This window comes from Mesorhizobium carmichaelinearum, from assembly GCF_900199455.1.
In the GTDB taxonomy this organism is placed as follows: Bacteria; Pseudomonadota; Alphaproteobacteria; order Rhizobiales; family Rhizobiaceae; genus Mesorhizobium; species Mesorhizobium carmichaelinearum.
This window is the reverse complement of sequence record NZ_FZQR01000006.1, coordinates 171,151-228,688: the sequence shown is the minus strand read 5'-3', so window position 1 is coordinate 228,688 and position 57,538 is coordinate 171,151. Positions and strand designations below refer to the sequence as shown.

Genomic DNA, 57,538 nt, shown 5'->3' with positions numbered 1-57,538 from the left:
CTTGGCGGCTCCGTCGATGGGTTCGCGCATCTGGTCGACCACGGCAGCCGATGAGCGGCGTGGCCGGAATCCTGCTGCGACAGGGACCGCCGGCAGCGGACGGGGCGAGCGACATCCAGCAGATGCTGGCCCGCATGCGCCATCGCGGCCCCGACGGAAATTCGTGGTGGCTGGACAACGGCATCGCGCTTGGCCACGCCTGGCTCAACACCACGGATGAAGCCGGCCCCGGCCCGCTGACCATGGCTGGCGGTAAGCTCGCCATCACCGCCGATTGCCGGCTGGACAATCGCGACGAGTTGATGGCGAGGCTCGGCATGCGCGACAGGACGGTTGCCGACGCGACATTGCTGATGCGCGCCTATCTGCGCTGGGGCGAATCCTGCCCCGTGCACCTGCAGGGCGATTTCGCCTTTGCCATCTGGGACGCCGAGCGGCAGTTGTTGTTCTGCGCGCGCGACCATTTCGGGGTCAAGCCGTTCTACTACCACGCCGCGGACCGGCGTTTTGCTTTTGCCTCCGAGATCGGGCCGATGCTTGGCCTCGACGGGGTCGGTGCACGCATCAGCGAGCGCAGCATTTCGGGATTCCTGGCCGGACTTCCCGACGACCCGCAATCCACGCCCTACAGCGATATCTTCAGCCTGCCGGCGCGTCACAGCTTGACTGTCACCACGCAACAGGTGGTGCTGCGCCGATATTGGCAGATCGAGCCGTCGGTGCGGCCGCTGCGGGCGGATGCGGCGGAGGAGTTCGCCCATCTCTTCGCGCAATCGGTGCGCAATCGTATGCGCGGAAGCCAGTCGATCGGCGCGATGCTGAGCGGCGGCCTTGATTCCTCGTCGATCGCCTGCGTCGCCGGCCTGCAGAATGCCGCCGAGCGGAAACCAAAGCTGCCGACCTTCTCGCTGATTTTCGAGAAGGGCTCGTCGATGGACGAGCGGCCCTTCATCGATGCCGTGCTCGATCAGCAGAAGACCGACCCAACACTGATCCCTGTCGGCAATTATGCACCCTTCGCCGAGTTCGAACGGGTGCTGGAGGAACAGGAAGGCACCTTCCTGGCGCCGGGCCTGACGCTGACCCGCGGCATCTACCGGACGGCAGGCGCCAAGGGCATCAAGGTGCTGCTCGACGGCCATGGCGGCGACGAGGTCGTTTCACAGGGCCATGGCCATCTGCACGAGCTTGCCAATGGCGGCAGGTGGCTGGATCTTTGGCGCGAGGTCCGCAGCGCCTCCAACACCTATGGCGACAGCACCTTTGGCCTCTATTTCCAGTTCCTCACCCTCTATGGGCCGGCCTGGCGGATCGCCAAGGCGAGACAGCTGGCGAACCGTGTGCTGAACAGAATACGCAAGCCCACGCAAATGCAGCGCGGCCGCAGCTGGCGCGACCTGATCAATCCGGACCTGGCCAGACGGACCGAGCTCATCGAGCGTTTCCACCGGGCCGGCTACATGCCGCCCGGCGTCCAGGCCAGCGACGCGCTCAGCCATCGCTGGATCCTGTCCAACGGTTATGTGCCGCACTCTTTCGAGGTGCTCGACAAGGCCGCCGCCAATTTCGGCGTCGAGCCGCGCTATCCCTTCTGGGACAAGCCGCTGGTCGAATTCTGCCTGGCGCTGCCGGGCGAGGAAAAACTCAGCCACGGCTTTGGCCGCTACGTGCTGCGCCGCGCCATGGAGGGCATCCTGCCGGCGGCGGTGCAATGGCGGCGCACCAAGATCGATTTCACCGCCAATCTGGTCAACGGCATGGTGCGCAACCACCGCGACCTGCTGGAACAGCTGCTCGTTTCGGATGCCGGCCGTATCGCGCCCTATGTCAACCTGCCACAAGTGAGCGCCGCCTATGCGCGGCTGCTCAGCCAACCCGATCAAGCGGCGCCGCTGGATGTCCAATATGTCTGGCGCTCGGCCTCGCTGTCGCTGTGGCTGCGGCAGGTCCAGCACGCCGGGAGCCCCGCATAATGCCCCGCAACCAACCGCTCGCCACATATCCTGGTGATCCTGCTCCCCATGGTGGCATTATACGGGTGCGGCGATACTACCGGGCCTATGACCTGACCATCGCGTCCGACGTGGCGCTGCCCGAGCTGGAGCCGGCGGAGCCTGCGGCGCCGGATATCGTGATCGCCATCGGCACGATCGACATGCCGATGCCTTCGCTCGAGACCGCGACGATCTTCCGCTTCGAGCCTGATCGGCAATATCTGGCATGGCATGCCGTCGGCGCCTTCCTGATCAGCGATTTCGGCCGCATCGACATCGAGCCGGCGCCCGGCGTCAACGACGCGCTGCTTGCCTTCCCGCTGCTCGGGCCGGTGATGGCGCTGTTGCTGCATCGGCGCGGCCTGCTCGTCCTGCATGCCAGCGCCATTGCGGTGGCCGGCAGGGGCGCCATCTTCATGGGTGACAAGGGCGCCGGCAAATCGACGACGGCAAGCGCGCTGATCCGGGCCGGTCATGAATTGCTTACCGACGATGTCGTAGCGCTGGATCTCGCCAAACCCGACACGCCGATGATCGTTGCGGGCTTTCCCCAGATCAAGCTCGCCGCCGACGCCGCGGCCGCGATTTCGCTTGGCCAGGCAGAGGTGCGGCCGCAGGTGCATCCGCAGATCGAGAAGATGCAGCATCGCCTGCACGGTGCCTTCTCCGGCGACACTGTGCCGGCGACCAGAATCTATGTCCTCGAGCGCGGCCAAAGGGCTGGGATCACGGCCTTGCCCGGCATTGCCGCCCTGCCGGCGATCATCAAATTCTCCTATGTGACGCGGTTTGGCCGCGCGGCGCTGTCTGGCGATTTCGCAGCGCTGCATTTTCGCCAATGTTCAGCAATCGCTAACCATGTCGGCGTGTTCCGGCTGGAAGTTCCAACCGGCCTCGACAGGATTGGCGAGGCGGTGAACTTAATCGAAGCCGATCTGACGGCCGGGGATCTGGCGGGCAAGAAACTGGCGGCCAACCGCCGGCCGCGGTGAGCGCCATCATGTCGAAGTCCTCAATCCTTCGCCTGTCGCTGTTTCGCGATGTCGCCGCGTTCGGCGCCGTCATCGCCCAGATCGGCGGGCGGCGGACCTGGACGGCGCTGCTGTTCCTGATCCTCGGCAGCCTGACGGAAGGCATCTCGATCCTGCTGCTTGTGCCGCTGCTGCACCTGGTCGGGCGCGCCGACCAGGATTTCGCGGTGCGGTTGCCGAACAATGATTTCGTGCGCTGGCTGGTGCCGGACGGAACGCTGCAGCTGACGACGGTGCTGTGCGCGCTGGTCGGGCTTGTTGCCGTGCAGGCCGCGTTCAACCGCTTCAAGTCGGTCTACATGGCCAGGCTGCTCTTCGATTTCATCAACCGCTTGCGCATGAACCTGTTCGAGAGCATCGGCAAGGCGCGCTGGGGCGTGTTCTCGCGCATGCGCAGCTCGGATCTCGACCATGCCCTGACCGGTGACATCGATCGCGTCCAGGGCGCCGCCTTCTCGCTGCTGATGCTGGTGCAGATATCAGTGCTTTTGGTGGGCTATCTCGTGATCTCGATGTTCATCTCACCGGTCATGACGGCGTTTGCGATCGTCATCGGCATCGTGATGTTCGTGGTGCTGCAGCCGTTTCGCGCCCGCGCCACCGCCTTTGGCCGGGTCCTGACCAGCAATCGCCAGGATCAGTACCGGACGGTCTCGGAATTCCTCGGCGGCATCAAGGTGGCCAAGAGCCTGAATGTCGAGGCCAGCTATTTCGCGCAGTTGCAGGCGACGCTGGAAAAGATGAAGGCCGACAACATCGACTATGTCAGCAACAGCTCCATCGGCACTGCGGTGTTCCAGGTGGCGAGCGTCGTGGGCCTCAGCCTGTTCATCTATGTGGCGCTGGTCCGCTTCAACCTGTCGCTGGCCGAGATTGTCGTGCTGCTCCTGGTCTTCATGCGCATCGCACCGCGCTTCATGGACATGCAGACGCAGGCCCAGCAGGTGCTGATCAACCTGCCCGCTTATACGGCCATGCGCGGCCTGCAGGCCCGTTTCGACGCTGAGCGCGAACCGGGCCATGCCGAATCGGCGGATAAGCAGAAGCTGCCGCTTGATACGGGGTTGAACATTCGCGGTGTCTCCTTCGGCTACGACGACGGCACCGGCAAGACGGTGGTGAGCGACATCACCTTCGGCCTGCCAGCCGGCAAGGTCACCGCCCTGATCGGCCCCTCGGGATCAGGCAAGAGCACGATCGCCGACATGCTGCTCGGTCTGCTCGAGCCGACCGCCGGCAAGATCCTGGTCGACGGCGTCGAGATCGATGCCGGCAATCGCCGGCGCTGGCGCGATCAGGTGGCCTATGTGCCGCAAGACGTATTCCTGCTGCATGACACGATCGCGGCAAACCTGCGTCTGGCCGCGCCACAGGCCAGCGACGACGATCTGTGGACCGCGCTGCGCGCCGCGCATGCCGGCGAATTCGTCGAACGGCTCGACCAGCGGCTCGATACCGTGGTCGGCGACCGTGGCGTGCGGCTCTCCGGCGGCGAACGTCAGCGCATCGCACTGGCGCGGGCGCTGCTACGCAAGCCGTCGCTGCTCATCCTCGACGAGGCGACCAGTGCGCTCGACTGGCAGAACCAGTCGCTGATCGCCCGGTCGATCGACGGATTGCGCGGCGCGATGACCATCCTGACTATCGCGCACCGGCCCTCGATGATCGCCTTCGCCGACTGGGTTGTGGCGATGGAGGACGGGCGTGTCGTGGAAGTCGGGCAGTATCAGCGGCTGAAGGCCAAGCCGGCGAGCCGGCTGTCCAGGATGCTGTCGGGAGAACAGTCCGAAACCGAACCTGCCAACGTGGCCTGAGGCTGGATCGGGGGTGTGTTGAGATTCAGGTCAGGCCGCGCCGAAAATGGTGGCTTCCGAGAACCGGAGTGGAGCGTACTTTTGGGCACGTGAGCTCAGTTCTACTGCGACGCAGTAGAACGGGGAAGCACAGGAAGCCGCCGTTTGCAGGCCGGCATCACCTGAATATCAGCATACCCTAGTGCAGGCTGCGCCGGGCACTGCCCAGCTTCTCGCCTTCGGCCACGTCAGGCGAGCTCAGCTTTCTCTCGGCTTCACGCAGCCTGTCAGCCGGCGTCGGCGCACTCCTGGCGATCATGGTATAGACGAGCACGAAATAGCCGGCCTGGATGATCACGGCGCAAATGATGACACGCAACAACGTCGTGCCCAGCGAAGCGCCGCCAAGCCAGGACCAGGCAACAACGATTGCGAGAGCGAAAAGCATCCCAACGATGAATTTTGGAAGCGACATACCCAACAGCCCATAAACCGGCCCGGGTTATATCAAACGATAGCCCCACCCGAGCGCCGTCCCTTGTTCTGCGGGCTTGTAAAGGTGCCCGCTATCGACCGGTTGCTTCCGGCCTTTCAACCTGTCGCCACTCTGACAGGTATAATTTGCAATTCTATTAAGGCGAGCAGGAGGCGGCAAGGGCAACCGCACATATTTTTGATTGAGCTTGCGCGGTCGACTCTGCCATGCTGCAACGCACACCACCGCAATTCACTCAACCTGAAGCCACCGGCCCTTTTCAGTACAACTCACAATATTATGTAGTATTTTATGTTAATACTCGCGAACTTCGCACCTTCCTAAAGCACTAATATGTACCGTTCCCGGCCATCGAGAACGGCTTGCCCAAAAATCGCCCCAAAAAGGTCTGCATTTTTTTCGGCTTGCCCATTTCTTGTCACAAATGTGCTAAGCATCCTGAAAAATGTGCATTGCTAGCTTATTATTTAGTCAATTCATGACGCGACTATTTCAGTGGGCCGGGAAATTGTGTGTTGCGCTGCAACATTTTTTTGGTATCGTGTGGTGAACCATTCGTTCAACGCATGGAGTTTCCGTATGAGGGATATTGCCAAGTCGGCCACGGCGGGCTTTTCGCAGGCTGACACCGATTTTCCGCCGCCGATCGGCGGCCTCATCAAGCGCAGCTTCGATATTGCCGGTTCACTCGTTGGTCTGATCGCTCTTAGCCCGCTGTTCATCATGATAGCGCTGCTGGTCAAGTTTTCCGACGGTGGATCGATTTTCTACGGTCACCGGCGAATCGGTCGCGGCGGACGGATTTTTCCGTGCCTGAAATTCCGCACCATGGTTCCGGACGGCGACAAGGTGCTGGCCGCCTATCTCGCCACCAATCCGGACGCCAACGCGGAATGGATAGCGACCCGCAAGCTGAAGAACGATCCGCGCGTCACCCGCGTCGGCGCGGTGCTGCGCAAGCTCAGCCTCGATGAACTGCCGCAGATCATCAACATCCTGCAGGGCGATATGAGCCTTGTCGGGCCTCGCCCGGTGGTGCGCGACGAGTTGGAAATCTACGGCAGCGCCGCCGTCTACTATCTGAAGTCGCGGCCCGGCCTGACCGGCCTATGGCAGGTCAGCGGCCGCAACGACGTCTCTTACGACAGCCGCGTCGCCTTCGACCGCCACTATGTCGAGAACTGGTCGCTGTTCGGCGACGTGCGAATCATCATCAAGACCGTGCCGGCCGTCTGGATGTCACGCGGCTCTTACTGACCGGCCGCCGCCACCAGGCATCCGGCGGCAAGCTCATCGGGCGATGGGGCTAAAACGGATCGGAACGTTCAGTTGAAAACAGATATGTTCGAAGCCTTTGGCAGCGGCCGCTTTTCCGGCCGCTCTCGGCTTATGGCCACCTGCCTTGCGATGTCGCTGGCTTTTCTTCCCCAGGTCGCCATATCAGGTGAATACCATCTCGGCTCGCAGGACAAGCTGACCATCCGCATCGCCGAATGGCAGACCGTCGAGGGCACGTTCCGCGACTGGTCGGCCGTGAACGGCGAATACACGGTCGGCCCGGGCGGAACGCTGTCGGTGCCGTTCGTCGGCGAGCTGCCGGCGGCCGGCAAGACCACGGCGGAAGTCGCGGCGGCGATCGGCGAGGCGCTGCAGCGCAAGCTTGCCCTGTCGGACAAGCCCGAAGCTTCGGTCGAGATGGCGCAGTTCCGGCCCTTCTACATCTCGGGCGAAGTGCAGAACCCCGGCCAGTTTCCCTATGTGCCCGATCTTACGGTGCTGAAAGCGATCAGCGTCGCCGGCGGCATGAGGCGCAGCGCCGACTACGGCCCCCAGCTCGGCAAGGACCTGGTTACCGCCAAGGGCAATTTCGATATCTCCGACGACCAGCGCGTCCGGCTGCTTGTCAGGCGTGCCCGCATCGATGCCGATCTGGCCGGCAAGGCGAGCTTCGAAGCGCCGAAGGAGGTCGAGGGCGATCCACGCCTGCCGACCATCGTCGCCGACGAGATGACGATCCTGACGGCAGACCAGAAGGCGCTGAAGCTGAAGCTCGAGGCGCTCGACGATCTCAAGGGTGTCCTGCAGTCCGAAATCGAATCGCTGCAGAAGAAAATCGTCAACCAGCAAAAGCAGGTCGACCTGGCGCAGCAGCAGCTCGCCAGCATCGGTCCGCTGGCGCAGAAGGGCCTGGTCGCCAATGCCAGGCTTCTGGATTCGCAGCAGTCCGTCACCGACCTGCAAGGCAAGATCCTCGACTACGAAACCGCGATCTTGACCGCCAAGCAGGCGATCAGCAAGGCGACGCAGGACGCCATCGATGCCCAAAACACATTGAGCTCGACCCTCGCCGCCGACCGGCAACAGACCGAGGCCGATCTGAACGAGGCAGCGCTGAAGGTGAATATGCAGAAAGGCCTGATCGCCCAGGCCAGCGATCCCGCGACGACGGCCGCCATCACCAGCGACCAGCAGCCAACCCTGCTCTATTCGCTGGTGCGCAATGTCGACGGCAAGACCAGCGAAATCGCCGCCAAGGAAGACACGCCGGTGCTGCCCGGCGACGTGATCAAGGTCAAGCTGGCACCGCTGGCTAGCCAGTAAGCCCCGGACTTCGGCGCGCTCCGGCGCCTTTCGATCCGTAGCACAAGAAAATTCCAACCTCCGCCAGGCCTGCCTGGCGGAGGTTTTGCTATATGCGATTTCAGGCCGCGAAACGATAAAACACGCCGCCCTCGAAGGAGCTTACGCGAATGTCGTTGGCCAAAGGCCTATGCGCTTTTGGGCGACTTGTCTGGGCTCATGACGGGTCGGCGGCCGCAGGGCGACCGATATGCCGGGGCCAGGCTGGCTCGCCCCTTGCTACATCCGCCGGGTCGAAGGCCGGCGACCAGCGCGTGCGGGCGACCGGCAGCCGCGCCAGCTTGAAGTAGCTGAAATACATCAGGAAGGAGCCCATAATGTAGGGGTTGAGGATCTCGACCTCGACGAAGGAGCGGATGAGCAGCAGCACCATCACGCCGAAGAGCACCACCGATTCGGCCTGCCATGCCTTGAAGATCACCGTCGAGACATGGCCGTAGAGCGTGCGCAGCATGATCAGCGAGATCATCACCGCTCCGGTGAAGCCGAGCTCGACAAGCGCCTCGACATAGGTGTTGTGGAAATGGAAGCCGGTGCGGGTGGTGATGTAGAATTCATTCCACAGCCGCTCGGCCTCGGCGAAACCCTGCACCCAATAGGCGGCATAGCCGACGCCAAGGATCGGCGAGCGTTGCGCAGCGTTCCAGCCCTGCTCCCACAGGTAAGTCCGCCCGGTCAGTGTCGAATCCTTGCCGAAGATGCCGAGCACGAAGTCCATGAGCCCGAGATTGAGCGCAACAACGGCCACCACGACGATCAGGCCGGCGCCGACCAGGAAGATCACCCGGCGGTAACGCCGCGACAAAAGCTTGCTCATGGCAAGAAGCGTAATCAACGCCAGGACCGCCGGTATCGAGGCCATCGAGGTGGCGGAATGCGAGACGGCCAGCACGTAGGCCGACAACAGCACGACGGGCACTGTCAGCATGAAGCTCAGCCGGCCACGCCGCAGAAAAACAAGGAACACCACGGAGAAATAGATGCCGAGCGAGCCGACAAAGCCGATCTGGTTCTTGGAGGCGAAGGCGCCGACGAAATTGTAGGTGCCATCAAGGACGTCCTCGGAATAGGCCCCAACCTTGAGCGAATAGAGAATGACGAAGAATATCCCGATCAGGGCGCCCAGCGTCAGGGTCCGCACGCTGACGGTGCGCGCCGCGACATAGGCGCAGGCGATGTGGGAAAGGTACTGGACCGCCGTTCTGGCGGTAACGCCGGGCGCCTGCGACCAGAAGATGGAAAAACAGATATAGGCCGCGAACAGCAGCGGCAGCCAGGCGCTGGACAGCTGCCGCAGGAAGCGCCGGTAGTCGACCAGGATGAGCGGCAGCCAGACGGCGTAGTAGGCCAGGATCAGCACCTGGCCGAAAATGACCGAATAGGAGAACGCCCAGATCGAGACGGCCACGGCGAAGGCGCCATAGACCGAGTTCTTCTCGGGATCGACCAGCAGGGACTTTGGAATTTTCATCTCAGAGTCCCGCCGACGCAACCCAAGCCCGGTAGGCTGCAAGCCGGCCGGCATATCCGCAAACAGGGGCGTGCAATAAACGGCATCTCCATTGTGCAGTGCAATATAACCTATCGCACCGCATGCTCAATGGCAAATCCGGTCACCTTGTCTTACAGGAACGCGAACGGGGAGAGATCAACCGGTGGCCCGCCCCGCCACGGCCGCCTGGATCAGGCGGTCGGCGAGGATCGCCAGAAAGGCGATCGACAGGCCGGCGATCAGACCCATGCCGGCATCCGCCTTCCCCAAGGCGACATAGACCGCCTGTCCGAGATCGCGTGTGCCGACCAAAGCGGCGATGGCCAGCATGGACAATGCCGCCATGATGGTCTGGTTGAGGCCGAGCATCACCACCGGCAGCGCCAGCGGCAGCTTGGCCTGCAACAGCGTCTGCACAGGGGTCGCGCCCATCTGTTCGACCGCCTCGACAATATCGGCACGCACATGCCGTAAGCCGTGCTCGACATAGCGGATCGGCGGCACGATGGCGTAGAGCATGATGGCGATCAATGCGGTGAACTCGCCGACCTTGAAGAACATCAGCGCCGGGATCAGGAAAACGAATTGCGGCATGGTCTGCAGCGCATCGCAAACCGACCTGAGTGCGCGCGAGGCGCGTTCACTGTAGGCGGCCCAGACGCCGAGCGCGCCGCCGATCACCAGGCAAAGCAGGACCGCCAGCGTGCAGAGATAGAGCGACTGGATCAGCGCGCCCCACAGACCGTTGACGAGGATCAGCAGGAAACCCGCCGCGGCAAAAAGTGCCAGCCGCAGGCCAGCGACCTGGAAGGCGAGCAAGGCAATGCCGAGGATGAACACCGGCCAGGGGAAACCGAGAAACCCGGTGTAGAGCAAGGTGCCGGCGACCAGAACGGCCAGCGCCGGCCGCCAACTGACGCGATGCAGCAGCAATGCGGTGGCAAGCAGAACGGCAACGAAGTAGGCCGCATTCGCGGTCGGCGAGAACGAAAAACCCCAGATGGCAGGGACGGCGGCGCCGGATATGCCGATCCTGAGTGGCAGCAAAAGGCAATAGAGCACGCCGTTGCGCAGGCCGTCGAAGAACCAGGCATAGTCGCGCACAAGACCGAGCAGCCATTGATTGATGCCGCCGACCTGCATGCGCAGCCCGCCTACTGGCAGCCATGACCCATCCGGCCAGATCAAGCGGATGGCTATCGCCAGCACCGCTGCGAGCAGCAAGGCCATGACGAGCCTGCGGCCAGTCATCCAGATCATGGCCGCTGTCGGCCCGCTCGGGCGCTGCTTGGCGAAGCCGATGGTCAGTCGGTCGATGAGGATGGCGAGCAGCGCGATCACCAGACCCGAAAGGATGCTCTGGCCGAACTCGGCCTTGCGCATGGACGACAGCACCTCCCAGCCGATGTCCTCGAAGCCGCCGATGATGGCGGCGACGATGACCATCGAGAGTGCGGCCATCGTCGTCTGGTTGAAGCCGACGAGGATTTGCGGCAGCGCGGTCGGCACCTCGACCTGCCAGAATTGCTGGCGTCGCGTGCAGCCGCTCATCAGCCCGGCCTCGCCGATGTCGGAGGGCACGCGGTCGAGGCCGAGCATGGTGTTGCGCACCATTGGCGGCGTCGCATAGATGGCGCTGGCAATCAGCCCGACCACCGGGCCGAAGCCGAACAGCAGCAATAGCGGGATCAGATAGGCGAAGGCCGGCACTGTCTGCATCAGGTCCAGCGCACCGAGCAGCGCCGGGCGCAGGCGCGCACTTCCATGGCCAAGCACGCCAAGCGCGAAGCCGAGCCCGGTGGAGATCGGCACCGCGAGCAGCACCAGCGACAGCGTGCTCATGCTCTGCGGCCAATAGCCGGCGAGCAGGATATAGGCGAGCGCAAGCAGCGCGAAGGCCGCCAGCCGGATGCCGCTCGATTTCAGCGCCAGCGCCGCCACCGCCAGCATTACTGCCGGCCATGGCAGCCAAACCAGCACGAGACGCGCGCCGCGCATCGGCGCGTCGAGGACGGCGGAGAGAGCGCGAAATGCCGGCTGGACGACGGTCACGACGGCGTCGGTGGCGGCGTTGATCGTAGGCGCGAGCGGCAGGGTCCACTCCTTCGGGAATGTTACCAGCCAGGGGAAATCGGCCTTCAGGACAAGGCACAAAGCGGACAGCACGACGAACGCGCACCAGGGCAGAAGCGCTGGCTCGACCGCAACCCTCGGCGAGGATCGAAATGATGCGGCCGGCGCGGTCACGAGCGCGTGCGCCTTTTCTGTTCCCGCTCCAGCACGGCAAGCACGGAAGCGGCGGTCAGCAGGGCAGGCGGCGCGTCGCCCTCGCCGGCGACGCTGAAGGCGCGAACGCCGGAAGCCAGGCGCGGGATGAGTTCTTCCAGACTGGTGTCGGCGGTGATCGTCTCATCGGGCGCGGCTGCCCCCTCCAGCGGCGCCGCGAGATCACCGGCCGTGATGACACGCAGCAGCGGCATGTCCTCGGTGAATTGCGCGACATAGTCGTCGGCCGGGTTGAGCACGATATCTGCCGGGCGGCCGATCTGGACGATCTTGCCGGCGCGCATGATGGCGAGCCGGTCGGCCAGTCGGAAGGCCTCGGCCATATCGTGGGTGATGAAGACGATGGTCTTCTTCAGCATCCTTTGCAGCCGCAGGAACTCGTCCTGCATCTGCCGGCGGATCAGCGGATCGAGCGCCGAGAACGGCTCGTCGAGGAACCACAGTTCTGGGCCGACCGCGAGCGAGCGGGCGATGCCGACGCGCTGCTGCTGACCACCGGAAAGCTGGTGCGGAAAGGAGGCCTCGCGGCCTTCCAGCCCGACCAGCGCGATCATCTCGCGAGCGCGGGCTTCACGCTCCTTCACCGGCTTGCCCTGGATCTTCAGCGGGAAGGCGACATTGCCGAGAATGGTGAGGTGCGGCAGCAGGCCGAAATTCTGGAACACCATGCCCATGGCGTGGCGGCGCAACTCGATGAGCTCCTTGCCGCTCGCCTTCAGCAGGTCCTGGCCGTCGAGCAGGATCTCGCCGGCGCTCGGCTCGACCAGCCGCGACAGGCAGCGGACCAGCGTCGACTTGCCGGAACCGGAGAGCCCCATGATGACGAAGATTTCGCCGGTCGCAACTTCGAAGGTGGCATCGACCACGGCCGGCAGATGCGCTTCCGCGCGCAGCCGTTCGGCCAGCGCGTCCGGCTCGATGATGTAGCCGCGGGAATCGAAATAATAGGCGGGGCGCCGCCCATAGACCTTCCACACATTGCGGCAGGCGAGCTTGATCGATGGTGTGACGATATTCATCGCTTCAGGCCCTCACACGAGCCGAGCCAGCTCCGCAAAAAAGCGAAGCCGGGGCGGCCAATCGGCCACCGTTTGAGCCGGGAGACACGGACACTTGTCACTTGTCACTTGTCACTTGTCACTTGTCACTTGTCACTTGTCACTTGTCACTTGTCACTTGTCACTTGTCACTTGTCACTTGTCACTTGTCACTTGCCACTTGTCACTTGTCACTTGTCACTTGTCACTTGTCACTTGCCAGTTTGTCACTTGGCCGCGTCGACCCAGGGCTTCCAGACGGTCTCGTTCTTGTCGACCCATTCCTTGACGACGGCGTCGAGATCCTTGCCCTGCTTGTCGACGGCCAGCATCAGCTTCTGCTGTTCGGTGGCGTCCATCTTGAACGTCTTGAGGAAGGCGTAGGCGGCCGGCCATTTGGCGCCGAAGCCGGACCAGACGATCTTGTCGACATCGGGCGGCGTGATGCAATGGTCGTTGCTCTGGACCTTGCAGGGCGGCATGGTGATCCAGCCGACCTCGTTTTCGGCGAGCGCGTAGTGCGGCCCCCAGAACATCATGACCAGGGGCGACTTGGCAGCCTCGGAGGCTTCCAGTTCGGCGACCAGCGCGCCTTCCGAGCCGGCCGGCACGGCGGTGTATTGCATGGCGTTGTCGGCCAGGATGGTCGCCGCGCGCGAGCCCCAATCGGCGGGGTAGTCGAGGAAGCGGCCATTGGGCGCGGTCTCCGGCGTCGACAGCGCCTGGATGCATTCCGGCTTGTTCAGCGCGGTCCAGTCGGGCAGGCCGGGGCAGATTTTTTCCATGAATTTCGGATAGATCCAGCCTTCCTGCGTCTTCAGGTCGAGCTTGCCGATGTCCTCGATCTGCTTGGCGGCAAGCGTCTTGGGATAGATGTCGCCGACATTGTTCATCCAGACTTCCACCGAGGCGCTCAGCGTGCCGTCGGCAAGGCCGGAGAATTGCGGGAAGTTGCCGGCGGTGACGTATTCGACCTTGTAGCCGAGCTTTTCCAGCAACTGCCCGGCGATATGGGTGGAGACATGCGCACCGGTCCATTCCAGCATGGCGAGCTTGATCGGCTCGTCCTTGGCGCCGAGATCGGCGCTCAGGCCCGGCGTCGTGGCGGCAAGCACCAGCGCTAGGCCAATTCCGGCATTCCTCAGTCTGTTCCTTGAATTCGGCATGATCATTCCCCTGTTTTTGGATTTTATGGTTCGAGCTGAATTTCATCCTTGCTGGTGAGGCTGCCGCTAGCCTCTTCCCGCGCGCCACTCCCCTGGCGGCGGGCATTCCCGTCCACTACCCGGTGAAGTCGATGACGAACCGGCCTCTCGACTGGCCGCTTTCAAGCGTGGCGAGCGCGTCCGAGACCTGGTCCAGGCTGATGGTCTCGACCGTGGTTTCGAGTGGCTGTTTGGCGTGCATGGCGACCAGTTCGCGCATCTCCTGCCTTGTGCCGACGCTGGTGCCGGTGATGACGACGCCGGTGGCCGTCAGCCATTCCTGGATGAGCGGCACCGGCTGGAACACCATGGCGGCGGCAATGATCCTGCCGCGTGGGCGGATGCCGGCGACCATGGCGTCCCAGGTCGCGGTGGTCGGCGCGAAGTTGATGCAGGCGTGGTATTTGTCGCTCCTCGCCGCGAGCCTCGACGGCAGGCCGCTGTCGGCGATCTCGACGTCCGCCGCGCCATAGCGGCGGGCGATTTCGAGCTTGGCCGGATCGCGATCGACCGCCAGCACCTTGACGCCGAGCCGGCTGGCGATCTGCACGGCATAGAGGCCTAGCCCGCCGCAGCCAAGGACGATGGCGCTCTCGCCCGACTTCAACCCGGCCCGCTTCACCGCGCCATAGGCGGTGATGCCTGCGCACATCACCGGGGCGGTGGTTGCCGGGTCGATGGTCTCGGGCAGTGCCACGGCGAAACCGGCGTCGCAGACGACATATTCGGCAAAGGCGCCAGGCACGTTCAGGCCATGCGCGCGATGGTGCTGGCAGAAGGATTCGTAGCCATCCAGGCATTCGTCGCAATGGCGGCAGGTGTCGTGGATCCAGGGCACGCCGGCCCGGTCACCCAGCGCCCAACCGCTCACGCCCTCGCCGATCGCCTCGACGCGGCCGATGCCCTCATGGCCCATAACGAAAGGAGACGGCGCATGCGGCGGCACGCTTTCGCCGCGCCAGATATGCACATCGGTGTGGCAGACGCCGCAGGCTTGCAGCCGCACCAGGATCTGGCCGGGACCGGCGACAGGGCGAGGCACGCTGGTGACATCGAGCGGCTCACCGTACCTGCCAAGAACCGCGGCCCGCATCGTTTGAGTGTGCGACGTCATCGATAGCCTGCCTGACCAATGCTTGCCTTTGCAGCCTAGGTCGGCGAAAATTATATGACAACAGAAAAATTTGTTAGAGCGTACAAAAATTTCGTCGGATATACGAAACCCATGGCGACAAAGGCAAAGAAACAAAGAACGCGTATCGAGGACATCAGGCGGGTCGAGCTGATCGAGGCGGCGCATCGCATCTTCCTGCGCGATGGGCTGAAAGGCCTGACGACCACCCGCATCTGCCACGAAGCCGGCATGTCGCAAGGCATCCTGACCTACTATTTCAAGGACAAGGACCAGGTGCTGTTCGAGATGGTGCGGTACGCCAACCGGGTTCTCATGGATGCCGTCGTGGTCAATCTGCGCCAGGCCGAAACAAGGTGGGACCGCCTGACGGCGATCGTCGACGGCAATTTCCCGGAGGAGAAGTTCGAGCGCAACACCGCCAACGCCTGGGTTTCCTTCTACGCCGAAGCCGCTCACACCCCCCGCTACGCCCGGCTGCAGGATCTTTTCTACAAGCGCTTGCGCTCGAACATCGGCTCGGCGCTGGCGCCGCTGTGGTCGAAGGGCGAGATCGACCACTTCGTGCGCGGCTTTGCCGCCATGCTTGACGGCTTCTGGCTGCGGCGCGGCCACGCCGACGGCGACATCTCGCATCTGGAGGCGAGAGCGCTGCTCATCGAATATTCGGAAAAGATGCTTGGCGCGAGCATGGTGGCGAAACTGAAAAAGCTTCAGTTGCAAGCGGCGTGACGTTGCCGCCTGTCCCCTCGCCGGCAGCGAGCGGTTGGGAGCGCTCCGTGCCGGCAGGTATCCTACCATAAGGCTCCTCCCGTTATCTGGATGTTCTCCATGGTGATCCCCTTGGCGAGATCCGAGCAGAGGAAGACCGCGAGGGCGGCGATCTCCTCAGGCTGCATCATGCGGCCCTGGGGATTGCCTTTCCTGAATTCGTCCATGACCGCCTCGGCGTTGCGGCCCTTGCCCTCGCGCTCGACGACCTGCGCCACATTGCGGCGCATCAGTTCGGTCTCGACCCAGGTCGGGCTGATCATGACGCAGGTGACGCCGTGCGCCGCGCCTTCGAGCGCGACGCAGCGGGTGAGACCGAGCAGTCCGGCCTTGGAGGCGCAATAGGCGGGGTTGTCCTTCCAGCCGACAGAGGCGGCGGTCGAGCCGATGGTGACGATGCGGCCCCAGCCGCGCTCGATCATGCCGGGCAGCACCGCGCGGGTGGCGCGGAAGGCGCCGGTGAGATTGGTGTCGACGATCTTGTCCCACAGCGCATCGGAATGGCCGCAGACGGGCTGCTCGGCGGTGGTGCCGGCGGCGTTGACCAGGATGTCGGCCGACCCGATGGCCGCTTCAGCTTCCGCCGCAAAGCGGTTGGTGACCTCGCTGTCGCGGACATCGAGATGGGCGACATGAACCCTGGTGCCATGGGCCGCCAGGGCCGAACGCACACGCTCGATCTCGTCGGCGCCGGGATAGTAGGCGGCATCGGATCTGTCGGCACCGGCGGGCGCGATGTAGGAGCCGACGGCGACATTGGCGCCGGCCTGCGCCAGGGCGGTGGCAATGGCGAAGCCCATGCCGGAAAACCCGCCGGTGACGATCGCGCTGCGGCCGGAAAGGTTTGTCATCAGCTATGCTCTCCAGACAGTTCGATGCGGGCAGCTCGGCCCGAGAGGATTTGAAAATCACACGGCAAGGTAGCCTCCATCGACGACCATTTCCGAGCCGGTGACGAATTTGGATTCATCCGAGGCGAGGTAGACGACCATGTAGGCGATGTCATTGGGCTCGCCGAGGAAGCCAATGGGATGGCGGGCCAGTGCCTTGGCCTTTTCCTGCTCCAGCGTGCCAAGGTCGCGCAGATAGTTCTCGGTCTGCGGCGTCCAGATGTAGCCGGGATGGATGGAGTTGCAGCGTATGCCGTAGCGCTTCTCGGCGCAGTGCACCGCGACCGCCTTGGTCAGCGTGCGCACACCGCCCTTTGAGGCACAATAGGCGGCAAGCTCGGCCTCGCCGATAATGCCGTCGATGGAGGAAAGGTTGATGATCGAGCCGCCGCCCGATTGCTTCATCAGGGCGATGCCGTGCTGGCAACCGAGGAAGACGCCGTCGAGATTGACGGCCATGGTGCGCCGCCACTCCTCAAGCGAAGTGTCCTCGATATTCCTGGCGATGGCGATGCCGGCATTGTTGACCAGCACATCGAGCCGGCCAAAATCTCGTTCGACCGCCGCCATGACCAGCGACCAGTCGTCGGGATTTGAAACGTCGTGACGATGGAAAAGACTTTCGCCGCTGTCCTTGCCGATCAGGTCGGCGGTCTCCCCGGCGGCGACCTCATCTATGTCGCTGACCACGAGCTTGGCGCCCTCGGCCGCAAGCAGAAACGCAGCCGCCCGGCCGAGGCCCATTCCGGCCCCGGTGACGAGCGCTACCTTACCTGCGACGCGGTTCACAACATCAATGTCCTCAAAGAGGCTTGCCCAGCCATTCGCGATAGAAGCCTTCGAGGTCGGGCTGGAAATCATGCACGATGGGATAGCCCGGCGCTGCCGCTTCGACCTCGTGCATGGTGCCACACTCGGGGCAGATGAATTCGCGGATCTCCATCCATTGCGGATCGGGGATATCGCTGTTGGGATAGATCTCGCGCAGCGATTCCTCGGTGTTGCGCACGATGATCGCGGCGTTGAGCTTCCAGTTCTTGCGATAATCGCCGAAGGAATGGCCGCATTCGCAGCGTGTCACCCGCTCGTCGCCGCTCTGGCAGATGAAGAGATGATCCGAGACCGGCAGCAGGATGGGATCCTTCCAGCCGACACGGTCCTGCAGCACGGCGACATATTTGAAGAAGCGGTCGTCGTCCTTGTAGGCGCTCATGACGCGGCGCGTCTGTGGCCAGGGCAGCGTGCCCGCGACCAGATCGGCGATGACTTCCTTGCTGTATGAGGTCATGGTTTAGCTCCCGGCATGAAGATGGATCTGGCGTCGACGTTCCAGAAATCACTGAATTCCCTGGTGAAGCGCGACGACAGCTTGATCGCGCTGGCATACATTTTCTTCACTTCGGGAGCGAAATCGGCCTTTTCGACACGGCCGCGTTCGCTGGCGATCCACTCCGAAACCGGCTTGGCCTTGGCCAGCCGCTTGGCACGCATCTCGGCGCGGTGGCGCTTGGTGGCCTCGAGGTTGGCGACGGGATAGCCGTCCTCGTCCTCGTCCAGCATGATGCCGAAAATACCCTCCGCCGCTTCCTTGGTCAGATAGCCGTTCTCGACATCCGCTGCCGTCTTGAGCGGATCGCGCTCCAGCACGTCGCCATAGCCGCCACCGCCATTGTAGGAATGGGTGAAGACATCGCCGGTCTTGTGCGGGGCGGTGATGTAAGGCCCCTCCATGGTCACATGCTCGCCCTGCAGCCGCAGTTCGAGTTCCGAGCGATGCGGGTTGGTGCCGGTGTGATGCGCCAGCGGCGCCCGCTTTTCGGCGAGTTCGAAGATGTTGGAGTTGCGCACCGCGCGATGCTTCTGGCAGGTCGGCGCCGGGTAGCCGCCGCACATGCCGCCATTGTCGAACACGCGGGAGGAATGTTCCGAGGTGACCAGTCTGAGATGGTCGGTCTTCGAGACCAGCCAGGTCGAGACGAAAGAACAGCCGCCGCGATATTTGCCGGCGCCGCCGGAATTGGGAACGATCGAGCGGCCGATATAGAGCATCGGCATGTTCTGTTCCCAGATCTCGATGTTGCCCATGTCGGATTCCGGATTCCAGCCGACATAGGCGGTGTCGAGCCCATCCTTGATCGCCAGCGCGCCGGAGCCGGCGGCCGCGCATTCGAAATGCGCCATGCCGAACAGCTTGCCGTACTGGCTGGTGCCGCCCATCTCGATCATCGGGCTGTTGACCTGGCCGACGAAGGCTTCCTCGACGAAGCCGCGCCCGATGAAGGAGCGCGACAACAGCCGCTGGAACACGCCATAGGCCGGCAGCAGCAAGGCCCATGAGGTGGCGGTCGCCACCATCTCATTGTCCGGGTTGGTCCAGGTGCCGTGCGGCAGTTTCAGTTCGGTCGCCATCCAGGCGCCGTCATTGACCAAGCCTTCGAAATTCATGTGCTGGGTGAGCGTCACGAACATGCCGCCATCCATGCCGGCCGGCGTGCAGTTCATCGAATGGTAACCCCAGGGCTGGGTGCCTTCGAAGTCCATGATGATCTTACCGTCGGTGGTGATCTCCATCTCGATCGGCATGTTGTAGAGCCAGTCGGGGTCGCCGAGCGGCTGATACCCTGGCTTGCCCTTGGTGACATGGCCGTAAAAAGTGTGGCCGCGATAGATGCCGGGCACGGTGAGCTGGCGGGTGCGGGCGAGCTGGGCACGACGTCCTTCCTCGATGAACTCCTTCGACACCTGCATCCAGTAGTCGAGGCCGATCTCGTCGATCAGCGCCTTGACGCTTTCGCGCATGTCGATGCAGGAGGCGACCTTGGCCTTCTCGTCGAGCACCCAGTAGATCGGCATTCTGAGATTGCGCTCGCAGCGGATGACATAGTCGCGGCGGATCTCGTCATTCTCGCCGACCTTTTCGGCGCAGACGAACAGGCCTTCGGTGAAGCGCTCCTGCGCCAGCGCCACGTCGCCGCCGGGGGTGATGCCGCCGGCTTCGAGTTCGTGGCAGACGGCGCCGGCCCAGCCGACCAGCTTGCCGGAATGGAAGATCGGCACCACGTCCATCACATCGGGCACCTGCACGGTGCCGATGAAGGCATCGTTGTTGGCGAAGATGTCGCCGTCGCGGATGCAGGGGTTTTCCTCGTAGCCGTTGCGGATCATCCATTTGATGAAGCGGCTCATCGTGTGCACATGCACCATAATGCCGTTGGAGAGCGCGATGGCGTCGCCTTCCGGCGTGTAGATGGCGACGACCATTTCGCCGACTTCGCGCACGCCGGGCGAGGCTGAGATGCGGCGGGCCATCTCGCGGGCCGAGACGCAATAGGCGCGCAGCTTGGTGTGCAGCGTCTCGAATTTCAGGGGATCCTGGTTGCGCAGCTGCAATTCGGTGATGCCGTCATAGCAGCCGGTCTCTTCCATGAGCCGTTCGGATTCGATCAACCGTTCGCGGATGCGCAGCGCGGAGGCGGGTTTGTCCAGCATGGCGTTCGCCCTTCTCAAGCGTGGGTGTAGTGCAGCAGCGTCCATTCATCGACATGGACACGGTCCTGCGGATGAACGACGAGCGTGGTGGCGGGATGTTCGATGATGGCCGGGCCAATGACCTCGTGGCCGGGCTGCAGCAGGTCCATCTCGTAGAGGTTGGCCTTGTGCCAGCGGCCGCCAATATAGGCCTCGCGCACGCCCTTATGGGCTGCCACCGGGTCCGACTTGCCGAGCGGGCGCTTGAGCAGCACCGGCTTGACCTTGTCGGCGGTGGCGATGAGGCCGAGCTCGGTGATCGAGAAGCCGGCTTCGCCATAGCGCGAGACGCGATGGTTGACCTTGGCGTAGACCGCCTCGAATTCGTCGATAACCCTGCGCATGTCGTCGGCGGAGTTAATCGCCGACAGCGGCGCCATCACCTCGACGTCCTCGAGCTGGCCGGTATAGCGCATCATCAGGAATGGCACGGTCTTGATCTTGTCGCGCGCGTGGCCGTCCTCGATCATTTCGTCGACCGCTGCCTTGGTCAGATCGTCCCAGACATTGGTGACCTTCTTGCCGAAGGCGAGCAACTCGTCATCGCTGGCGCGCGCGCCGATGTCGTGCTGCGTCGACACGGAATGGCGGCGCATGAAGTCGGCGGTTGTGCAGCCGAAGGCCGAGAAGGCAGCGGCGAACTGGAAGGTGATGATGTCCTTGAAGCCGATGCCCCTGGAGCAGCCGGCCAGATGCAGCGGACCCGAGCCGCCATAAGAGAGCAGGGTGAATTCCGAGGGGTGGATGCCCTGGCCGGAGATGACGCGGCGCAAGGCGTTGTTGGCGTCGGCCTCCAGCATGTCTATCATGCCTTCGGCGGCCTCCTCGACACCGACGCCGAGCAGGCGCGAGCATTTCTCCTCGAAGGCTGCCCTCGCCTTTTCGACCTGCAGCACGACCTTGCCGCCGAGGAAATAATGCGGGTTGAGGCGGCCGAGGATAGCGTCGCAATCGGCGATGGTCGGTTCGGTGCCGCCCTTGGCGAAGCAAATCGGACCGGGATCGGAGCCGGCACTTTCCGGTCCGAGCGAGACCTTCTTGGTCAGCGGGTCGACCTTGAGGATCATGCCAGCGCCGGCGCCGATCGTGTCGAGATGCAGCGTCGGCACGTTGAGCTTGAAGCGGTCCATCAGCGGTTCGTTCTCGATCCGGGTCTGGCCGCGGGTGATGACGCCCATGTCGAAGGAGGTGCCGCCCATATCCGAGCAGATCAGCGAGTCGTTGCCGATCAGCTTGCCGACATAGGCAGCGCCCAGAATGCCGCCGATCGGGCCGGAGATCATTGTTTCATGCAGGCGCGGATGGTTGATCGAGGTCAGACCGCCGAAGGACAGCAGCGTCTGCACACCATATTTGAAGCCGTATTTCCTGGAGACGTCTTCGATACCCTTGAGCTGCTTGCGGCCGCGCGAGGTGGCATAGGCCTCGATCAGCACCGAGTTCAGCCGCGACTGCTCGCGGATGACCGGACGCACCTCATGGCTGGTGTAGACGAGGATGTCGGCGCCGGCCTTCGCGATCTCCTCGCGGCAGATTTCGGCGATGCGCTTCTCGTGCACGGGATTGACGTGCGAGAAGATCGTCATGATGCAGATGCCCTCGACCTTGTCGGCGATCAGCTTCCTGGCGGCGATCGCGACCTCATGTTCGTAGAGTGGCAGGATGATGTCGCCGAACTGGTCGATGCGCTCGGTGACGCCATGGGTGCGGCGGCGCGGCACCAGCGGATCGGGATGCTGATGCGTCACCGCGTGCAGCCGGTCGGCATAGGAATAGTCGGCCCAGGCCTGCAGGCCGCGGCCCATCAGGATCATGTCCTCGAGGCCCTTGGTGGTGATCAGACCGAGCCGGCGGCCGGTGCGCGACAACAGCGTGTTGAGCATGCCGGTGCCGGAATAGAGCACGACGTTGACGCCGGAAAACAGCTGCTCCAGCGAGATACCCCAGGCATCGGCCGCGTCTTCGGCGGAAGCGAGGAAGCCTTCAGCCTCGTTCTTCGGCGTTGTCGCCGACTTGCCGATCTTGAAGTGGCCGTCCTGATCGACAAGGATCGTGTCGGTCATGGTGCCGCCGGCGTCGATGCCGATGACGATGGGGTTTGTAGTGATCTGGTCCACGGGTCGCTTTCCCTCTTCGAGAATGACCGCAGGCTAGATTCTCGGGGCCGGATCGCGCCATATGCCAAAAGACACAATGACGGGCAGGCGCGGTTCGCAGAGAAAAGGACATGCGCATGGGCAATATCTGGGCGCCGCTGGCCAAGGCGATCGCGGCCACTGGCACCGACCGGCATGTCGACTGCCTGATCGACCTGATCGGCGCCGACATTGCGCACGATTTGGTGACGGTCACCCGCTACTCGGCGACCAAGACGCCGGAATTCGTCAAGCACCGGCGTTTCTCGGACGAGATGGTGCGGCGCTATCTCGACAATTACTACGTCTTCGACCCGTTCTACGCCTCGTGGCGACGCGAGCGCCGTCTTGGCATCCTGCCACTCAAGGGACTGGCGGACGAAGAAGCCAAGCGCGGCCAGTACATAGCCGGCTTCCTAGCGCAGTCGGAAATCTGCGATGAGGTCGGCATCATGCTGGCCGATGGCGGCGACTGGTGCCTGGGTATCTTCCTCGACCGCTCGACCAGTTCGTTCAAGGACAGCGAGATCGCCCTTCTGGACGAACGGCTGCCGGTGTTCGAGGCGCTGCACGCGCTCGATATCAAGGCGCGCGGACGCGAGTTCTTCCGCACGTCGGCGCCGACCGGTCCAGGCGCCTCGCCGCGACAGGAGCCGACCATCCCGACGAGCCTGTGGCCGGAACTGTCGCTGCGCGAGCGGGAACTCGTCCAGTTGATCCTCGCTGGACATCCGACGGCCAACATCGCCGAGCGCCTCGGCATCACGGTCGGCACCGTCAAGAACCACCGACGACGCATCTACGAGAAGCTCGACATCACCACCGAGCGGGAACTGTTTTTACAGTTTTTTCAGCACCGGTAGCGGCCGCCCCCTGCTGGCCTACCAATATCCCGTTCGGCGACTGCGATGCCGCCTTGAACTTGGTTGCCGTTGACTTCACATTCGCCACCGATTGGGAGGAAGACCGCATGCAGAACTTCGCGGGGCGCTTCGCCGGCCGGTCGGCGGTCATCACCGGCGGGGCCTCGGGCATCGGCCTGGCGGTTGCGCAAAGGATCGTCGAGGAGGGCGGGCGCGTCAGCGTCTGGGATCGCGATCCGGCCCAGATCGAACAGGCGAAAGCCGTTCTTCCCGGCCTGCATGGTGTGACGGTGGACGTCGCCAACGCGGCAACGGTCGAAAGCGCTGCCCGGTCGACGATCGAAGCGCTTGGCGGCGTCGACATACTGGTCACCAGCGCTGCCATCACCGGGCCGAACATGACGACCTGGGCCTATTCGACCGAGGATTGGCAGAAGGTCATCGACATCAACATCAACGGCGTTTTCTACTGCAACAAAGCGCTGGTGCCGCACATGCTGGAGCGCAATTATGGCCGCATCGTCAACATCGCCTCGATCGCCGGCAAGGAAGGCAATCCCAACGCCTCCGCCTACAGCACGTCAAAAGCCGCGGTGATCGGCCTGACCAAGTCGCTCGGCAAGGAACTGGCCAAGACCAAGGTGACGGTGAATTGCGTGACGCCGGCGGCCGTGCGCACCGCGATCTTCAAGCAGATGAGCCAGGAGCACATCGACTTCATGCTGTCCAAGATACCGATGGCGCGCTTTGGCGAGGTCGAAGAGGTCGCGGCGCTGATCTGCTGGATCGTCTCGGAGGAATGTTCGTTCACGACGGCCGCCGTCTTCGACGTTTCCGGCGGCCGCGCCACGTATTGACCCGGGCCGGAACATCCCCACATTGGCCCGTGCAACTACAATTCCGCATGACGAGGCAGCGATCGGAACTGGACAGGCGTATAGTCGCTGACGTCTGAATGGGGCGGTGACACAACAGGGTTTGCGGGAAAGCCATGACACGACGTGACAGTTTGGCCGGGGTGATGACCCATGGCCGCCATGCCGGCGCCGCGCGACCGACGGAAGTCGCGACCATCAGGCTGGAGTTTGCATCGCTTGCCTGAAGCAGATTCCGCCGCACTGTCCGATGACGAGCTTCTGGACCGCTACCAGCGTGCAGCCTTCGGCTATTTCCTGGAGAATGTGAACCCCGACAACGGCCTGGTCGCCGACACGTCGCGGCCGAACTCGCCGGCCAGCATCGCCGTCGTCGGCTTCGCCTTGTCCTGTTATCCGATCGGCGTCGAGCGCGGCTGGATGACGCGCGCGGCGGCGGTGGAGCTGACGCTTGCAGCCCTGCGATTCTTCTCGGCCAGCCCGCAAGGCGGTGGCGACGAGGTCACCGGCCACAAGGGTTTCTACTACCACTTTCTCGACATGCGGACGGGCCTGCGCGTCTGGCGCTGCGAACTATCGATGGTGGACACCGCCTTGCTGATGGCCGGCATCCTGGTGGCCGCCGCCTATTTCTCCAGTGACAATCCCGAGGAAGCCGAAATCCGGCGATTGGCCGAGGCGCTCTACCGGCGCATCGACTGGCGCTGGGCGCAAGGCAGCAGCCCCACCTTGCGGCAAGGCTGGAAGCCGAAGAGCGGTTTCCTGCACTATGGCTGGGAGGGCTACAACGAGGCGACCATCCTCTACGTGCTGTCGATGGCCTCGCCCGACAGCCCGACTTCTAACGACAGCTACGAGGCCTGGACGGCAACCTACCAGTGGGAAAACATCTACGGCCATGACGTGCTCTATGGCGGGCCACTGTTCATGCATCAGTTCTCGCATGCCTGGATCGATTTCGCCGGCATCCGCGACGCCTTCATGCGCGAGAAGAATTCCGATTATTTCGAGAACAGCCGCCGCTCGACCTACCTGCAGCGCGACTATGCCCGCCATAACCCCTATGGCTTTGACGGCTATGGCGAGAACCTTTGGGGCCTTTCGGCGGGAGACGGGCCGGGCGGCTTCCGCGCCAGCGTGGAACGACGGAGGCACCGGTTCTCCGGCTATGCGGCGCGGGGCGCGCCGTTCGGACCGGATGACGGGACGATCGCGCCATGGTCCTATCCGGCATCGCTGCCTTTCGCGCCCGATATCTGCCTGGCTGCCATGCGCCATCTCGGCGACCGCTACCCCGAAGTGATCGACAATTTCCGGCTGCCGAGCGGCTTCAATCCGACCTTGGCCAACCGGCGAAAATTCGGCCGCAACGGCTGGGTGTCGGAAGGCCATTACGGGCTGGACCAGGGCATCGTGGTGATGATGATCGAGAACCACCGCTCGCGCCTGATCTGGGAGCTGATGCGGTCCAATCCCCACATCCGCCGCGGCCTGGGCAAAGCCGGCTTCACCGGCGGCTGGCTGGCGCAGCCTTCAGGCTCCACATCAGGGGCCTATGATGTCGCGTGAACGGACAAAGGCCGCCGCCTTCCCTGTCGACCGCAACGACGTCGACCTGATCCGGGCCGCGCATCCGCCGCACTGGAAGAACCCGACCCCCGACGGCCAGTACAATCTTGTCGTCATCGGCGCCGGACCGGCCGGGTTGACCGCGGCGCGTGACGCCGCAAGCCTTGGCGCGAAAGTTGCGCTGATCGAGCGCGGCCTGATCGGCGGCGCCTGCGTCAATGTCGGCGGCGTCCCGTCGAAGGCAATCATCCGCACGGCCAGGCTCTATGCCGACATGCGCGATGCCGAGAATTTCGGCGGCGACACGCCGGAGCGTCTTCATGTCGACTTCGAGCGGGCCATGATGCGGATGCGGCAGATCCGGCAGCGGCTCAGCCGTGTCGATTCGGCCGCTGTGATCGCTTCAGAAGGCATCGACCTCTATTTCGGCGAAGCGCGGTTTGGTGGACCGGACACGGTTGATGTCGCCGGCAAGACGCTTCGGTTCAAGAAGGCCCTGGTGACGACGGGTGCGCATCCGAGCGGGCCGGCGATCCCGGGACTTGCCGAGGCCGGCTATCTCGACAATGAGAGCATGTTCAACCTCAAGCAATGTCCTGAGCGGCTTCTGGTCATCGGCGGTGGGCCACTCGGCTGCGAGACGGCGCAGGCCTTTTGCCTGCTCGGCGCGAAGGTGATCCTAGCGCAGAGCGATCCGATGTTCCTGCCCGGCGAGGAACGTGACGCCGCGCAGATCCTGTCGGACGCGTTGGCGCGCGAGGGGGTCGAAGTGCGCCTGAACACCGAAGTGGTGGCGGTGCGCAGGGAAGGCGGCAAGAAGCTCGCCGACCTTTTGCGGGACGGCGACACGACGACGATCTCCGTCGACGAGATCATCACCGGCGTCGGCCGTTCGCCCAATGTCAGAGGTCTCGGCCTGGAAGAGGCTGGGGTGGCGTATGATGCCAACGGCATCAAGGTGGACGATCATCTGAGAACCACAAATCCGCACATCTACGCGGCGGGCGATGTGTGCCTGGAATACAAGTTCACTCACACCGCCGAGGCGACGGCACGCATTGTCGTGCGCAATGCCCTGTTTCGCGGCCGCGAAAGGCTCAGTGAACTCGTCGTTCCCTGGTGCACCTATACCGATCCGGAGATTGCCCATGTCGGTCTCTATCCGATCGAGGCACGCCGCAACGGCATTCCGGTCAAGACCTATACGGTGCTGATGCATGATGTCGCCCGCGCCGTGATGGACGGCGAGGAGGAGGGGTTCGTCAAGATCCATGTCCGGGAGGGTTCCGACCGCATCCTTGGGGCGACGGTCGTCGCCAGCCATGCCGGCGAGATGATCAATGCGGTGACGCTCGCCATCCGGTCGGGCATGGGATTGCATGCCCTGGCCGATGTCATCCATCCCTTCCCGACACAGGCGCAAGGCATCAAGATGGCGGGTGACGCCTACAGGCGAACCCGTTTCACCTCCTTGCGCAGGCGTCTGGCGGCGCGCTGGCTGGCCTGGTCCAGGCGATGAGCCTTGCGGCCCGCCTGGGGCTCGAGACGGAAGTATTCAAATAGGCACTGCTTGACGAAAGCCTTGTTCAGCTAAACAAGGTGGCTCCGATGTTTGTAGTCACGGAATTGTTATCAATGCCATCTGAATCAGTCCCCCTGCCCGACACAACGCCCCCGGCGTCCGCGTTGAACGGCGCAGGCGCGCAACCGGTTGCCCCCGTGCAGGCCCAGAAGCGTACGCTGATCGTGTCGCACGACCCGGCCTTTCCTGCAGCTTCGGGCTCGGATCTGAGAAACTACCGCAACGCCGAAGCGGCCGCCAGGTTCGGGCCGGTCTGCCTGGTTTCGGTGCGGCCGAAGATAGCCATGAACGCTCCCGGTCCGTTAATCCGCGTCGAGGGCCTGTCGATCGAGGGCGAGCCCCGCACGGCCTCGATCGGTTGGTGGCGTTCAAGGGCGGAGAGTCGCATATCGCGTTCCGCCCTGACGCGGCTCGAGACGCTCGCCCGTGAATTCCGCCCTGACACCATCATTGTCGAGGGCGTCGGCCTGTTCAAGCTGCTGCGGCCGCTGCGGCCGCTGGCGGCGCAGCTCATTCTCGACATGCACAATGTCGAGTCCGACCTGGCCGGACAGATCAGGCGTCTTAGTGCCAAGCGATCCGCGGCGGCATTCAGCGTCCGGTACCTTGAAAGAAAAGCGCTGTCCCTTGTCGACAAGGTATGGGTCTGCTCGAAACTGGATCGCCAAAAGCTGATGATGCTTTCCCGGCACAAGATCCCGATCGACATCGTTCCGAACGGAATTCCGCAGGCCGTCGAGGGTTCCGGGCAGCTGCCTGCCGAGCCGTCGACTAGCAACGGCTTTCCGGTGATCCTGTTCATCGGCCATCTCGCCTATCCGCCGAACGTCGATGCCGCGCAGCGATTGGCCAGTGTCATATTGCCCCGGATCAGAAACGCCCTGCCGGGTGCCAGGCTTGTCCTGGCCGGACGCACGCCGAGGCCGGAGGTGCAGGCACTGGCCAGATTGCCTGGTGTGGAGCTCATTGGAGATCCCGCCGATGTCGCGCCGCTCTTGTCCAGCGCGCATCTCACCATCGTCCCGCTGACGGCGGGCGGCGGCACACGCATCAAGATCCTGGAAGCAATGGCCACGGGCGTGCCGGTGATCGCCACGCCGATCGCGGCCGAAGGCCTGGACCTGGTCGAGAATGATGAGCTGCTGCTGTCTGACACTGACGAAACGCTTGCCGAGATGGCCATCGGACTCTGTCTCGACCCCGATCGCAGGGCGCGGCAACGCCTTCGCGCGTATCAGGCGGTATGGGCAAGGTTCGGCCCGCAAGCGATCCACGACGCCGTTCGTGACGGGCTTGGACCAAACGGTGCCGCCGTATGATTCCAGCAATCCTGCACCAGACATGGAAGTCCGACACCATTCCCGCGCGCTTCCAGGCCTATGCCGACAGCTGGAACCGGCACAATCCGCACTGGACCGTGATGCTCTGGAGCGACCGGATGCTGCTCGAATTCGTGGCCGGGCACTACCCTGATTTCCTGCCGATGTTCTGCAGCTATACGAATGGCGTGAAGCGGTCGGATGCTGCCCGCTATATGCTTTTGCATCATTTTGGCGGCGTCTATGCCGACATCGACTGCGAATGCGTCGCCCCCTTCGATCCGATCATGGACGAGACCCGTGTGGTGCTGTGCAAGGAGCCGGCTTCGCATGCAGCCCTCCAGGCGGATTTTCGTGGCCTGCCCTACCTCCTCTTCAATGGGACAATGGCGAGCCCGCCCAGGCATCCGTTCTGGTTGCATCTCCTGTCCATGATGCCTGGGCTCGCTGACGCCAAGGACGTGCTCGACGCGACCGGTCCTTGCCTGTTGACCTCCGCGCAGCGCGGCTACAGCGATCGGGCAGCCTTTGCCATTCACCCTTCCGGCCTGTTCACACCGGTGACGTCGGACGGCAGCACGGAGCGTGAGGCCGGCGACGATACGACAGTACTTTCGATCCATCACTGGGCCGGCACATGGTGGATCCCGGAGCCGCCGCCGACATGGACGACCAAGCTCCGCAACCGAGCCTACCGACTCCGCTATCTCCTGACGCGCGGCGCATATCTGGATGAGGCGGTTGCGAAAGCCGTCGTCGATAAGGCCGTCCTGTCGGCGCCGCCGCCTTCAGGCCGCAACATTGCCGTCCTGGTCCCGCTTCGCGATGCCGCCGACCTCATCCAGCCCTTCCTCGATGCGCTGGACGGGCTCGACTACCCCAAGGACAGGATCAAGCTGGTCTTCTGTGAAGGCGACAGCCTGGACGGGAGCTGGGAACGGCTGCAGGCCGCAACCGCGCGATTAGCCGGCAAATATCGTGACGTCGTCCTGCTGCAGAAACAGGTCGGCACCAGGTTCGACAGGGCGAAACGGGCAAAGCCGAGGATGCAACGAGCCCGGCGCGGCGCGATTGCCAAGGTGCGAAATCACCTGATCGATCACGGGCTGACGGAAGACGACGACTGGGCGTTGTGGATCGACATCGACGTCTGGCGCTTTCCCGGCGATGTCCTCAACCGGCTGATCGCCACGCGACATCGCATCGCGGTGCCCAACTGCGTGAAGATCGCCGGCGGCGGCAGTTTCGACCTCAACAGCTTCATCATACGGCGGCAGACCAAGGACTATCGCTACTACCGCGAGATACGCGGCGGTCTGCACCAGCCTCCCATCCTGACGCCATATCGCTATCATCTCAGTGATGTCAGGCATCTCGACATCATCGGCCTCGATGCGGTCGGTGGGACCATGCTTCTGGTGGATGCTGCCCTGCATCGCGGCGGCCTTCGGTTCCCCGAAATTCCCTACCGCGACCTGATCGAGACCGAAGCCTTCGGCGTGCTCGCCAACGATCTCGGCATCCGGCCGGTCGGCCTGCCGAAGCTGGAGATACTACACGTGCCCTGGTGAAGGGGCAGCCAGCCGAAGTTCTTGCCTAAAGCAATTCTAGGAAAAGTGTGAGCGGTTTTCCGTCTGGAATCGCGTCAAGAGAGTTAGAGTGGTTCGCCGTTTCCATGAAACGGTGAAACGCTCTAAGAGGCTCCAGATAGACCTGCGGCCGCAGACGTCGCCAGGCGTCAGTCGTGCAACTCCCGTGAAATCGGCGGGCCGACCGAAAATCCGGAGAATGTGACCTCGAAACCCTCGCGCTGCGGCGAACAGCACATCATGCCGACATCGACCGTCTTCGAGATCGGGAAATAGGCGAGCCGCACCGGCTTCCAATGGCCGTCCGAAGCATCGAGATACTGGACGCGGATCGCTTCGCCGTGGCGGGTCAGGCGGATCTTCACGCCGTTCGGACCGGTATGAATAGCGACCAGCGACCAATCCGAGGTGTCGTTGGTGACGACGACGGAGAAATAGGCAAGGCCGTCGGTGTATTCGATGCCGGCCTTGATCCAATGCGTTTCGCTCAGCCGGACCATCAGCCCAGCCTGGTCATAAAGCACCTTGTAGTCGCCCTTGACGGTGACTTCGACTGTGAAATCGCCTTCGACCGGCCGATGCAGGAAGTGGCCGTTGTCGCGCCAGAAACCATAGAAGGTCTCGCGCCAGAAATCGGTCTCCTTGCCGGTGCGCACGCGCACCGCATCGCCGTTTATGGCGTGATGCGGTGGCGGGTTGAGCCAGGTCAGATCCTGCAATGTCATTGCCTCGGGCCGGTTCCGTAACGGCTCGCCGGCCCGATCCGCCGGCGTCCGATCAGCCTGCGAATGTATAGGCGGTCTTCACCGTGGTGTAGAACTCCATGGCATAGCGCCCCTGTTCGCGCGGGCCATAGCTGGAGCCCTTGCGGCCGCCGAAGGGAACATGGAAATCGACACCCGCCGTCGGCAGGTTGACCATCACCATGCCGGCCTCCGAATTGCGCTTGAAGTGGGTGGCATGCTTGAGGCTCGTGGTGCAGATGCCCGAGGTCAGTCCGAACGGCGTGTCGTTGGCGACGGCAAGCGCCTCGTCGTAGTCCTTGACGCGGATGACGCTGGCGACAGGTCCGAAAATCTCCTCGCGCGAGCTGCGCATGGCGTTGGTGGCCTCGGTCAGCAGGGCCGGGCTGAGGTAGAAGCCGGGCGTCTTGCGGTCGAGCCGCTCGCCGCCGAAGGCGAGCGTGGCGCCTTCCCTGACGCCGATGGCGATATAGTCCTCGTCCTGCTTCAGCTGGGTCGCATCGACGACCGGGCCGATCTGGGTCTGCGCGTCGAGCGCGTCGCCGATCACCAGCTTGCCCATCCGCTCCTTGAGCGCATCGACAAAACGGTCGTGGATGCCGTCGGTCACGATCAGCCTGGATGAGGCGGTGCAGCGCTGGCCTGTGGAGAAGAAGGCGCCGTTGAGCGCGCAATCGACAGCGACCGCAAGGTCGGCGTCGTCGAGCACGACCAGCGGGTTCTTGCCGCCCATTTCGAGCTGGAACTTGCGCATGTGCTCGACACTTGCCGCGGCGACGCGTTTTCCCGTGCCGACCGAACCGGTGAAGGTGATGGCGTTGACATCGGGGCTGTCGAGCATCGCCTGGCCAACCACCGAGCCCTTGCCCATGACGAGGTTGAGCACGCCCTTGGGCAGGCCGGCGCGGTGCAGGATGTCGACGATCGACCAGGCGCTCTCGGGAACGAGCTCCGCCGGCTTGAAGACGATGGTGTTGCCATGGGCCAGCGCCGGCGCGATCTTCCAGGCCGGAATGGCAATGGGGAAATTCCATGGCGTGATGATGCCGACCACGCCGACCGCTTCACGGGTGATCTCGACGCCGACGCCCGGCCGCACGCTTGGCACGACCTCGCCTGACAGCCGCAATGTTTCGCCGGCGAAGAAATCGAATATCTGGGCGGCGCGAATGGTCTCGCCGATACCCTCGGCCAGTGTCTTGCCCTCCTCACGCGCCAGATTGCGGCCGATCTCGTCCTTGCGCGCCATGATCTCGTCGGACGCCTTCTTCAGCACCGCATGGCGCGCCAGCGGACCGGAGCGCGACCACGCGGGAAACGCCGCCTTTGCCGCCGCGATGGCCTGCTTGGCTTGTTCGACACCGGCCGAGGCATATTCACCGACGACATCGCCGGTGTCCGAGGGGTTGATGTTGCGAGAGCCGGCGTCGCCGACCCACTCGCCATCGATGAGGTTCTTTCGAAACTGCGCCATGTCCTAGTCTTTCCTGCTGGTTGGCCGCGCGGCGGCATCTGTCTGAATAGGTATTTGCCAGACAAATGCCTTGCGGGAAAGCACGCACTGGCCGAACAGCCGCGACAAAAATCCCCAGGCGAGCCGTTACACCAACAGGACGATGCCGGCAGAGCCCCATCGGCAGCCAACCCGGCTAATATCCGCAGAGCGCCTCGCAGGCTCGGGTGAATTGCCCTGTACAGCAGTGTCCATATCCTTGATTTGCCCGATGCGGCGTGTCATGCGTCGTGCCGATGGCAGCTCTCGAAACGACGACCCAGCGCGCCGGCGCCACCGGCAACATCAAGGCCACGCGTGAAGACTGGCTGAAGCTGGCGCTTGAAACACTGATCTCGGATGGCGTCGAACGCGTCCGCGTGCTGACGCTTGGCCAGCAGCTCGATGTCTCGCGCTCCAGCTTCTACTGGTATTTCAAGAGCCGGCAGGATCTGCTCGACCAGTTGCTGGATCACTGGCGGCAGACCAACACAAAATTCATCGTCGAGCGCGCCAGCCGGCCTTCCGCGACCGTCATCCGCGGCGTGATGAGTATTTTCGAATGCTGGGTCGACGAGAAGCTGTTCGATCCGCGGCTGGATTTCGCGATCAGGGCCTGGGCCCGCCGCTCGCCCGCCATCCGGCGCGCACTCGACGAGGCCGACGAAGAGCGCGTCAATGCCATACGCGACATGTTCAAGCGCCATGGCTATGAGGACGAAGATGCGTTCGTGCGCGCCCGCGTGCTCTATTTCATGCAGATCGGCTATTACTCGCTCGAGCTCAACGAACCGATGAGCACCCGCCTGGCCCAGGTCGCCTCCTATCTGCGCAGCTTCACCGGCCAGGAGCCTCCGGCGGAAGATGTCGAGGATTTTGCGCGCTACGTCGAGAAGACGCTTTCCGGTAAACGGTAGACGCGGCCATCGGCCGCCTCGGCCATACCGCTTTTCTTAAATCCCACAAGCCAGCCTGCTCCGCGTCAGCTTCGCATACTAGACACATGTGTACAATGCCGTTAGGGTGCGCCGCCATGGCCTGACGGAGTGCGGCGGAATGAAATCGCAATACAGGGCGATCGTTATCGGCGGCGGCGTGGTTGGAGCCTCGGTGCTCTATCACCTGGCGAAATTCGGCTGGAGCGATGTCGCGTTGATCGAACGCGAGGTGCTGACCGCGGGATCGAGCTGGCACGCGGCCGGCGGCTTCCATGCGCTGAACGCCGACCCCAACATCGCCGCCCTGCAGGCCTACACGATCGACCTTCTGTCGGAGGTCGAGACGGAATCGGGCCAGAACATCGGCATGCACATGACCGGCGGCATCTCGGTCGCTTCGGCGCCGGAGCGCTGGGAATGGCTGAAGGCCTCCTACCGCATTTTTCAGACCATGGGCATAGACGATGTCCATCTGGTCGGCGTCGACGAAATCAAGCAGCGCTGCCCGATCCTCAACACCGACGGCATGCTGGGCGGCCTCTATGCCGCGCGCGAAGGCCATATCGACCCCTCGGGCGTCGTCCATGCCTATGCCAAGGCGGCGAGGAAGCGCGGCGCCGAGATCATCGAGCACAACCGCGTGCTGGAGCTGAACCGCCGCGCCGACGGCAGCTGGGACGTGGTCACCGAAAAAGGCACCGTCATTGCCGAGCACGTCGTCAATGCCGGCGGCCTGTGGGCCAAGCAGGTCGGCCGGATGGCCGGCATCGACCTGCCCGTTTCGCCGATGGAGCATCATTACGTCGTCACCGAGGCGCTGCCCGAGATCCAGGCGCTCGACCGGGAATTGCCGCTGATCGTCGACCTCGAAGGTTTCACCTATATGCGCCAGGAGCAGAAGGGCCTGCTGCTCGGCATCTACGAGATCAACCACAAGCACTGGAACATGGACGGCGCGCCGTGGGACTACGGCATCGAACTGATCCAGGAAGACACCGATCGCATCGCCAACGAACTGGCGCTCGGCTTCAGCCGCTACCCCTGCCTGGAGACGGCCGGCATCAAGCGCTGGGTCAACGGCGCCTTCACCTTCTCGCCGGACGGCAATCCGCTGGTCGGCCCGGTGCGCGGCGTTCCCAATTACTGGGTGGCCTGCGGCGTCATGGCCGGCTTCCTGCAAGGCGGCGGCGTCGGCAAGTCGCTGGCTGAATGGATGATCCATGGCGAACCGGCAGCCGACGTCTATGGCATGGACATCGCCCGCTACGGCGATTTCGCCTCCAACCGCGAATACATCAAGCAGACGACCGGGCAGTTCTATTCGCGCCGCTTCGTCATGAGCTATCCCAACGAGCAATTGCCGGCGGGACGACCGTTGAAGACGGCCGGCGCGCATGACGCCATGGATGCGGCCGGCGCGCGCTGGGGCAATTCCTGGGGCATGGAAGTGCCGCTCTATTTTGCCGCGAAGGGCTTTGTCGAGACACCGACGCTGAAGCGCTCCAACGCCTTCGACATCGTCGGCCAGGAATGCCGCAAAGTGCGCGAAGGCGTCGGCCTGCTCGATATCACCGCCTTCTCGCGCTACGAGGTTTCTGGACCGCAAGCGGAAGCGTGGCTCGACCGGCTGCTCGCCTGCGCGCTACCGAAGCCCGGCCGCGCGAAGCTCGCACCGATGCTGGGCGAGAACGGCAAGCTCAAGGGCGACCTCACCGTCTTCAACTGGGGCGATGGTTCCTGGTGGATCATGGGGTCCTATTATCTTCGCCAATGGCACATGCGCTGGTTCGAGCAGCATCTCGGCGACGGCGTCACCGTTCGCGACATTTCGGACGCGGTCGTCGGCTTTTCGCTCGCCGGCCCCAATGCGCGCCGCCTGCTCGAGCGGCTGACGCACCAGGATGTGTCGCACGAAGCCTTCGGCTTCCTCGCCTGCAAGACGCTCGATGTCGGCCTTGTGCGAGCCAAAGTCGGTCGGCTCTCGGTGATCGGCGAGCTCGGCTACGAGATCCATTGCCAGGCCAATGAGCACGCCGGACTGCGCCGCGCGCTGCTGGCGGCTGGCAGCGACCTCGGCATCACCGAATACGGCTTCGGCGCCGTCAATTCGCTGCGGCTCGAAAAGAGTTTTGGCATCTGGTCGCGCGAGTTCACGCAGGATTACACGGCTGATGAAACCGGCATGGACCGCTGGATCGCTTTCGAGAAGGGCGACTTCATCGGCCGTGAGGCGGCGCTGAAAGAGCGGAAAGCCGGCGCCAAGCGGACTCTGGTGACGCTCGAAATCGACGCCTTGGATGCCGACGCCGGCGGTTACGAGCCGGTCTGGCGCAAAGGAAAGCTTGCCGGCTTCGTCACCTCCGGCGGCTATGGCCACACCGTCGGCAAGAGCCTCGCCATGGCGCTTGTCGATCGCGACGCGGCCGGTATCGATACCGAGTTGACAACCCATATCGTCGGCGTCGAAAGAGGTGCGCGCGTCATCGCTTCGTCGCCCTACGATCCGCTGGGCAAGGCGATGCGGGCATGACCGGAACAAGCGCAGCCATCCCGGCGGAAGACATGCCATGACCAGACGCTATTCCGCCCTGTCGCTGTTCAAGGAGGGTCTGGCCGGCCAGACCGGCTGGAAGCAGGCCTGGCGCTCGCCCGAGCCGAAGCCGGCCTATGACGCGATCGTCATCGGCGGCGGCGGCCACGGGCTGGCGACGGCCTACTATCTGGCCAAGAATCACGGCATAACCAGGGTCGCCGTGCTGGAAAAGGGCTGGATCGGCGGCGGCAACACCGGCCGCAACACCACCGTGGTGCGCTCCAACTATTATTACCCGGAAAGCGTCGCGCTTTATGGGCTGGCGCACCGGCTCTATGAAGGCCTGTCGAAGGATCTGAACTACAACGTCATGCTGTCGCAGCGCGGCATGGTCAATCTCTGCCACTCGACCGCCGAAATGGAGATCGGCGCGCGCACCGTCAACGCCATGCAGATCAACGGCATCGACGCGGAGCTGTTTTCACCAGAGGATGTGCGCCGCGTGGCGCCGATCTACAATTTCTCCCCGGATGCGCGCTTTCCGGTGTTCGGCGGCATATGGCAGGGCCGCGCCGGCACGGCCCGCCACGACGCGGTCGCCTGGGGCTACGCACGGGCGGCAAGCCGGCTCGGCGTCGACATCATCCAGAATTGCGAGATCACCGATTTCATCATCGAAGGCGGCCGCTGCCGTGGTGTCCAGACCAGCCGTGGCGCTATCCGCGCCGACCGCATCGGCATGGCGGTGGCCGGGCATTCCTCGGTGCTGGCGGCCAAGGCCGGCTTCCGGCTGCCAATCAATTCCTACGCGCTGCAGGCCTGCGTCTCCGAACCGGTCAAGCCGATCCTCGACACGGTGGTGCTGTCGCCAGGCTGCGGCGTCTATGTCAGCCAGTCGGACAAGGGGGAGATCGTCATCGGCGGCGGGCTCGATCGCATCCCCTCCTATGCGCAGCGCGGCAATCTGCCGACGTTGGAAACGGTGATCGCCGGCCTGCTGGAAATGTTCCCGATCTTCGGTCAGCTGAAGCTGATGCGGCAATGGGCCGGCATTGTCGACGTCGTGCCGGATTCCTCCCCGATCATCGGTCCCTCGCCGCTGCCCAACCTCTTCCTCAATTGCGGCTGGGGCACGGGCGGCTTCAAGGCCATTCCCGCCGGCGGCACACTGCTGGCAAACCTGCTGGCGACCGGCAAGCACAACGACATCAGCCGGCCTTTCGATTTGGATCGTTTCGCCAGTGGGCGGCTGATCGACGAAGCGGCCGGCTCCGGCATCGCGCATTAGAGGTTCCAATGCAGCTTTTCCCATGCCCGTTCTGCGGCCCGCGCGACGAGACCGAATTCCACTATGGCGGCGACGCCGGCAATGTCCGGCCCGACGGTGCCGACGTGCCGATCGATCGCTGGGCTGGATATCTCTACCTGCGCGGCAATCCGAAAGGCACGGCGCGCGAAATCTGGGTGCACATGAACTGCGGCGAGTTCTTCGTCATGGAGCGCGACACCATCACGCACAAGGTGCTGTCCTCGGCGGCCCTTGGCGGGGAGCACACGGCGTGACCGCCTCGCGTCTTGCCACTGGCGGCAGCGCTATCGACCGCTCGCGGCCGGTCCGCTTCAGCTTCGACGGCGCAACCGTGCTCGGCTTTGCCGGCGACACCATCGCTTCGGCGCTGCTGGCCAATGATGTCGCGGTCGTCGGCCGCAGCTTCAAATACCACCGGCCACGCGGTGTCTGGGGCGCGGGCGTCGAGGAGCCGAACGCGCTGGTCGATGTCGGCGGCCCACAGGCGACGCCGAACACGCGCGCCACGACCGAGCCGGCGCGCGACGGGCTGGTGGCGAAGAGCGTCAATGCGACGCCCAATGCACTGGCCGACCGCAATGCCTTCCTCGACCGCTTCTCGCGCTTCATTCCGGCGGCGTTCTACTACAAGACCTTCATGTGGCCGGACTGGCACATGTTCGAGCCACGCATCCGCGCCATGGCCGGGCTGGGCAAGGTCGATACCGACTGGACCTCGCCGGGCACAGCGGACCAGATCAACCATCATTGCGACGTGCTGGTGGTCGGTGCGGGACCGGCCGGACTGGCGGCAGCCAAGCTGGCGGCCGGCGCGGGCCTCTCCGTCACTTTGGTCGACGATCAGCAGAAGCCGGGCGGCTCGCTCGGCCACCGCGCCGGCGAGATCGACGGCAAGCCAGCGGCGATCTGGGTCGAGGAGACGGTTGCCGAACTATCCGCCGGCGGCCACCTGATCCTGCCTGCGACCACCGCCTTCGGCATCTACGACCACAATCTGGTCGGGCTGAACCAGCGTCATTTCGATGGCCGGCGCGACACGCTGTGGCGGGTCAGGCCGCGCCAGACCGTGCTGGCGACCGGCGCGATCGAGAGGCCGCTGCCCTTCGCCAACAATGACCTGCCGGGCATCCTGTCGGCGGATGCGGCGCTAGCTTATCTCAGACGCCATGCGGTGCTGGTCGGCCGGCGCATCGTCGTCGCGACGAACAATGACAGCGCTTACGAGGTTGCGGGCACGCTCGCAGAGGCAGGTGCCGATGTCACGCTTGTCGACATCAGGCGCGACGGCATGCCCGACGCGCCGGCCAAGGTGCCCCTGGTCAAAGGGCGGGCGCTTTCCGCCGCCAAGGGCAGACTGCGCGTCGAGGGTGTGACGCTGGATGACGGCACAAAGCTCGATGCCGATTGCGTGCTGGTCTCGGGCGGCTGGACGCCGACCATTCATCTGTTCGGCCAGGCCAAGGGCAAGCTCTCCTGGAGCGAGGCAAGCGCCGCCTTCGTGCCGGGCGATCCGGTCGACGGCATTGCCGTTGCCGGCGCTGCAGCCGGCGCGGTCTCCCTGTCGGAGGTGTTCGCCGGCTCGAAGAAAGCTGTCGCATCGCTTGGCGAGACGAAGGCAACTCTGCCGCGCAGCACCGGACCTGAGGCGACGAGCGGCATAGCGGCTGCGTGGCCGGTGCCCGGTTCGAAGGGGCGCATCTGGATCGACTATCAGAACGATGTGACGGTAAAGGACGTCGAGCTGGCGGCGCGCGAAAACTTCGTCTCGGTCGAGCACCTGAAGCGCTACACGACGCTCGGCATGGCGACCGACCAGGGCAAGACCTCCAACCTGCCCGGCCTGGCGCTGATGGCCGGGATTACCGGCCGCACGGTGCCGGAGGTCGGCACCACCACCTATCGCCCGCCGTTCACACCGGTGCCGCTGGCAAGCTTTGCCGGCGCGCGCGTTGGCGAGTTGATGGCGCCGGTGCGTAGGCTGCCGCTGGAGAATGTGCATCGCGACAGCGGCGCCGTCTTCCAGGAATATGGCGGCTGGCTGCGGCCGGCTCATTATGGTGGCCGCGACGCCGACGCGGATCGCGTCATTCAGGACGAGGCGTTGCGCGCACGCCGGTCGGTCGCGCTGTTCGACGGTTCGACGCTGGGCAAGATCGAGGTGATCGGGCCTAAGGCCGCCGAATTCGTCAATTTCCTCTATTACAACACCATGTCGACGCTGAAGCCGGGCCGCTGCCGCTACGGTTTCATGCTTTCGGAGAACGGCGTGGTCTTCGATGACGGCGTGCTGGTGCGGCTGGACGAGCATCGCTTCGTCGTGTCGTGCTCGTCCTCGCATGTCGCCGCCGTGCACGCCCGGCTGGAGGAATGGCGCCAGGACCGTTTTGGCCGCGAAGCCGTCTACATCCACAACGCCACATCGGACATGGCGACGTTGACTGTCTCCGGACCGAACGCCCGAAAATTGCTCGAAACACTCGATCTCGGCCTCTCGCTCGACGATGCCTATCTGCCGCATATGGCGATCGGTCACGGCCGCTATGGCGGCGACGCGGTGCGCATCGCCCGGGTCAGCTTCACCGGCGACAGGAGCTATGAAATCTCCATCCGCGCCGACCGCGCCGAACCGCTATGGGCCCATCTGCGCCAGGCCGGCCAGGCGTTCGATGCCGTTCTCATCGGCCTCGAAGCACTGATGATCCTGCGCGCCGAAAAGGGCTTTATCGTCATCGGCAAGGACACGGACGGCACCACGCTGCCGCATGATCTCGGCAGCGAAGGCCCCCGCTCCAAACGCCAGAGCGAATATGTCGGCCGCCGCTCGCTGTTCACCGAGGAGGCGTCGCGTGGCAACCGCCTGCAGCTTGTCGGCTTGACGGTGCCGCAAGGCGAAGCGCCGCTGCCAACGGGCGCGCATGGCATCAAGAGGGCTGATGGCAGACTGCACAGCCAAGGCTTCGTCACCTCGAGCTACCAGAGCCCGACGCTAGGCCGCCCTATCGCACTCGGCCTGATCGAGCGTGGCGCGACACGCCACGGCGAAACAATCGAAATCCAGCACCTCGGCAAGGTCCGCACAGCGAAAATTTCCGCGCCTTGCGCCTTCGACCTAGCAGGGGAGCGGTTGCATGCGTGATCTCGCGGAAAAATCGTCCGTCGCGCCAGACTGGCGAAACGCCACGATCGAGGTGCCGGGGCTCAAAATAGGCGCGGTTGCCGGGCTGCATCAACGTCTGGTCAGCGGCGACCTGGCCGCATGGGCCGAGGCATCCGGCCTCGATGGAACGGCGGTCGGAGCATTCGGCCTGGCCGAGGGCATACGTTATTCGGTCCGACTGGCGCGCGACCGATTGCTTGCCGTATCCATCACGCCCATCAGCATGGCGGCGCGATGGTTCCCGCAAGGTTTTGCGGTGACCGAGATCAGCGCCGGATTGCAGGTGTTCGACGTCGAAGGCCCGGCGCTCCAGGCTTTCATCGCACGCGGGACGACGCTCGACCCCAGGCAGCCAAGCGCCAGCGCGGCACTGTCCTTCGCTGGCATCAGCGCCATCGTCTATCGCCATGAAAGCAAGCTGCGCATCCATATCGATCGCGGTCTTGCTGCCTATCTCTGGACGTGGATGGAGCAGGCTGCCGGCCATATCGCGGCCGGCAAATAGCCGGCACGCTCAGAGCGTGAACGACCAGAACAGGCAGGCCAGCGTCGCGGCGGCGAAGATCACGAAGAACAGGCTGCGCAACAGCACATTGCGGCGCAGCTCGTTCATGACGAAGTGGCAGCTGACAACCGCCACGGCAAACAGGAACCGCCAGTTCAGCAACGCGAGCAATGCGCTGCCCTGACCGAAGGCCCACCGGGCGAGAAGGCCACCGACAATGGTGGCAAACAGCACGATCACCGTCCAGAAGATCGCATCGGCGGCATGGGTCAGCACGATGCTGGCCGCGCGGATCGGCAGGATCATCATCAACAGCGCGCTGAAGAAAAAGACGGCGGCCAGCGGAATGAAGGTTCCGGTGTCGGCGATGCCGTCGAGCCGCCTGACGCCGATCGCGCCATAGGGATAGCCGTGCCGGGCCACCGCAAGGCTCAGCGCCATGAGCAAGGCGGTCAAGACGGCGACGAGTGCGAAGGTCGTGAGGGCTTTGCTCATTGTGTTCCTGTCCCGGACGAATCAGACAGGAACTTTGTAGCGGGCGGTCGTAAATTGCACGTAAGCGAGGGTGCCGCCCGTGCGGATTTCGATCGGCTGCTATTCGGCGGCGACCCGGCCTGACGAGCGGTTGGCCAGCACGAAGCCGACCTCGTCCACAGCCTGCGCGGCGCGCTTCAGGATCGCCTCGGAGCGTAGCACGCCGTCGGTGAAATCCTTGTCGGTGGCGTAGACGGCGGTCGGCAGGGCAAAAGCCTCGAAGAAGCCGAACAGCGGCCGCAGCTGATGTTCGACGATCAAGGCGTGGCGCTCGCCGCCACCAGTGGCCGTCAGCACGATGGGCTTGCCCCGCAACGCGGCCGGATCGATCAGGTCGAAGAAGTGCTTGAACAGACCGGTGTAGCTGCCCTTGTAGGTCGGCGAACCAACCACCAGCACATCAGCGGCGAGGATCTGCGCCAGGATCGGCTGAGCCTGGCTGTCGAGGTCGCGCGCCCACCGTGCCGTGCCCAACGACGGGCCGACATCCTCGATGTCGTAGGTAACAGCCGACAGGCCGTGGCGGGCGGCGATGTCCCTGGTGACCAGTTCAACGAAGGCGCGCGTCTTTGACGGCCGGGTGATGTTGCCGGAAAAACCGACGACTGTGGGGTTTGACATGGCAGTGGGCCTCTTGGATGTCGAAGTTTGAAGTGGCGGGCCACCCGGCCCGCCGATGGGAAATCAGCTCCAGGCGTGCAGCGGCGGGTTTTCGCCGTTGAGGAAATACTTTCCGAGGATCGCGTACTTCCAGCGTACCGGATCGTGCAGGGTGTGGGTGCGGGCATTGCGCCAATGCCTGTCGAGATTGTGCTCGGCCAGCGTCGAGCGCGTGCCGGCCAGTTCGAACAGCTTGTTGGTCGCGGCGATCGCGATCTCGGTCGACAGGATCTTTGCCTCGGCGGTGACGATCTGCGCATGCGCCACCGTCTCCGCCGTTGGCTCGGCCACCGCCTTGTCGATTGCCAGACCGGCCTTTTCGAGCAATGCCTGCGCCGCGTGCAGGCGTAGCGTCAGGTCGCCGATCGCCTGGATGGTGTAGGGATCGTCCCAGGCATTGTCGACGCCGCTGTCGATCCAGGCGCGGCTCCTGGTCCGGACGAAGTGAACCGTCTCGTCGATGGCCGCCTGGGCAATGCCGGTATCGACCGCCACCTGGATGATCTGGAAGATGGCGCCGTCGGCGGTCGGTTTGTCATAGCCCTTGTAGCCGGGCACCAGATGCGTCTTCGGCACCTTGACGTTGTCGATGATGACAGTGCCCGACAAGGTCGTGCGCTGGCCGAAGCTCGACCAGTCGTCGATGACGGTCAGGCCCGGCGCGCCACGGTCGGCGATCGCATACCAGGCACGGCCCTCGTCATCGAGCGCCACGATCGGCACCAGATGGGCGAGCAGCGCGCCGGAGGAATAGAATTTGCGGCCATTGACGACAACATGGTCGCCGGCATCGGTGAAACGGGTCTCGAAATCGGCGGCGCGCTTGGAACCGAACTCGGAAAAGGCATTGCCGAACCGTGTGCCCTTCAGCGCTTCGGCGAACAGCAGTTTCTGCTGTTCCGCATCCGACACGGTGCGGATCGCGGCGATGACGCCGAGATGGTTCTGGGCGATCTGGCCGATGGAGGAATCCGCTGCCGAGATGATCTCGACCACCTTGGCCAGCGTCACGTAGGAGACTTCCGGCCCGCCGAATGCCTTGGGCACATTGATCGACCACAGGCCGCTTTGCGAAAAGGCATCGAGTTCGGCAACCGGCCAGATGCGCTCGCGGTCGCGCCTGGAGGAGTCCTTGACGAATTCGACGGCGAGCGCATGGGCGACCGCGATCGCCTCGGCGTCGTCCTTGATGATGTGGGCCGGCGCCGACGGCCTTGCGACCGGCGGCACGGCGGCGGAGGCGTGGTCTGTCTTGACGGTCGAGACGGTCATTTCATTGCTCCTTGATATCTGATTTCAGGCAACGGCATGGAGATGGGCTGGTTTGGCAGCCGGCGATGGCAGTTGGCCGGTGGTCGATTGACCGAGATAGAAGGCGCGCACATCCTCGCGCTGGCGAAGATCGGCGGCCGCGCCGGAGAGAACGGAGACGCCGTTTTCGAGCACCGTGGCATGGTCGGCATATCGCAGAGCGACAGCCGAATTCTGCTCAGCGACCAGGATCGACAGGCCGGTCTCGCGGTTCAGTTTCCTCAGCGTCTGAAAGATGTCCTGGACGATGAGCGGGGCGAGCCCCATCGACGGTTCGTCGAGAACCAGCAGGCGCGGCCGCGACATCAGCGCCCGGCCGATCGCCGTCATCTGCTGTTCGCCCCCGGAGGTCAGGCCGGACAATGTCCGACGCTTTTCCTTCAGCCGAGGGAAATAGGCGTAGATGCGTTCGAGATCGCCATTGATCTCAGCACGGCGACCGCTGCGGCCGATGCCACCGGCGACCAGGTTTTCCTCGACGGTGAGGCTCTTGAAGCAGTGACGGCCCTCGAGCACCGGAACCAGGCCGGCGCGCACGAGATCGCCGGGCTTGCGGCGCGAGACATCGTCGCCGTCATAGCGGATGGTGCCGGCATTGACCTGGCCGCGCTCGGCCGGCAGCAGGTTGGAGACGGCCTTCAGCGTGGTGGTCTTGCCGGCGCCATTGGCGCCGAGCAGCGCCAGGATCTCGCCGCGCCGGATCTCGAAGGAGACACCATGCAGCGCCGTGATGGCGTGGTTATAGGTGGCATGGACCGTATCCACCGCAAGGATGACGTCATTGTCCGGCATGGGCTCTTCTTCCGCGGTTCGAGGAACCGTAAAGGGCCGGGCGCCGCGGAAAGTTGTCCGTGGCGCCCGGCATTGGCTGATCAGTTGGTGGTCACGGCGTTGGCATCATCGGCGGTGCGCAGCTTGATGCCCTTCTCCGCGGCATAGGCTTCGGCCGACTTCTCGATGATCGGCCGCAGCAGCGCCCAGTCCGGCGCGATCCAGTCGGAGACGACGTTCCACTTCTTGCCGTCCCACTGCTGGAAGGTCACGTAGCCTTCGCCCTCGTGGTTGTCCCAGCTGACATTGATCGAGTGGAACAGGTCCTTGGCGCCGAGCGCCTCGACCTTGGCCGGATCGAGCTTGAGGTGCTCGAAGCCCCAGCGGACTTCGTCGCCGGTCAGCGTGCGGTGGCCGAACTTCTCCTGCGCGACACGGATCGCCTCGACATTGAGGATGCCGTTGACGATGCCGAGATTGTGGTAGACAGAGCCGATGCGCGACTTGTCTTCCAGGTTGCCCTTGCCGGCGCCGTAGACCGTCTTCACGATCTCCTGCACCACCGGGTAGGTGTTGCCGGAGGCCTGGGTGGTGATGGCGGTGTAGCCCTTGGCGGCGTCACCGGCCGGGATGACGTCTTCTTCCGAATTCGACCAGACATTGCCGACGATATGATCGACGGGATAGCCGACCTTGACCGCCGTCTTCAGCGCCACCGGGTTCATCACGCCCCAGCCGCGCAGGACGACGAAGTCCGGCTTGGCGCGGCGGATGGTCAGCCACTGCGACTGCTGCTCGTTGCCGGGATGCGGCACTTCGATCTGCTGCACGGTGAAGCCGTATTTCTGGGCCAGCAGTTCATAGATCGGGATGGTCTCCTTGCCGTAGGGCGAGCCGTGGTAGAGCACGACGATCTTCTTGCCCTTGAGCTTGTCGATGCCGCCTTCCTTGGCGGCGATGTAGTTCACGATGCCCGACGTTTCACTGTAGGGATTGAGCAGCAGCGGGAAGACGTATGGGAAGACGCGACCATCGGTGGAGTCGGTGCGGCCGTGGTTGACGGTGATCAGCGGCACCTTGTCGGCGGTGATGCGGTCGATCATGGCATAGGCGATGCCGACCGAGAGCGGGTTCCAGGCGGCGGCACCGGCATGGCTCTTCTGCCGCTCATAGCATTCGACGCCGCGCTCGACCTCGTACTGGGTCTCGCATTCATCCCAGGTCAGCTTGACGCCGTTGACGCCGCCGTCGCGGATGTTGATGAGGTTGAGATAGTCGATGAAGCCGCCGAAGAAGCCGGTGCCGCCGGCCGCGTAAGGGCCGACGCGATAGCTCTGCAGCGGGAAATATTGTTCGTCGGCATGTGCGGCCGGCAAGGCCACCGACACGATCATCGCCGCGGACAGCGCCGCCGCCTTGATTGTGCTGAGGAAAGTCATTGTCAGGGTACTCCCGGTATGGGCCGTCTTGGCTCGGCCTCTGGTTCATTTTCAAATGCGAATGCAAGGCTCAGGTCGACTGCCAGGCGAACAGGAGCCGTCTTCGGACCCTGTCCCACAGGGCCACAAGCCCGTCGGGTTCAAGGATCAGAAACAGGATGATGAGGGCGCCGAGCACGATGCGCTGGCTCATGTCGAGCACGCCCGAGTCGAAGACATCGCCGAGCAGGAAGCCGCCTAGGCGCGACAGCGCGAGCGGAAAGACGACGATCAAGGCGGCGCCGAAGAAGGCGCCACGGATCGAGGCCAGGCCGCCGATGATGATGATGAACAGTATCTGGAACGAACGGTCGAGATCGAAGCCGTCCGGCTCGACGGTTCTGAGATACGCGAAGGCCCAGATGACGCCGGCGACGCCGATGATGAAGGAGGAGATGGCGAAGGCCAGAAGCTTGGTCTTCAGCACCGGTATGCCGATGATGCGGGCAGCGGTCTCATTGTCGCGGATAGCGATGAAATTGCGCCCGGTCTGCGACGACACCAGCCGATAGGCGAGGAAGGTGAGGATGCTGACGACGGTCAGCGCGAAGAGATAGCGGCCGACTGCGCCGTCAAACGCGAAGCCTGAAATCAACAGCTTCGGCGCGTCGATGACGCCGGAAGCCGAGTCGTTGGAGAACCAGCTGAACTTGGTCAGCGCCCACTGCACGAAGAACTGCGCGGCGAGCGTCGAAACGGCGAGATAGAAGCCTTTCAGCCGCAGGCTGGGCAGGCCGAAGACGATGCCGATCGCAGCGGCGACGATACCGGCGAGCACGATGCTGCCGATCAGCGGCAAGCCTTCGACGCGCAGGTAGAAATTGTAGGCGGCGAAGGCGCCTGCCGCCATGAAAGCAGCACTCCCCAGCGAGACCTGGCCGGCATAGCCGGTGAGGATGTTCAAGCCCACGCCGGCGAGGCTGAGCGCCAGGAACGGCAGCAGGATGGCTTCGAACAGATAGCTCGAGCCGATCAGCGGCACGACGCCATAGGCGAAGGCGAGCAGAAGCACGGGCGCGATCCATTTCGGCAACACCGGCGCGGACGAAAATTCGTCTGTTATCGCGGTCATGGCTCAGACCCTCTCCACGAGCTTCTGGCCGAACAGGCCGGACGGACGGATCAGCAGGAAGACGAGCGCGACGACATAGGCGAACCAGCTCTCGATGCCGCCGCCGAAATAGTCGCCGATATAGACCTCGGCGAGCTTCTCGCTGGCGCCGATCAGCAACCCGCCGACGATGGCGCCGAGAATGGAATCGAAACCGCCGAGCACCAGCACCGGCAGCGCCTTGAGCACCACCAGCGACAGCGAGAACTGCACGCCGAGGCGGGCGCCCCACAGCAGTCCCGCGACCAGCGCGACCAGGCCGGCCGCGGCCCAGACGGTCGCCCAGATCAATGGCAATCTCAGGCCGACAGCCAGGGCCGCGAATTGGTCGTCGGCGACGGCGCGGAAGGAGAGGCCGATGCGGGTGTAGCGGAAGAACAGCGACAGCAAGAGAACCATGCCGGCCGCAACCACTGCGGCGAAAATATCGAACTGGCTGATCAGCACGCCACCGACTTCCAGCGGCACGTCCTCGATGCCGAGGTCGAGGCCATGGACCTGCGTGCCCCAGATCAGCTGGGCGGCGCCCTCGATGATGTAGGACAGGCCAAGCGTGGCCATGAACAGCGTGATCGGCGGCTTGTTGGTGAGCGGCCTGAGCACCGTGCGCTCGATGGCGATGCCGATCGCCACCATGATGGCGAAGGTGGCCACCAGCGCCAAGGCGAAGGGAACACCGCGCTCGACCAGACTGACGAAGGTGAGTGCCGCGAACAAGAGCAGCGCGCCTTGCGCGAAATTCAGTACGCCCGAGGTCTTGTAGATCAGCACGAAACCGATCGCGACCAGCGAATACATGACGCCGGAGAGCAGGCCGCCGACGAGCACTTCGATGAAGAACTGGTAGTCGAAGTCGGCGATCATATGCCTGCCCCGTCCTCATTGTCGGAGGCGACGCCGAGATAGGCATCGATGACGCGCTGATCGTTGCGCACTTCATCCGGCGTGGCGTCGGCGATCTTGCGGCCATAGTCGAGAACGGCGATGCGGTCGGACAGGCCCATGACGACGCCGACATCATGTTCGATCAGCACAACGGTGGTGGCGAAGCGGTCGCGCGCGGCACGCACGAAACCCGCCATCTCGCTCTTCTCGCTTGCTGTCATGCCGGCCATCGGTTCGTCGAGCAAAAGCAGGCGCGGCTCCGCGACCAGTGCGCGGGCCAGTTCGACGCGCTTCTGCAGCCCGTAAGGCAGCGTACCGGCGAGGCGATCGCGGACTGCGGTGAGATCGAGGAATTCGAGGATCTGGTCGGCGCGGCTCAAGGAGTCGCGTCGCTCGCCACGCGAGCGGCCGATGCCCAGCACCTGTCCGGCGAAATTGGAGCGGACCTTGTAGGCGAGGCCGGAGGCAACATTGTCGAGGACGCTTAGGCCCTTGAACAGAGCAAGATTCTGAAAGGTCCTGGCGACGCCGAGATGCGCCAAGCGCTGCGTCGGCACCTGGGTATAGCTGATGCCGTCGAGTTGGACATGGCCACGGCCCGGCCGGTAGACACCGCTGATGACGTTGATCAGAGAACTCTTGCCGGCGCCGTTCGGGCCGATGATGGCGCGGATTTCGCCTGATAGAACCGACAGGTCGATATCGGCCAGTGCGACGACGCCGCCGAACGACAGGCCGATGCCTTGCAGCGAGAGCAGCGGAACGGCAGCATCCGCGATCGACCCTGTCGGCACGATGCCAACGGCGGACGACTGGAGCGTAGACGGCAGGCCGCGCGCGAAGACTTCCGGCGCATAGACCGAGGCCTCCATCATTCCAAGGGCATAACTGGCCAACGGCATTCCAATCGTCCTCGATTGCTTTCAGCAGGCGCAAAGCCTCGTTGACGCTCGATGGATCGAGCGCGCCTGGGAACCTTCATTGGTGTGCAGACCGGACTGCCCGGCCTGCCTTTTGAAAAAGGGCTATTCCGCTGCCAGTGATGCCGCCTGCTCGGCGTCCTCCAGCTCGCGCACGAGCGGGATGACGTGCTCGCCGAAATATTCGACCTCTTCCTGGAAGTGCAGGAAGCCGAGCAGGATGAGATCGGCGCCGGCGCGCTTGAGATCGACGATGCGCTCGGCGACCTGCCGTGGCGTGCCGATCAGGTTCGAGCGGAAGCCGTCATTGTACTGAACCAGATCGTCAAAGGAGGATTTCGCCCAATTGCCCTCGCCTTCCGGTGAGGCCTTGCCGGCATTCTTGACCTCGTGGCCGAAAGCGTTGACGGCTTCGGGATTGGCCTTGGCGATGATTTCGGCGAGCACCGCCTTGGCCTCGTCCTCGGTCTCGCGGACGATGGCGAAGGCGTTGACGCCGACCTTGACGGAATGGTTGTTGGCCTTCGCCTTGGCCCTGATGTCGTCGACCTGCTTGGCGATCTCGGCCGGCGTGTTGCCGTTGGTGAAGTACCAGTCCGAAACGCGTGATGCCATGTCACGTGCGGCGCGCGAGGAACCGCCCTGGAAGATTTCGGGCAGTTGCGGCGGTTTCGGCTTCAAAGAGTACTCGTTGAAGCGGTAGAAATCGCCGCGGAAAGTGAAGCTGTCTTCCGTCCATATTCCGCGCAATGCACGGATGAATTCCTCGGAGCGGCGGTAGCGCTCGTCATGGTCGAGCCAATGCTCGCCGATGGCATGGAATTCGCCACGGAACCAGCCGGAGACGAGGTTGATGGCGACACGGCCATTGGTCAGATAGCTGATGGTGGCGAGCTGCTTGGCCGCCAGCGCCGGATTCCAGGGACCGGGCAGGATCGCCGCGATGACCTTGAGCGTCGTGGTGGCCGCCAGCAGGTCGTGGCTGAAGGCCACCGATTCATGCTGTTCGTCGGCGCCGTAGCCGGCGGTGAAACGGATCTGGCTCAGCGCGTAGTCGAAGCCGGCTTTCTGGGCGATCTGCGCCAGCTTGCGGTTGTATTCAGCCGAATGGTTGGTGCGCTGCTCGATGTTGGAAATCACCAGGCCGCCCGAAACATTGGGCACCCAGTAGGCGAACTTGACCGCGTCGGTTTCTGTATGTGCCATGAACTGTCTCCCATTCAGGCCGTGTCGTTGATCGGTCCGGCGTGCCCGGATTTCCCCGATATTTATTATGTCTACTGATTATATATACAAAGTAGGATTTTCCGTTTTTGGCGCCCGCTTGGGACGGAAATACCAATTTTTCCCAGCCAGGCCGGCTTCGGCTTGTCAGCGCGCGGCTGCAACGTCCCCGGCATTGGCGCCAACCGCCTCGACTGACGGAAGCCTGTCGACCAGCCTTGCAATCTCGCCCGCGACCATCTGGGCATGGCGAGCGACCTCCGGCAGGCCCATGAGTTCACCAAAAGTGCCCCGCGCCAGCGGCCCGGCGACGAAAAGCCCGGCGACCGACCTGTCGTCCCGACCGATGGCACGGCTATCAAGTGTGGTCGCGATGCCGAGCCCATGGGCGTCAACCCTGATCAGCCCGGCCTCGGCCAGGGAGCGCAGCGCCGGATTGAGCTGAAGGGCCTGCCCGTGAGCCGGCCCTGTCGTGTTGATGACGGCATCGAAGCGGGCCGTCTCGATCAGCGTCTGGCCGCGCCGCTGAAAGCTGACCGCGAGGCTCTCGCCCTCATCGTTGGACGCGACAAGCCTGGCGGCAATGGTGTCGAAGGTGCCGGCGGCCTGGCGGCGGTCGAGCACGGAAGCAATCTGCGGGGCGATCCTGAAGCGGTGCACGTCCCAGAACACACGCAGCTGACGGACCAGCCTTGCCCGTTCCGGCGGAGCAAGGGCGGCCCACAGCACCGGCCCCTGCAGGCGCAGCTGGTCGAAGACAGACTGCCAGTTGACGTTGGCCGCGCGTGCCGCTGCCAGCGTGGCACGGATGGTCTTCAGCAGCCCAAGCGCCGATGTGGCCGGCGCCGAGGCAAAATCGCCGAAAGCTTCGCCCCTGACATCGGGATGACCGCGCGAACGCAGCCCACGCCGCGACAGCGCCATGATGCGGCCGCGATGGCCACGGCGATCGAGTTCGGCCACCATGTCTGCCGATGTCAGCCCGGAGCCGACGATCAGCACCGAGGCTTGCGGCACGATTCCGGCAAGTGCCGACGCGGCGTAGGGATCGGCGACAAAACCTGGCGCTTCGGCCAGGGAGGCGAGCGCTGCCGGGATTGCGGGCGCAGGATGCGTCGCGGCGAGGACGACGATGTCGGCGACGACGGGTCCGGCGGAGGTCTGCACGGTCCAGCCCGCGCCATTAGCATCACGTGTCACGCCGGTGGCGAGACCGCCGACATGGCGGACCGCGCCTGAAGCCAAATAGGGCGCGAGGTGCTCGGTAACGTAACGGCCGAACACACGCCGACGGGGATAGGCGTCGCCGTTCTTCCAGAGCGCATCCGCGTCGTGTTCGAGTTCGCCACTGCCGGCCAACCAGCGCGCAAAATGCTGCGGGTCGTCGGGAGCCATGCTCATTCTGACGGCCGGGACATTGACCCGGTGCGATGGCTCTTCGCTGGAATAGGCCAGACCGCCGCCTAGCGCCGGGCGCGGCTCGATCACGGAAATCGACAGCCGCTCCAGCCGATGCGCCTGCGCCAGATGCCAGGCCACCGCCGTGCCAGAAAAACCGCCGCCGATGATGGCGACGCGCAAGCGGCGGGCCGGAGGCAGCGCGTTCACGAGGCGCTGGCGAGCGACTTCGGCCGGTGGTCGCCGGCAATAGTCTCGCCGAACGGGCCGGTGTTGACCGACGAACCGGCTGATTTGACCGGATGATCTGTCGGCAGCTTCGGCAGCACCAGTTCGCCGAAACGATAGGCTTCTTCGAGATGCGGGTAGCCGGACAGGATGAAGGTGTCGATGCCGAGGCGGCGATATTCGTCGATGCGCTCCGCGACCGTGTCGGGATCGCCGACGAGAGCCGTACCAGCGCCGCCGCGCACCAGGCCCACCCCGGCCCACAGATTGGGCGCGATCTCGAGCTTGGCGCGGTCGCCGCGATGCAGCGCACTCATGCGCGCCTGGCCAATCGAATCCATGCGGGCAAAGACTTTCTGGGCCGATGCGATGGTCGCGTCGTCGAGCCGGCTGATCAGCCGGTCGGCGGCGGCCCAGGCCTCCTCGGTGGTTTCCCGCGCAATGACATGCAGGCGAATGCCGAAGGAGAGTTTGCGGCCGGCCTTTTCGGCCAGTTCGCGAACGGTATCCAGCTTGCGCTCGACATCGGCGGGCGGTTCGCCCCAGGTCAGGTATTTGTCGATCTCCTGCGCCGCCACTGTCGACCCGGCATCGGACGAGCCGCCGAAATAGAGCGGCGGATAGGGCGTCTGCACCGGCGGAAACAGCAGCCGGCCGTCCTCGATGTGGAAATGCTTGCCCTCGTGCTCGACCGTCTCGCCGCTCAGCACGCGCTTGTATATCCGCAGGAATTCCTGCGTCACCTCGTAGCGCTCGGCATGCGAGAGGAAAATGCCGTCGCCCTTGTTCTCCAGCGGATCGCCGCCGGTCACGACATTGATCAGCAAGCGGCCATTGGAGATGCGGTCGAGCGTGGCGGTCATGCGCGCGGCGAGCGTCGGCGACTGCAGGCCCGGCCGCACGGCGACCAGGAAACGCAGCCGCTCGGTCAGCGGCACCAGCGCCGAGGCAATCACCCAGGAATCCTCGCACGACCGGCCGGTCGGCAGCAGCGCGCCGTAATAGCCCAGCGTGTCGGCGGCCTTCGCCACTTGCGTCAGATAGGGCAGATCGACCGATCGGCCGCCCTCGGCGGTGCCGAGGTAACGGCTGTCGCCATGCGTCGGCAGAAACCACAGAACCTTGATGCGGTCCGGAACGTCGCGTGTCATGGCCTGCCTCCCGCGAGCGGGTGGCGATGGCGGACTGTGCGTGACGGAGTTGATAGCGGGTACAGAGAGGCGGGCATGGCGCAGTCCTGTCCTGGAAAACCAGATCGCCCGCACTTTGCTTATTCTATAAACTCTGTAGAGTTAGTTTATTCCAAATCCTCCGGTGAAATTGGAAATTCTCTCCGCAGGATCGCCGCAGTGGTGCCCCACAGTCACATCGGAGATCCCGAGGGCCCGGGTCGCAACGCGGCCAGATCAAGTGCGCTTCCACCCCGTTGAGCCGGTCTATCGAACATCCGGCATTCCAATATAATCTGATCATTCTGGTGAACGAAGACGTGGATTTGCCATGGACCTGGATCCTTCGACGCTCAATCGGGCGTTTCCGCTGCGCGATCAGATCTATCACAAGATCCGCAATCTGATTGTCGTCGGGCAGATGAAGCCGGGGGAAGTCATCAACGAGGTGGCCATCGCCGAAGCCCTCGGCGTCTCGCGCACACCGGTGCGCGAAGCGGTCAAGCGCATCAGTGACGAGGGCCTCGTCACCATCCTGGCGCAGACCGGCACCTATGTCGCGCCGATCAACCGCGTCGACCTGGAAGAAGCCTATGTCATCCGCCGCGCCCTGGAGATGGAGAGCGCCAGGCGCGCGGCCGTCAAATTCACGCCGTCAGCCGGCGAACTTCTGGAGGACAATATGGCGGCGCACCGGCTCGCCATAGCGCGCGGCAGATATGCCACCGCGATCCAGCTCGACGACGTCTTCCACCGCAGCATCGCCGAGATCTGCGGCCTGCCGAAAATCTGGCGCGCCGTCGACATCTCCAAGGCGCAGATGGATCGGGGCCGTTACCTCGTCATCCCGAAGCCCGGCTATGGCGAACAGACGATCGAACAGCACGGCGCCATTCTCGACGCGCTGAAGCGCCACGACGCCGAAGGCGCCGCGCAGGCGATGGAGCACCACATCGAAACGTCGTTCCGCAACACGCTCGAAGTCGCCGCCGAGCTGCTCGGCTGAAGCCGGCCGCACTGGATCCGATCAGGCATGCCAAGGCGGATTGATGGCCCGTGTCCGCCTCGGCACGATCTCGAGTTCGTCATCAGGCACGGCGGCCGCGATGCCGACAATGTGCCGGTCTGTCAGACGCAGGCTGCGGAACGCCCAACGCGAGGCATCGTCATCGATCTCGTCTCCGAAATCGGCAATGGGCGGAGAGACCTCCAGGTCCAGTTCAACCTTCTTCACCGGCAAAGAGAGGCCCACGCCGCGCGCTTTCACATAGGCTTCCTTGAGCGTCCACAGCGTGAAGAAGAAATCCTGTCTTGCCTGCCCGCTCATGGTGTCGAAGCGGGTGCGTTCCCGGGGTGAAAGGACCGCCGGGGCCAGTTCGGCGAGACCGACATCGCGGTCGCGCGGCTCGGCGTCGACGCCGATCTCCGCGAAAGTGGCAACCGCGCAAGCCACCAGGCCATGCGTGTGGGACAGGCTGAAGTGGAGGCCACTGACGCCCAGCCCGTCGTCGATGAAGGGGCGGCCGTGCCGGTTGGCGTCAAAGCGCCAGTGTTCGGGGGCAATATCGCGGTAGCGCGACAGAGTGGACCTGACCAGGCCGCGAACCGCGAGATGCTGAAGTCGGGCAGGCTCGGACTTGAAGGCATCATGCCGATCACGTTCAGGCCCGCTCAGAAGCCGCAGGCAGGCGGCCTGATCGTCCACGCCGAAGTCGTCGAGCGGCACGTACCAGAGATCGACCTGGCCGCGTCGTGGATCGCTTTCTCTCATGGCCGGAGCCGGCCCTGGCGCGGGTGACGACATCACGATTGTTCCAGGCAAATCCGCCGCACTGCGTTCGATCGCGGCCCGATGTCCGGGACAGGGACCACAGTTCGCCGGAATGGGCAAGAACCCGTTCGGGAAAGCCGGAGCCTCGGCGAAGCCGGCGAAGTTTGATCCAATCACCTGGTTGCGTGGAGACAGGCGGCGAGTGCTGCACATCTGATCAGGAGCTATCTGCTTCTGCCTTTCGTCGAGGCCGTCGAGGCCAGGGGACTTGATGCGGCTGCGATGCTGGCAGCGTGGGGGCTGCCAGGCTGTGCGCCAATTCTCGCCCGACATCGTGGTCGTCGCGCTGGGCCTCGACGCCTCCAGGGACGATCCATTCGCCTGCATGGCCGTCAACGAAACCGGCTTCCTCAGGATGAGCGAAATTCTGGGTATCTTGTCGCGACCCACCCTGATCGTCCAGGAGGGCGGTTACCCCTCACCGAGGCTTGGGGATTCCCTGGCGGGATTTCTTCGCGGATTTGTCGCGAGGCAAGCCAGCTGACGCCGGCATACAAACCGGCTGCAATCGCTAATGTGAGAATTTCGGGCAGTCTCCAGATGTCAAACAGATCGTCGGACCCGATCTCGTCAATGGTGTCGGGTGTACCAAAGGGCGTGAAGTCCTAACATTGACCGGCACTCCCAATGGAAATAGATCTCGATCCAAAGCAAAGGGAGAGAACGGTGGGATTCAACCGCACTATTCGAGATGTTATTCCGGCGCTGGCACTTGCCGCCGGCTCGCTTATGTCGTCCAGCGCGCAAGCCAAGTCGGAGGCATATGAGATCGGCTACGTAATGGCCGCCTATTTTTGGTGCCCGAATGCGTACGCGTATTCCTCTATGCCGGACTTTTTCAAGTACCAGGGTACGAGCGAATATAATCGGGGTTATGCCGCTTTTAGAGCCGCATTAAAAGGCCCCCGCCCTAGCAAAGTCTGCTTCGATACGGCCCGCGCAAGTGGTTGGTTTACTGTGCGCTGACGCAATTCCTTGGGAAAAGCGTTCCCGCATTTTTTCTGGAGTTGCTCTGGCCAAGCAGCAGAAATTGGCCCGCTTCCGGGGCCGGTCCAACGTATTGTAAATGTAGGAGACTGTTTGGTGGAGCCAATCGGAATCGAACCGACGACCTCTTGAATGCCATTCAAGCGCTCTCCCAACTGAGCTATGGCCCCACTTCCGGCAGTCAACCGGCGCCGTTTCCGGCGAAGAGATCAGCGCGGGTTGGAACACCGCGCCGTTAGTGCAGGCGGCTTCTAACCCCGCCTTTCCAAGATATCAAGCCTTGAATATCGGCTTTTTGTTCACAGCCCGAGAAAGCCTGCAAACGCTGGCGTCCCGGGTCGATCAGACCTCGTCGTCGTCGTCGCCGACGCCGATCATGTCGGCAACGTCGTCGTCTTCTTCTTCTTCGTCGGCAAGGAAAGTGTCATCTTCCTCGTCGCCGAGGTCGACGTCCTCGTCATCGCCGAGATCCGGCAGGTCGTCACCCTTGACGTCCTCGTCGGCCTCTTCAAGCGAGACGACTTCAACGCCCTCTTCGTCCTCGGCGTCCACTTCCTTCTCGGCCACTTCCTCTTCCTCCTCGAGGGCGGCGATCTTGCCTTCCTCGAAATAGGAACGCGGATAAGTCTTGCCGGTGTAGGGCGAGACGATCGGGTCCTTGTTCAGGTCGTAGAATTTTCGACCCGTCTCGGGGTCGATACGCTTTGTGCCAAGTTCGGTTTTTGCCACGGCAAGCCTCGTGAATAAAAGAGTGGTCCCCTTAACCACTGTTTGCGGCGCTGTCAAAGCCAAAAGCCGGCGTCACAAAACCAAGTCCTGAAAGGCCTCGCGCCAAGTGACGACCATGGGGATGACCATTTCGCCCCGCCGTGATACGAGACCGCCGCAACAAATGAAAAGCGCCGGCCCGCCGGCATTCCGTCCAGGGAAATTCCATGTCTCACGCCGCCGCTGCCAAGCCGGCCACCGCCCGCAAATCTCAAGCCCTTTCCGGCACCGCCCGCGTGCCGGGCGACAAGTCGATCTCGCATCGCTCCTTCATGTTCGGCGGCCTCGCCTCCGGCGAAACCCGCATCACCGGCCTGCTCGAGGGCGAGGATGTGATGCGCACGGGTGCCGCCATGAAAGCTATGGGCGCGCACATTGAAAAGCGCGGCGCTGAATGGGTGATCCGCGGCACCGGCAACGGTGCGCTGCTGCAGCCGGAAGGCCCGCTCGATTTCGGCAATGCCGGCACCGGCTCGCGGCTGACCATGGGCCTCGTCGGCACCTATGACATGGAAACCACCTTCATCGGCGACGCTTCGCTGTCGGGCCGGCCGATGGGCCGTGTGCTCGAGCCGCTGCGCCAGATGGGCGTACAGGTGCTGAAGGCGACGCCCGGCGACCGTATGCCGATCACGCTGCATGGCCCCAAGCATGCCGCCCCGATCACCTACCGCGTGCCGATGGCCTCGGCGCAGGTGAAGTCGGCCGTGCTGCTCGCCGGTCTCAACACGCCGGGCATCACCACCGTCATCGAACCGGTAATGACGCGCGACCACACCGAAAAGATGCTCAAAGGTTTTGGCGCCAATCTGTCGGTCGAGACCGACGAACGCGGCGTGCGCCACATCTTCATCGAAGGCCAGGGCAAGCTGACTGGCCAGACGATCGCCGTGCCGGGCGACCCGTCCTCGGCCGGCTTCCCGCTGGTCGCGGCGCTGATCGTGCCGGGTTCGGACATAACAATCGAGAACGTGCTGATGAACCCGACCCGTACCGGGCTTTTGCTGACGCTGCAGGAAATGGGCGGCCAGATCGACATTTTGAACCCGCGCAATGCCGGCGGCGAGGATGTCGCCGATCTGCGCGTGCGCTATTCCGAACTCAAGGGCGTCGCCGTGCCGCCGGAGCGTGCGCCGTCGATGATCGACGAGTACCCGGTGCTGGCTGTTGCCGCCAGCTTCGCCGAAGGCGAGACGCTGATGCAGGGGCTGGAAGAATTGCGGGTGAAGGAATCCGACCGGCTGTCGGCCGTCGCCAACGGGCTGAAGCTCAACGGCGTCGACTGCACCGAAGGCGAGGCGTCGCTTGCGGTGCGCGGCAGGCCGGGTGGCAAGGGGCTTGGTCGGCATCCCAACGGCC

At 63.9% G+C, this 57,538-nt stretch carries 49 protein-coding genes and 1 tRNA gene (2 of these 50 running past the window's edge); 23 read left to right on the top strand and 27 right to left on the bottom strand.

The features are described from left to right. The 4 genes in view from CKW40_RS16185 to CKW40_RS16170 are tightly spaced (at most 8 nt apart) and all read left to right on the top strand, a layout consistent with a single transcriptional unit that may run on beyond the window. Window positions 1-54, top strand: the 3' end of a protein-coding gene (locus tag CKW40_RS16185) for a lasso peptide biosynthesis B2 protein (RefSeq protein WP_244571198.1). It extends 426 nt beyond the left edge of the window; only the last 54 of its 480 coding nucleotides appear in the window; its start codon lies off the left edge, out of view; the stop codon is at window positions 52-54. Next, on the top strand, window positions 51-1,973 hold the full coding sequence (locus CKW40_RS16180) for a lasso peptide isopeptide bond-forming cyclase (RefSeq protein ID WP_095200883.1): 1,923 nt from the start codon (window positions 51-53) through the stop codon (window positions 1,971-1,973). Before CKW40_RS16185 ends, CKW40_RS16180 begins: the two co-directional genes overlap by 4 nt. Continuing rightward, window positions 1,970-2,986 (top strand): phosphoenolpyruvate carboxykinase (ATP), encoded by a 1,017-nt coding sequence (locus CKW40_RS16175; protein WP_095201042.1) that lies wholly within the window; start codon window positions 1,970-1,972, stop codon window positions 2,984-2,986. Before CKW40_RS16180 ends, CKW40_RS16175 begins: the two co-directional genes overlap by 4 nt. A gap of 8 nt (window positions 2,987-2,994) precedes the next feature. Beyond that, complete coding sequence (locus tag CKW40_RS16170; RefSeq protein ID WP_095201041.1) at window positions 2,995-4,839, top strand: ABC transporter ATP-binding protein; 1,845 nt, start codon at window positions 2,995-2,997, stop codon at window positions 4,837-4,839. A 178-nt stretch (window positions 4,840-5,017) separates the two neighbouring features. Here the strand turns inward: CKW40_RS16170 and CKW40_RS16165 are convergent, their stop codons facing one another. Beyond that, window positions 5,018-5,293, bottom strand: coding sequence for an exopolysaccharide production repressor protein (locus CKW40_RS16165; protein ID WP_095200882.1), 276 nt, complete (start codon window positions 5,291-5,293; stop codon window positions 5,018-5,020). Window positions 5,294-5,893: 600 nt separating this feature from the next. On the opposite strand from CKW40_RS16165, the gene CKW40_RS16160 reads away from it, so the two are divergent. Next, entirely contained in the window at window positions 5,894-6,571 is a 678-nt protein-coding gene (locus CKW40_RS16160; protein WP_095200881.1) for a sugar transferase, read from the top strand. Window positions 6,572-6,655: 84 nt separating this feature from the next. After that, entirely contained in the window at window positions 6,656-7,915 is a 1,260-nt protein-coding gene (locus CKW40_RS16155; RefSeq protein WP_179297987.1) for a polysaccharide biosynthesis/export family protein, read from the top strand. 196 nt (window positions 7,916-8,111) lie between these two features. Here CKW40_RS16155 and CKW40_RS16150 read toward each other — a convergent pair whose 3' ends face one another. The 5 genes from CKW40_RS16150 to CKW40_RS16130 form a co-directional block, all read right to left on the bottom strand. Continuing rightward, entirely contained in the window at window positions 8,112-9,425 is a 1,314-nt protein-coding gene (locus CKW40_RS16150) for an O-antigen ligase family protein (RefSeq protein WP_095200879.1), read from the bottom strand. A 177-nt stretch (window positions 9,426-9,602) separates the two neighbouring features. After that, the gene (locus CKW40_RS16145) at window positions 9,603-11,693 is read right to left on the bottom strand and encodes an ABC transporter permease (RefSeq protein WP_143748310.1); all 2,091 of its coding nucleotides are present in this window, start codon (window positions 11,691-11,693) and stop codon (window positions 9,603-9,605) included. Beyond that, on the bottom strand, window positions 11,690-12,751 hold the full coding sequence (locus CKW40_RS16140) for a quaternary amine ABC transporter ATP-binding protein (RefSeq protein WP_095200877.1): 1,062 nt from the start codon (window positions 12,749-12,751) through the stop codon (window positions 11,690-11,692). The genes CKW40_RS16145 and CKW40_RS16140 overlap by 4 nt, the downstream gene beginning before the upstream one ends. Before the next feature lie 245 nt (window positions 12,752-12,996). Continuing rightward, on the bottom strand, window positions 12,997-13,935 hold the full coding sequence (locus CKW40_RS16135) for an ABC transporter substrate-binding protein (RefSeq protein WP_095201040.1): 939 nt from the start codon (window positions 13,933-13,935) through the stop codon (window positions 12,997-12,999). A gap of 115 nt (window positions 13,936-14,050) precedes the next feature. Continuing rightward, window positions 14,051-15,088 carry an alcohol dehydrogenase catalytic domain-containing protein gene (locus tag CKW40_RS16130; RefSeq protein WP_095200876.1) on the bottom strand — a complete coding sequence of 346 codons (1,038 nt, stop codon included), beginning with the start codon at window positions 15,086-15,088 and terminating at the stop codon, window positions 14,051-14,053. A 111-nt stretch (window positions 15,089-15,199) separates the two neighbouring features. Here CKW40_RS16130 and betI point away from each other — a divergent pair, with 111 nt between their 5' ends. After that, window positions 15,200-15,838: a transcriptional regulator BetI gene (betI, locus tag CKW40_RS16125; protein WP_179297986.1), complete on the top strand. Its 639-nt coding sequence runs from the start codon at window positions 15,200-15,202 to the stop codon at window positions 15,836-15,838. A 62-nt stretch (window positions 15,839-15,900) separates the two neighbouring features. Here the strand turns inward: betI and CKW40_RS16120 are convergent, their stop codons facing one another. The 5 genes from CKW40_RS16120 to CKW40_RS16100 are packed head-to-tail and all read right to left on the bottom strand — an operon-like array spanning window position 15,901 to window position 22,412. Beyond that, window positions 15,901-16,728, bottom strand: a complete 828-nt coding sequence (locus tag CKW40_RS16120) for an SDR family NAD(P)-dependent oxidoreductase (protein WP_095200874.1) — start codon at window positions 16,726-16,728, stop codon at window positions 15,901-15,903. A gap of 57 nt (window positions 16,729-16,785) precedes the next feature. Continuing rightward, complete coding sequence (locus CKW40_RS16115; protein ID WP_095200873.1) at window positions 16,786-17,556, bottom strand: glucose 1-dehydrogenase; 771 nt, start codon at window positions 17,554-17,556, stop codon at window positions 16,786-16,788. Window positions 17,557-17,569: 13 nt separating this feature from the next. Further along, window positions 17,570-18,055, bottom strand: a complete 486-nt coding sequence (locus CKW40_RS16110; protein WP_095200872.1) for an acetone carboxylase subunit gamma — start codon at window positions 18,053-18,055, stop codon at window positions 17,570-17,572. Next, window positions 18,052-20,256 carry a hydantoinase B/oxoprolinase family protein gene (locus tag CKW40_RS16105; RefSeq protein WP_095200871.1) on the bottom strand — a complete coding sequence of 735 codons (2,205 nt, stop codon included), beginning with the start codon at window positions 20,254-20,256 and terminating at the stop codon, window positions 18,052-18,054. Before CKW40_RS16105 ends, CKW40_RS16110 begins: the two co-directional genes overlap by 4 nt. Window positions 20,257-20,270: 14 nt before the next feature. Then, window positions 20,271-22,412: a hydantoinase/oxoprolinase family protein gene (locus CKW40_RS16100; protein ID WP_095200870.1), complete on the bottom strand. Its 2,142-nt coding sequence runs from the start codon at window positions 22,410-22,412 to the stop codon at window positions 20,271-20,273. Window positions 22,413-22,522: 110 nt separating this feature from the next. On the opposite strand from CKW40_RS16100, the gene CKW40_RS16095 reads away from it, so the two are divergent. The 6 genes from CKW40_RS16095 (at window position 22,523) to CKW40_RS16070 (ending at window position 30,209) form a co-directional block, all read left to right on the top strand. Then, window positions 22,523-23,293, top strand: coding sequence for a helix-turn-helix transcriptional regulator (locus CKW40_RS16095; RefSeq protein ID WP_095200869.1), 771 nt, complete (start codon window positions 22,523-22,525; stop codon window positions 23,291-23,293). Between the two features lie 107 nt (window positions 23,294-23,400). Beyond that, entirely contained in the window at window positions 23,401-24,150 is a 750-nt protein-coding gene (locus CKW40_RS16090) for an SDR family NAD(P)-dependent oxidoreductase (protein WP_095201039.1), read from the top strand. A gap of 237 nt (window positions 24,151-24,387) precedes the next feature. Further along, window positions 24,388-25,737 (top strand): glucoamylase family protein, encoded by a 1,350-nt coding sequence (locus CKW40_RS16085; protein ID WP_095200868.1) that lies wholly within the window; start codon window positions 24,388-24,390, stop codon window positions 25,735-25,737. Next, window positions 25,727-27,256, top strand: a complete 1,530-nt coding sequence (locus CKW40_RS16080) for a mercuric reductase (protein ID WP_095201038.1) — start codon at window positions 25,727-25,729, stop codon at window positions 27,254-27,256. The genes CKW40_RS16085 and CKW40_RS16080 overlap by 11 nt, the downstream gene beginning before the upstream one ends. Window positions 27,257-27,456: 200 nt before the next feature. Further along, complete coding sequence (locus tag CKW40_RS16075; protein WP_244571197.1) at window positions 27,457-28,638, top strand: glycosyltransferase family 4 protein; 1,182 nt, start codon at window positions 27,457-27,459, stop codon at window positions 28,636-28,638. Next, window positions 28,635-30,209, top strand: coding sequence for a glycosyltransferase (locus CKW40_RS16070; RefSeq protein WP_095200866.1), 1,575 nt, complete (start codon window positions 28,635-28,637; stop codon window positions 30,207-30,209). Before CKW40_RS16075 ends, CKW40_RS16070 begins: the two co-directional genes overlap by 4 nt. 167 nt (window positions 30,210-30,376) lie before the next feature. Here CKW40_RS16070 and CKW40_RS16065 read toward each other — a convergent pair whose 3' ends face one another. Both CKW40_RS16065 and CKW40_RS16060 read right to left on the bottom strand, forming a co-directional pair. Next, a complete protein-coding gene (locus CKW40_RS16065) occupies window positions 30,377-30,952 on the bottom strand; it encodes a DUF1349 domain-containing protein (protein ID WP_095200865.1) in 576 nt (191 codons plus the stop codon). A 52-nt stretch (window positions 30,953-31,004) separates the two neighbouring features. Beyond that, window positions 31,005-32,444 carry an aldehyde dehydrogenase family protein gene (locus tag CKW40_RS16060; protein ID WP_095200864.1) on the bottom strand — a complete coding sequence of 480 codons (1,440 nt, stop codon included), beginning with the start codon at window positions 32,442-32,444 and terminating at the stop codon, window positions 31,005-31,007. A 275-nt stretch (window positions 32,445-32,719) separates the two neighbouring features. On the opposite strand from CKW40_RS16060, the gene CKW40_RS16055 reads away from it, so the two are divergent. From CKW40_RS16055 to CKW40_RS16030, 6 genes are all read left to right on the top strand, one after another. Next, the gene (locus CKW40_RS16055) at window positions 32,720-33,379 is read left to right on the top strand and encodes a TetR/AcrR family transcriptional regulator (RefSeq protein ID WP_179297985.1); all 660 of its coding nucleotides are present in this window, start codon (window positions 32,720-32,722) and stop codon (window positions 33,377-33,379) included. A 139-nt stretch (window positions 33,380-33,518) separates the two neighbouring features. Further along, the gene (locus CKW40_RS16050; RefSeq protein WP_095200862.1) at window positions 33,519-35,930 is read left to right on the top strand and encodes a GcvT family protein; all 2,412 of its coding nucleotides are present in this window, start codon (window positions 33,519-33,521) and stop codon (window positions 35,928-35,930) included. A 37-nt stretch (window positions 35,931-35,967) separates the two neighbouring features. Beyond that, window positions 35,968-37,221, top strand: coding sequence for a sarcosine oxidase subunit beta (locus CKW40_RS16045; RefSeq protein WP_095200861.1), 1,254 nt, complete (start codon window positions 35,968-35,970; stop codon window positions 37,219-37,221). Between the two features lie 8 nt (window positions 37,222-37,229). Beyond that, window positions 37,230-37,496, top strand: coding sequence for a sarcosine oxidase subunit delta (locus tag CKW40_RS16040; RefSeq protein ID WP_095200860.1), 267 nt, complete (start codon window positions 37,230-37,232; stop codon window positions 37,494-37,496). Further along, a complete protein-coding gene (locus CKW40_RS16035; RefSeq protein ID WP_095200859.1) occupies window positions 37,493-40,378 on the top strand; it encodes a sarcosine oxidase subunit alpha family protein in 2,886 nt (961 codons plus the stop codon). The genes CKW40_RS16040 and CKW40_RS16035 overlap by 4 nt, the downstream gene beginning before the upstream one ends. Beyond that, entirely contained in the window at window positions 40,371-40,904 is a 534-nt protein-coding gene (locus CKW40_RS16030; RefSeq protein ID WP_095200858.1) for an aminomethyltransferase family protein, read from the top strand. The genes CKW40_RS16035 and CKW40_RS16030 overlap by 8 nt, the downstream gene beginning before the upstream one ends. Window positions 40,905-40,913: 9 nt before the next feature. Here CKW40_RS16030 and CKW40_RS16025 read toward each other — a convergent pair whose 3' ends face one another. The 11 genes from CKW40_RS16025 to ssuD form a co-directional block, all read right to left on the bottom strand. Then, window positions 40,914-41,399, bottom strand: coding sequence for a hypothetical protein (locus tag CKW40_RS16025; protein WP_095200857.1), 486 nt, complete (start codon window positions 41,397-41,399; stop codon window positions 40,914-40,916). 99 nt (window positions 41,400-41,498) lie between these two features. Next, a complete protein-coding gene (gene msuE, locus CKW40_RS16020) occupies window positions 41,499-42,059 on the bottom strand; it encodes an FMN reductase (RefSeq protein WP_095200856.1) in 561 nt (186 codons plus the stop codon). 63 nt (window positions 42,060-42,122) lie between these two features. After that, window positions 42,123-43,370: an SfnB family sulfur acquisition oxidoreductase gene (locus CKW40_RS16015; RefSeq protein ID WP_095200855.1), complete on the bottom strand. Its 1,248-nt coding sequence runs from the start codon at window positions 43,368-43,370 to the stop codon at window positions 42,123-42,125. Window positions 43,371-43,394: 24 nt separating this feature from the next. After that, entirely contained in the window at window positions 43,395-44,201 is an 807-nt protein-coding gene (locus CKW40_RS16010) for an ABC transporter ATP-binding protein (protein ID WP_095200854.1), read from the bottom strand. Between the two features lie 80 nt (window positions 44,202-44,281). Further along, a complete protein-coding gene (locus CKW40_RS16005; protein ID WP_095200853.1) occupies window positions 44,282-45,619 on the bottom strand; it encodes an ABC transporter substrate-binding protein in 1,338 nt (445 codons plus the stop codon). 70 nt (window positions 45,620-45,689) lie between these two features. Beyond that, the gene (locus CKW40_RS16000) at window positions 45,690-46,730 is read right to left on the bottom strand and encodes a branched-chain amino acid ABC transporter permease (protein ID WP_095200852.1); all 1,041 of its coding nucleotides are present in this window, start codon (window positions 46,728-46,730) and stop codon (window positions 45,690-45,692) included. 3 nt (window positions 46,731-46,733) lie between these two features. Next, entirely contained in the window at window positions 46,734-47,633 is a 900-nt protein-coding gene (locus CKW40_RS15995; RefSeq protein WP_064984417.1) for a branched-chain amino acid ABC transporter permease, read from the bottom strand. Then, window positions 47,630-48,556, bottom strand: a complete 927-nt coding sequence (locus tag CKW40_RS15990; RefSeq protein WP_095200851.1) for an ABC transporter ATP-binding protein — start codon at window positions 48,554-48,556, stop codon at window positions 47,630-47,632. Before CKW40_RS15990 ends, CKW40_RS15995 begins: the two co-directional genes overlap by 4 nt. Before the next feature lie 123 nt (window positions 48,557-48,679). Then, the gene (gene sfnG, locus CKW40_RS15985) at window positions 48,680-49,780 is read right to left on the bottom strand and encodes a dimethylsulfone monooxygenase SfnG (protein ID WP_095200850.1); all 1,101 of its coding nucleotides are present in this window, start codon (window positions 49,778-49,780) and stop codon (window positions 48,680-48,682) included. Between the two features lie 165 nt (window positions 49,781-49,945). Then, window positions 49,946-51,406: an FAD/NAD(P)-binding protein gene (locus tag CKW40_RS15980; RefSeq protein ID WP_095200849.1), complete on the bottom strand. Its 1,461-nt coding sequence runs from the start codon at window positions 51,404-51,406 to the stop codon at window positions 49,946-49,948. After that, complete coding sequence (gene ssuD, locus CKW40_RS15975) at window positions 51,403-52,575, bottom strand: FMNH2-dependent alkanesulfonate monooxygenase (protein WP_095200848.1); 1,173 nt, start codon at window positions 52,573-52,575, stop codon at window positions 51,403-51,405. Before ssuD ends, CKW40_RS15980 begins: the two co-directional genes overlap by 4 nt. A 349-nt stretch (window positions 52,576-52,924) precedes the next feature. Between ssuD and CKW40_RS15970 the strand changes: the two genes are divergently transcribed. Beyond that, window positions 52,925-53,599, top strand: coding sequence for a GntR family transcriptional regulator (locus CKW40_RS15970; RefSeq protein WP_095200847.1), 675 nt, complete (start codon window positions 52,925-52,927; stop codon window positions 53,597-53,599). A 21-nt stretch (window positions 53,600-53,620) separates the two neighbouring features. Here CKW40_RS15970 and CKW40_RS43765 read toward each other — a convergent pair whose 3' ends face one another. Further along, window positions 53,621-54,319: a 4'-phosphopantetheinyl transferase family protein gene (locus CKW40_RS43765; RefSeq protein ID WP_179297984.1), complete on the bottom strand. Its 699-nt coding sequence runs from the start codon at window positions 54,317-54,319 to the stop codon at window positions 53,621-53,623. Window positions 54,320-54,635: 316 nt separating this feature from the next. Here CKW40_RS43765 and CKW40_RS15960 point away from each other — a divergent pair, with 316 nt between their 5' ends. Further along, on the top strand, window positions 54,636-54,908 hold the full coding sequence (locus tag CKW40_RS15960) for an arginase family protein (protein WP_095201037.1): 273 nt from the start codon (window positions 54,636-54,638) through the stop codon (window positions 54,906-54,908). A gap of 143 nt (window positions 54,909-55,051) precedes the next feature. Further along, window positions 55,052-55,390, top strand: a complete 339-nt coding sequence (locus CKW40_RS15955; protein WP_095200845.1) for a hypothetical protein — start codon at window positions 55,052-55,054, stop codon at window positions 55,388-55,390. Window positions 55,391-55,505: 115 nt separating this feature from the next. Here the strand turns inward: CKW40_RS15955 and CKW40_RS15950 are convergent. Next, window positions 55,506-55,581 (bottom strand) — tRNA-Ala (locus CKW40_RS15950). A 172-nt stretch (window positions 55,582-55,753) separates the two neighbouring features. Further along, on the bottom strand, window positions 55,754-56,140 hold the full coding sequence (locus CKW40_RS15945) for a TIGR02300 family protein (protein WP_095200844.1): 387 nt from the start codon (window positions 56,138-56,140) through the stop codon (window positions 55,754-55,756). Between the two features lie 206 nt (window positions 56,141-56,346). On the opposite strand from CKW40_RS15945, the gene aroA reads away from it, so the two are divergent. Continuing rightward, window positions 56,347-57,538, top strand: partial view of a 3-phosphoshikimate 1-carboxyvinyltransferase gene (gene aroA / locus CKW40_RS15940; RefSeq protein ID WP_095200843.1) — the 5' portion only. The gene runs 167 nt beyond the window's last position; 1,192 of the gene's 1,359 nt are visible here — the first part of the coding sequence; its start codon is at window positions 56,347-56,349; the stop codon falls past the right edge of the window.

What these genes read in the sequence shown, in the direction of transcription:
- CKW40_RS16180 (WP_095200883.1), top strand. Translation starts at nt 51, where the DNA reads ATGAGCGGCGTGGCCGGAATCCTGCTGCGACAGGGACCGCCGGCAGCG.
- CKW40_RS16170 (WP_095201041.1), top strand. Translation starts at nt 2,995, where the DNA reads ATGTCGAAGTCCTCAATCCTTCGCCTGTCGCTGTTTCGCGATGTCGCC.
- CKW40_RS16165 (WP_095200882.1), bottom strand. Translation starts at nt 5,293, where the DNA reads ATGTCGCTTCCAAAATTCATCGTTGGGATGCTTTTCGCTCTCGCAATC.
- CKW40_RS16160 (WP_095200881.1), top strand. Translation starts at nt 5,894, where the DNA reads ATGAGGGATATTGCCAAGTCGGCCACGGCGGGCTTTTCGCAGGCTGAC.
- CKW40_RS16155 (WP_179297987.1), top strand. Translation starts at nt 6,656, where the DNA reads ATGTTCGAAGCCTTTGGCAGCGGCCGCTTTTCCGGCCGCTCTCGGCTT.
- CKW40_RS16150 (WP_095200879.1), bottom strand. Translation starts at nt 9,425, where the DNA reads ATGAAAATTCCAAAGTCCCTGCTGGTCGATCCCGAGAAGAACTCGGTC.
- CKW40_RS16140 (WP_095200877.1), bottom strand. Translation starts at nt 12,751, where the DNA reads ATGAATATCGTCACACCATCGATCAAGCTCGCCTGCCGCAATGTGTGG.
- CKW40_RS16135 (WP_095201040.1), bottom strand. Translation starts at nt 13,935, where the DNA reads ATGCCGAATTCAAGGAACAGACTGAGGAATGCCGGAATTGGCCTAGCG.
- CKW40_RS16130 (WP_095200876.1), bottom strand. Translation starts at nt 15,088, where the DNA reads ATGACGTCGCACACTCAAACGATGCGGGCCGCGGTTCTTGGCAGGTAC.
- betI (WP_179297986.1), top strand. Translation starts at nt 15,200, where the DNA reads ATGGCGACAAAGGCAAAGAAACAAAGAACGCGTATCGAGGACATCAGG.
- CKW40_RS16120 (WP_095200874.1), bottom strand. Translation starts at nt 16,728, where the DNA reads ATGACAAACCTTTCCGGCCGCAGCGCGATCGTCACCGGCGGGTTTTCC.
- CKW40_RS16110 (WP_095200872.1), bottom strand. Translation starts at nt 18,055, where the DNA reads ATGACCTCATACAGCAAGGAAGTCATCGCCGATCTGGTCGCGGGCACG.
- CKW40_RS16105 (WP_095200871.1), bottom strand. Translation starts at nt 20,256, where the DNA reads ATGCTGGACAAACCCGCCTCCGCGCTGCGCATCCGCGAACGGTTGATC.
- CKW40_RS16095 (WP_095200869.1), top strand. Translation starts at nt 22,523, where the DNA reads ATGCGCATGGGCAATATCTGGGCGCCGCTGGCCAAGGCGATCGCGGCC.
- CKW40_RS16090 (WP_095201039.1), top strand. Translation starts at nt 23,401, where the DNA reads ATGCAGAACTTCGCGGGGCGCTTCGCCGGCCGGTCGGCGGTCATCACC.
- CKW40_RS16080 (WP_095201038.1), top strand. Translation starts at nt 25,727, where the DNA reads ATGTCGCGTGAACGGACAAAGGCCGCCGCCTTCCCTGTCGACCGCAAC.
- CKW40_RS16070 (WP_095200866.1), top strand. Translation starts at nt 28,635, where the DNA reads ATGATTCCAGCAATCCTGCACCAGACATGGAAGTCCGACACCATTCCC.
- CKW40_RS16065 (WP_095200865.1), bottom strand. Translation starts at nt 30,952, where the DNA reads ATGACATTGCAGGATCTGACCTGGCTCAACCCGCCACCGCATCACGCC.
- CKW40_RS16060 (WP_095200864.1), bottom strand. Translation starts at nt 32,444, where the DNA reads ATGGCGCAGTTTCGAAAGAACCTCATCGATGGCGAGTGGGTCGGCGAC.
- CKW40_RS16055 (WP_179297985.1), top strand. Translation starts at nt 32,720, where the DNA reads ATGGCAGCTCTCGAAACGACGACCCAGCGCGCCGGCGCCACCGGCAAC.
- CKW40_RS16050 (WP_095200862.1), top strand. Translation starts at nt 33,519, where the DNA reads ATGAAATCGCAATACAGGGCGATCGTTATCGGCGGCGGCGTGGTTGGA.
- CKW40_RS16045 (WP_095200861.1), top strand. Translation starts at nt 35,968, where the DNA reads ATGACCAGACGCTATTCCGCCCTGTCGCTGTTCAAGGAGGGTCTGGCC.
- CKW40_RS16040 (WP_095200860.1), top strand. Translation starts at nt 37,230, where the DNA reads ATGCAGCTTTTCCCATGCCCGTTCTGCGGCCCGCGCGACGAGACCGAA.
- CKW40_RS16030 (WP_095200858.1), top strand. Translation starts at nt 40,371, where the DNA reads ATGCGTGATCTCGCGGAAAAATCGTCCGTCGCGCCAGACTGGCGAAAC.
- CKW40_RS16025 (WP_095200857.1), bottom strand. Translation starts at nt 41,399, where the DNA reads ATGAGCAAAGCCCTCACGACCTTCGCACTCGTCGCCGTCTTGACCGCC.
- msuE (WP_095200856.1), bottom strand. Translation starts at nt 42,059, where the DNA reads ATGTCAAACCCCACAGTCGTCGGTTTTTCCGGCAACATCACCCGGCCG.
- CKW40_RS16015 (WP_095200855.1), bottom strand. Translation starts at nt 43,370, where the DNA reads ATGACCGTCTCGACCGTCAAGACAGACCACGCCTCCGCCGCCGTGCCG.
- CKW40_RS16010 (WP_095200854.1), bottom strand. Translation starts at nt 44,201, where the DNA reads ATGCCGGACAATGACGTCATCCTTGCGGTGGATACGGTCCATGCCACC.
- CKW40_RS16005 (WP_095200853.1), bottom strand. Translation starts at nt 45,619, where the DNA reads ATGACTTTCCTCAGCACAATCAAGGCGGCGGCGCTGTCCGCGGCGATG.
- CKW40_RS16000 (WP_095200852.1), bottom strand. Translation starts at nt 46,730, where the DNA reads ATGACCGCGATAACAGACGAATTTTCGTCCGCGCCGGTGTTGCCGAAA.
- CKW40_RS15995 (WP_064984417.1), bottom strand. Translation starts at nt 47,633, where the DNA reads ATGATCGCCGACTTCGACTACCAGTTCTTCATCGAAGTGCTCGTCGGC.
- CKW40_RS15990 (WP_095200851.1), bottom strand. Translation starts at nt 48,556, where the DNA reads ATGCCGTTGGCCAGTTATGCCCTTGGAATGATGGAGGCCTCGGTCTAT.
- sfnG (WP_095200850.1), bottom strand. Translation starts at nt 49,780, where the DNA reads ATGGCACATACAGAAACCGACGCGGTCAAGTTCGCCTACTGGGTGCCC.
- ssuD (WP_095200848.1), bottom strand. Translation starts at nt 52,575, where the DNA reads ATGACACGCGACGTTCCGGACCGCATCAAGGTTCTGTGGTTTCTGCCG.
- CKW40_RS15970 (WP_095200847.1), top strand. Translation starts at nt 52,925, where the DNA reads ATGGACCTGGATCCTTCGACGCTCAATCGGGCGTTTCCGCTGCGCGAT.
- CKW40_RS15960 (WP_095201037.1), top strand. Translation starts at nt 54,636, where the DNA reads ATGCGGCTGCGATGCTGGCAGCGTGGGGGCTGCCAGGCTGTGCGCCAA.
- CKW40_RS15955 (WP_095200845.1), top strand. Translation starts at nt 55,052, where the DNA reads ATGGAAATAGATCTCGATCCAAAGCAAAGGGAGAGAACGGTGGGATTC.